This window comes from Pantoea sp. Cy-639 (assembly GCF_011752525.1).
Taxonomy (GTDB): domain Bacteria; phylum Pseudomonadota; class Gammaproteobacteria; order Pseudomonadales; family Pseudomonadaceae; genus Aquipseudomonas.
Genome location: NZ_VWXI01000025.1, coordinates 1 through 41,114, shown reverse-complemented (window position 1 = coordinate 41,114; position 41,114 = coordinate 1). Strand labels below are relative to the sequence as shown.

The window sequence follows — 41,114 nt, the reverse complement described above, 5'->3', positions numbered from 1 at the left end:
CGATTACATCGAGATGTTCTATAACCCCAAACGCCGACACAGCAGTGCTATGCAGCTGTCGCCAGTAGAGTATGAGAAACGCTATTTTCTTAGCTTGGAGAGTGTCTAGGAAACCAGGGGCGATTCAGTCACCTCATCGTCCGTTCTCCAATCCTCGCCCCACGTCATCCCGCCAAGAATGCTGAGTGTTATCAGGGATCAAGGCCCCTGCGACCTGTGGGGAATGTCCTCTTCGCGGGACTGGCGGCTCCTTACGTCCGGGAGCAAGGGCATCTCATGATCTGGCCTCCTGTACACCGTTGCCGGTAGGCGGGTGGAGGCAGCACTGGCTGACGAGATCAGCGCCTGAAGATCCTGAGCCATGTGCCAGCAGCAATGCGATGACCGGGGCATACCTGACTGTCAGTCAGGTGCAGTCCATTCCTTGGTCTGCGGCACCATCATCTACAGCGCTGTTGCTGGTGACATCGGCGTTTGTCACGCCGATTGTCACGAGGGGGAATGCCGCAAAGCCATGTGCGATCAGGGCTGCAGCAGTGGTAGAAGTGCCCGTCTCTTTCCAGAAGAAAGAGACGGGCACAGGTTGGCGCAGTAGTCGGCCAAGCGGATAGGTTGCTGCAGGGCAGCGAGTTACGGTGTGTCTGGCGCACGAGCGCTATATGTGTAAGAGCATCCATCACATGGGTAGTGACCGTACGAGCTGCCGGATGCGAATCGTACTTGGGCTGAACCACCGCGGGAGCGGCGTGACCTTTAAGGCTCGGGTCACCTGGGGTGCTGTCATCGACAGCCTTTGCACGACCAGTTCTACGCCTGTGGATAAACCCGGTCAAGGGCCGAAATTAAGCGCCCTTGAGGACGTGAAAAGCGGTTATCCATCGGTGGAATTACTTGGTAAATCCCGGACAACGTCGTAGCTTTTAGCTCTTCAGAGTGAGGTCCATCCAAACAGGGCGGCTTTGCAGCCCTGTTTGGATGGACCCGCGCTGAGAAGCGGATAAGCGAGGCTGCTTGCCCCGAGTCTTGATCGTTCAGTTGTTACCGCAATTCTTGCGCCTGCACAGTGCTAACGAATCGGCACCACATTCTTGTCTCTGACTTGGCCGTAGGCTGAGGCAAGCAGACTGCCGGTGGCGGCCTTCTGGATGTATTCACTCCACCAAGCCATCATCGGACGCCGGCGCTCGATGTAGTCGGCCCGGTTGTAAGCGCTGCGTACCTCATCCTTGTCGACATGCGCCAGTGCGACCTCAATGAGCTCCGGGTCCCACCCATGTTCATTCAAGATGGTGCTGGCCATCGAGCGCATGCCGTGGCTCACCAGTCGATCTTGGAACCCCATGCGTTTTAACGCCATGTTGGCGGTCTGGCTATTGGCGTGGGTGCGCGGATTTCTGTCTGCCGGGAAGACGTATTCTCGATGGCCGCTGTGAGTCTTCAGTGACTCCAACAGTGCGACCGCGTGATCACTCAAGGGAATACTGTGTGGGCGGCGCTTCTTCATCCGCTCTGCTGGGATGGTCCAGACACGCCTTTCAAAGTCGATGTCTGCCCAGCGAGTGGTCGCCGCCTCAGCGGGGCGAGTCATCGTGTGCAACTGCCATTCGATCAGGCAGCGAGTGGTGCGTTTGATGCTGGCGTTCGCGATCTCCAGCATGAGCTCGGGGAGTTCTTCGGGCGGAAGCGCAGCCATGTTCTCTTTTTTGGGCTTCTTGAATACTGCCCTGATGCCGGTGAGCGGATTGGCAAATATCAGCCCGGAGTTTACGCCGTAGGTCATGATCTCGTTTAGCCGCTGGCTTAGACGCTTGACCGTCTCCAAGCTGCCCTTCGCTTCAATTGGACGAAGCAATCCGATCACCATCGGCGCGGTGATTTTGGTGAGTGGTGTCGTCTTCAAGTCGGGGAACACATGCAGCGTGAGCGACCGCCAAATATCCTCGGCGTAGGCCGGGGTGACTGAGTCTTTCTTGAGCTCGAACCAGGCGGTGGCCACGTTCTCGAAGGTGTGTTCCGTTTCTGCGCGTTTGGCTTCATTCAACGTATTGCGCTGCACCTTCGGATCGATGCCTTGGGCGAGCAACTCGCGTGCATCGACTGCCATCTTTCGTGCGTTGGCCAGTGACAGTTCGGGGTAGGTCCCGAAGCCGATGTTGATGCGCTTCTTGGTAACCGGTTCGCGGTAGTTGAAATTCCACAGCAACGAGCCATTGCTGCGTACTCGGAGCTGCAAACCGTCACCATCCGTGAGGACATAATCCTTGGACGCGGGTTTGACTCCCTTGAGCTGTCGATCGGAGAGACGGAGGTTCTGAGCAGGCATGAGATTCTCCTCAGGCACTGATTCGGTATTCCAAAGATTAGCACCGGGTGAGGTGGAATACCGCCTGGAATACCCGAACGGTTGGAACTCAAAAACTCTCAAAAGACCGCAAAAGCGCTGGAGGCCGCGTATTTACTGGGTTTCAGGCACAAAAAAAGACGTCCGTGGACGTCTTTGATTGATCATTTGGTGGAGCCGGGGGGATTTGAACCCCCGTCCGCCAGTACTCCGCTGTCGGTACTACATGCTTAGCCGTGTCTACTGATTTAATCCGCAGCCGCCCGACGGGCAGGGTGCTTTGGATGAGTTGGGTAAGTTTTAGTCGCTTCGCCCCCAACGTGCTGCACGACGATCCTGTTCTGTATGACAATCATTTCGGGTTTACAGGCATCCCCTGATGATTGCTGGAGCCGAAGCTACCAGGAGAGCGGGCTCAGCTGCTTACGCAGCGAGAGCGTAGCCCTCGTAGTTTTCGTCATTGGCAACTATAGAAAGTTGCAACAGTGGATTTACGAGTTCTGTTACCAACTCGGCATGCACCTAGAGTTTCGCTACCGGCGTCGAATCCTAATCGGCCCCACACTCAGCTCTAGCTGGCATCCCTGTTACGGGATGCGAGGGGGAGTATACGCCTTTGCGCGGGCGGCGTCGACAGGCGCCGCCGCTGCGTGGGCTCAACGACCGGAGCCGCTGCCTTTCTCGGTCTTCTCCATGCGCTCGAGCACCTTGCTGGTGATGGCGATGCACTCCTTGGTGTCGCCGGCGGCCTGGGCGGCCTTGGCCTTGTCGACATGCTCGGTGATGGCCTTGTCCAGGCCCTCCGAGGTGGCGCCGATGGTGGCCATGTTGTCGTCGATCTTCTGCAGGTTGATGTCGCACAGGTCTTCGGCGGCAAACACCGGCGAGGCCAGCAGGGTCGCGGTTGCGAACAGGGCGGATAGCACAGTGCCTTTCATGGGAGTCTCCTTGTGCAGGCCTCTGAGTGGTGGGCCTGATTGGTGGACTGCGTTGAGCTGCCGTGGGTTCCATTGGGCTATTTGGGCGTGGGTATCGCGATCGCTGGGCAAGCCCGCTCCCACGATGCCGGTAGGCGCAGAGCGCGTCCGCGCCCGTAGCGCTTGCGGGCTTGCGTTCACAGGCTGCGTGGCCGGGTCACGCGGTCGACCAGGTAGACCAGGCCGTGGTAGTCGATGCCGCTATGGCTCGACAGGCCGATCTCGCAAGTGCGGCTGGTGGAGATCCCTTCGCTGCACTGCTGCACCGCTTCCTTGAGGGTGCGCAGCGAGTGGGCGTTGAGCTCGGGGGTGGTGAAGCCTTTGTCGCCGGCGAAGCCGCAGCAATGGATGCCTTCGGGGATCACCACCTGTTTGCTGCAGCGCCGTGCCAGGTCGATCAGCGCCTGGCTTTCGCCCAAGTGCTGGGTGCTGCAGGTCACGTGCACGGCGACCGGTTCGTCCTGGGGCGTGAACTCCAGTCGGTCGAGCAGGTGGGTGCGGATGAAGCGTACCGGGTCGTACAGGTCCAGGCGGGTTTCGCCCAGGTCCTGGACCAGGCGCAGGGTGCATGGGCTGGTGTCGCAGTAGATCGGGTCGAGGCCGCCGCGGCTGGCGTGCAGCAGTGCGGTGATCAGTTCCTGGCGCTTGTGCTCGGCTTGCTCGGGGTAGCCCTTGGAGGCGAACGGCTGGCCGCAGCAGAGGCTGTCGGCGTTGTCCGGGAACACTACCTGGTAGCCGGCCTTCTCCAGCAGGGCGCGGGTCTTGTCGAGCAGCGAGCTTTGCTCGCGGTCGCTGTAGGCCGGGCCCATCACCCGCGATACGCAGGCGGCCAGGTAGACCACGCGGGGGCGGGCGTCGCGGCTTGTCGGGGTGAGCCCGACGGCGCGCAGCGGTTGTGGCATGGCCGGGGTCCATTGTGGCAGGCGGCCCTGCGTGGCCTTGTTCAGGCGCGCGCTGAGGCGCGACAGGCGCGGGGCGCCGAGCAGCTTGCGTGCGCCGTTGGCGACGGCGAGGGTCAGGCGGGCGCCGCGCAGGGTGGCCTGGAAGTGCTCGGCCAGCCAGTCGGCGGCCTTGGTGTGGTCTGCGGCCTGGGCGCGCAGTTTCTTCACCAGCTCGCCGGTGTTGATGCCCACCGGGCAGCGCTGGGCGCACAGGCCGGTGGCGGCGCAGGTGTCGATGCCCTGGTACTGGTAGGTCTGCAGCAGGTCGCGGGTGTCGATCCCGGCGCGTTGCCTGGCCTGGATGTCGCGCCACATGACGATGCGCTGGCGTGGGCTCAGGGTCAGGCCCCTGGACGGGCACACCGGTTCGCAGAAACCGCACTCGATGCACTTGTCGACGATCTCGTCAGCGGCCGGCAGTGGCTTGAGGTTCTTCAGGTGGATATCGGGATCCTCGCTCAGCACCACGTCGGGGTTGAGGATGCCGTTGGGATCGAGCAGGCGCTTGAGCTTCCACATCAGTTGATAGGCATCGTTGCCCCATTCCAGCTCGACGAACGGCGCCATGTTGCGCCCGGTGCCGTGCTCGGCCTTGAGCGAGCCGCCGAACTCCACGGCCACCAGTTGCGCCACGTCGTCCATGAACGCCTGGTAACGCGCCACTTCGGCGGCGCTGTTGAAGCCCTGGGTGAAGACGAAGTGCAGGTTGCCTTCCAGCGCGTGGCCGAAAATGATCGCCTCGTCATAGTGGTGCTTGTCGAACAGCTGGATCAGGCGGTTGACGCCTTCGGCCAGTTGTTCGATGGGGAAGGTGACGTCCTCGATGATCACTGTGGTGCCGGTCTGGCGCACGGCGCCGACGGCAGGGAAGGTGTCCTTGCGGATCTTCCACAGCTGGTTGTAGACGGCCGGATCTTCGCTGAAGTCGACCTTCTGCTCCAGCGGGTAGTCGTCGATCGATGCCATCACCTGTGCCAGTTGCTCGTGCAGCAGGCCCTGGCTGGCGGCGCGGCACTCGATCAGCAGGGCGCAGGCGTTGGCCGACAGGTCCTTGACCCAGCCCGGCATGCCGGGCATGGCCTGCACCGAGCGCAGGCTGCGGCGGTCGAGCAGTTCCACCGCCGACACTGGCTGGCGCTTGAGCACGGTCACGGCGCGGCAGCAGCTCTCCACGCTGGGGAACACCAGCAGCGCGCTGGCCTTGTGCGGGTGGTCGGGGACGGTGTCGTAGGTGACCGCGCTGATGAAGCCCAGGGTGCCTTCGGAACCGACCAGCAGGTGCTGGAGGATATCGAGCGGCTGGTCGTAGTCCACCAGGGCATTGAGCGACAGGCCGGTGGTGTTCTTCAGCCGGTACTTGTGCCGGATGCGTTCTGCCAGCGCGGTGTTGGCGCGGGTTTCGCGCCCCAGCCGGGCCAACTCGTCCAGCAGGCCGGCGTGGCTGTGCTCGAAGGCGGCGACGCTGGCCGGGTCCTCGCTGTCCAGGCGGGTGCCGTCGGCCAGCACCAGGCGCAGGCCGGCCAGGGTGTGATAGCTGTTCTGCGCGGTGCCGCAGCACATGCCGCTGGCGTTGTTGGCGACGATGCCGCCGATCTTGCAGGCGTTGATCGACGCCGGGTCCGGGCCGATCTTGCGGCCGTAGGGTGCCAGCCAGGCGTTGGCCTGGGCGCCGATCACCCCGGGCTGCAGGCGGATCTGCTCGCCCTGGCGGCGAATCTCCCGGGCGTTCCAGTTGTCGCCGAGCACGATCAGCACCGAGTCGCTGATGGCCTGGCCGGACAGGCTGGTGCCGGCGGCGCGGAAGGTCACCGGCACGCGGTGGCGCTGGGCCAGCTGGATCAGCCCGACCACTTCGTCCTCGGACTCGACGCGCACCACCAGCTTGGGAATCAGTCGGTAGAAGCTGGCGTCGGTGCCGAAGGCCAGGGTCGAGGTCGGGTCGTCGAAGCGGCGTTCGGCGGGGATCAGGCGCTCGGCATCACGCAGGAACGCGGCGGGCAGGATCATGCAGTCTCCTCGCGGGGCCGCCGCGTCTGGCGCGCGGCGTGCCCCGGGCAATCAGGCGGAATCGTGGGAGGGCTCAGGCGCCCAGTTCGCGGACCAGCGAGTCGCGGCTGATCTCGCTGATGGACTTGGCGCCGGTCAGCACCATGGCCACGCGCATTTCCTTCTCGAACAGCTCCAGCAGGTTCTTCACCCCGGCCTGGCCATGGGTGGCCAGGGCATAGAGGAAGGCGCGGCCGATCAGCACGCTGTCGGCGCCCAGGGCGATCATGCGCACCACGTCGAGGCCGTTGCGGATGCCGGAGTCGGCGAGGATCTTGATCTCGCCCTTGACTGCGTCGGCGATGGCCGGCAGGGCGCGGGCGCTGGACAGCACGCCGTCGAGCTGGCGGCCGCCGTGGTTGGAGACGACGATGCCGTCGGCACCGAACTTGACGGCGTCAAGGGCGTCTTCCGGGTCGAGGATGCCCTTGATGATCATCGGGCCGTCCCAGAACTCGCGGATCCACTCCAGGTCCTTCCACGAGATCGACGGGTCGAAGTTGTTGCCCAGCCAGCCGATGTAGTCGGCCAGGCCGGTGGGGTTGCCGCGGTACTTGGAGATGTTGCCCAGGTCGTGGGGGCGGCCGAGCAGGCCGACGTCCAGCGCCCACTGCGGGTGGGTCATGGCTTGCCATACACGACGCAGTGGTGCGTTCGGGCCGCTCATGCCGGAGTGGGCGTCGCGGTAGCGGGCACCGGGCACCGGCATGTCGACGGTGAACACCAGGGTCTTGACCCCGGCGGCCTTGGCGCGCTCCAGGGCGTTGCGCATGAAGCCGCGGTCCTTGAGCACATACAGCTGGAACCACATTGGCCGGTCGATGGCCGGGGCCACTTCCTCGATCGGGCACACCGAAACGGTGGACATCGTGAAGGGAATGCCGTGGGCCGCCGCCGCACGCGCCGCCTGCACTTCGCCGCGGCGGGCGTACATGCCGGTGAGGCCGACCGGGGCCAGGGCCACGGGCATGCTCAGGGTCTCGTCGAACAGGCGGGTCTCGAGGCTCAGCTCGGACATGTTCTTCAGCACGCGCTGGCGCAGGGCGATGCTGGCCAGGTCTTCGACGTTGTGGCGTAGGGTGTGCTCGGCGTAGGCGCCGCCGTCGGCGTAGTGGAACAGGAACGGGGGCAACTTGCGTTGGGCCGCGGCGCGATAGTCGGTGGAGGCGGAAATGATCATGGATTCTCGCAGCGTGGGTTGACGGTGGTGCCGGGCCCCGCAGGTGCCCGGCTCCTTTCACTTTAGTGGTGAACCAGCATGCCGGTGAGCCAGTAGGCCTGGACCAGGGTGATCAGGCCGACGATGGTGGCGAAGAACAGGCTGTGCTTGACGGTGAAGCGGAACAGGTCGGATTCCTTGCCGACCAGGCCGGTGGCGGCGCAGGCCACGGCGATCGACTGCGGCGAGATCATCTTGCCGGTCACGCCGCCACTGGTGTTGGCGGCCACCAGCAGGGTGTCGTTGACCCCGATCTGGTGCGCGGTGGTGGCTTGCAGCGAGCTGAACAGGGCGTTGGACGAGGTGTCGGAGCCGGTCAGGAACACGCCCAGCCAGCCGAGGAACGGCGAGAAGAACGGGAACGCCGCGCCCGTGCCGGCCAGCACCAGGGCCATGGTCGAAGACATGCCCGAGTAGTTGGTGACGAAGGCGAAGGCCAGCACCATGCCGATCGACAGGATCGGCCAGCGCAGTTCCCAGAAGGTCTCCTTCAAAGTGGTCAGACCAGTCTTGAAGTTGATCTTCAGGACCAGCATCGACACCAGCGCCGAGAGGAAGATCGCGGTGCCGGTGGCGGAGATCGGATCGAGCTTGAACACTGCCGGCATGGCGGTCGGCGCGGTGACGATCGGCGCGGTCTTGATCACCAGTTGATCGAGGTGCGGGATGGCGAAGTTGAACACCAGGCCGTACATCGCGCCGCCCGGGGCGAAGGCTGCCTTGAACGGTTTCAGGGTCCAGATAGTGACCAGTACGGTGAGGATCAGGAACGGTGACCAGGCCTTGAAGATCTCGCCGAAACTGTACGGGGTCGGCTGGCTGCCGCTCGGTTGCACAACGGCGGCGCCCACGCTGCCTTTGGCTTCGCTGAACGAGCGCTTGGGCTGCCAGACTTTCAGGAACAGCGTCAGGCAGATCAGGCTGGCCAGGGCCGAGGTGATGTCCGGCAGCTCAGGGCCGATGAAGTTCGAGGTGAAGTACTGGGTCACGGCGAAGCTCAGGCCGGCGACCAGGGCGGCGGGCCAGGTCTCCTTGACGCCACGCAGGCCGTCCATCATGAACACCAGCCAGAACGGCACGAACAGTGACAGCAGCGGCAGCTGGCGGCCGGTCATGGCGCCGATGTGGAAGGCGTCGATGCCGGTCACCTGGCCGGCGACGATGATCGGGATGCCCAGGGCGCCGAAGGCCACTGGCGCGGTGTTGGCGATCAGGCACAGGCCGGCGGCGTACAGCGGGTTGAAGCCCAGGCCCACCAGCAGCGCGGCGGTGATGGCCACCGGGGCGCCGAAGCCGGCGGCGCCCTCGAGGAAGGCGCCGAAGCAGAAGCCGATCAGCAGCACTTGCAGGCGCTGGTCGTCGGTGATGGACAACACCGAGCTGCGGATCACTTCGAACTGGCCGCTCTTGACCGTGAGTTTGTAGAGGAACACCGCGGCGACGATGATCCAGGCAATCGGCCACAAGCCGTAGAGGAAACCATAACCGGCGGCGGCCAGGGCCATGTCGACAGGCATCTGGAAGGCGAAGATCGCCACCAGGATCGACAGGGCGAGGGTGATGCTGCCGGCGACGTGGCCCTTGAGGCGGAACACGGCGAGGGCGAGGAAGAAGAACACGATGGGAATGACCGCCGCCAGTGCGGACAGGCCAAGGCTGCCAAGCGGGGTATAGAGTTGTTGCCAGGTTTGCATATGGGGTGGCCCCTAATTGTTGTTGGTCAGGCACTGGCATTGGTTAATTGGTAAGACCAATTTACAATGACTCGTCGCTAGGTTAAGAGCGCCGCCGCGGGTGTGTCAATTTGTCCTGTGGAAAACTTTGTTTCGGCGCCGATGAGCGGGCACCTGGGATGCGACGAAAATCGCCAGCTGATGGGTGTCGGCGCAGGTCCGATAGGCGCAGAATAGGCGCCCCCGGGATCAGCTACCCGGGGTTCGTGGAGAGCATGTGATGGTTTTTGATCAGGTCCGCCAACGGCGCCTGTCCGACGACATCGTCGATCGGTTGGAAGGGATGATTCTTGAGGGGACGCTCACCTCGGGCCAGCGACTGCCGGCCGAGCGTGCCCTGGCCGAGCAGTTCGGGGTGTCCCGTCCGTCGTTGCGCGAGGCAATCCAGAAGCTGGTGGCCAAGGGGTTGTTGATCAGTCGCCAGGGCGGCGGCAACTATGTGGCCGAGTCGCTGGGCTCGACCTTCAGCGACCCGCTGTTGCTGCTGCTCGAGCGCAGTCCGGAGGCGCAACGCGACTTGCTGGAGTTCCGCCATACGCTGGAGGCGTCATGCGCCTACTACGCGGCCCAGCGAGCCACCGAGCCCGATCGCGAGCGGCTCAAGGCGGCGTTCGACACCTTGCAGGATTGCTACAACCGGGTCGATGAGGTCAGTCGGGCGGAAGAGGGGGCCGCGGATGCACGCTTCCACTTGGCCATCGCCGAGGCCAGTCACAACGCGGTGTTGCTGCATACCATCCGGGGCTTGTTCGACCTGCTCAAGCGCAACGTGGTGACCAACATCGGTGGCATGTACCAGCAGCGCAGCGAGACGCGCGACATGCTGATCGGCCAGCATCGCGAGTTGTACGAGGCGATTGTCGAAGGGCGGGCGGAAGCGGCGCGGGAGATTTCCAGTCGACACATCCTGTATGTGCAGGAGGTGCTGGAAGAGGCTCAGCAAGAGGCCCAGCGCGTGGCGCGGGCGGAGCGGCGCAGCAGGCGTTGACGCTGGTTTTCAGCGGCGTGCGCTGTTGTGAGAGCGGCCTTGTGTTGCGAAAAGGGTGCGCAGCGCCTTCAGGATCTTTGCATCATGCAAGATCGTCGGGGCTGCTGCGCAGTCCTTTCGCGACACAAGGCCGCTCCTACAAGCGACCGGGCAGGCTGGGAATTACTCGTCCTTGCCCTTGTTGCGCATGGTGCGCTGCAACTCGCGGTTGGAGTCGCGCTCGCGCACGGTATCGCGCTTGTCGAATTCCTTCTTGCCCTTGCCGAGAGCGATTTCACACTTGATCAGGTGCTTGCTCCAGTACAGCGACATCGCCACGCAGGTGTAGCCCTTCTGCGCCACGGCCGCTTCCAGGCGCTCGAGCTCGCGCTTGTTCAGCAGCAGCTTGCGGGTGCGGATAGGGTCGGCGATGACGTGGGTGCTGGCGGTGGTCAGCGGCGTGATGTGGCTGCCGAACAGCCAGGCTTCGCCATCCTTGAGCAGCACGTAGCTGTCGGTCAGGTGCGCCTTGCCGGCCCGCAGGCTCTTTACTTCCCAACCGGACAGGACCAGTCCGGCCTCGAATTTGTGTTCGATGAAGTAATCGTGTCGCGCTTTCTTGTTCTGCGCGATGGTCCCGGTCGGATGTTTCTTTTGCTTAGCCATAGGGGCGGCATTATAGGCAGTCGACGCGTCCTCGGCTATGGGGTTTAGGTGCGCTTGAGCCTGTAGGGTGAATCCCGGACAATACAGGCCTGTTTCTGCTGTGCAGAACCGTTTTCAAGGCGCTGAAAAGCGCTGCCGCCCCGTTTGGAAGTGACGCCCGGATGACTACCCATATTCAACGCTCGGCCCTGCTGCCATACCCTGCCCAGGCGCTCTACGACCTGGTCAACGATGTGGCCAGCTACCCGCAGTTCCTGCCCTGGTGCTCGGCTTCGACGGTGCTCGAAGCCAGTGACACGCACATGCGTGCCAGGCTGGAGGTGGCCAAGGGGGGCATGAGCCAGCAGTTCGTCACGCGCAACGTGCTGGTGCCGGGCCAGTCGATCGAGATGAACCTGGAAGAAGGGCCGTTCACCCAGCTGCATGGCCTGTGGGTATTCAAGCCGTTGGGCGAGAAGGCCTGCAAGATCAGTCTCGACCTGTCGTTCGACTACGCGGGCTCCCTGGTGCGCGCGACCCTGGGGCCGCTGTTCAACCAGGCCGCCAATACCTTGGTGGATGCCTTCTGCCAGCGTGCCAAGCAGCTCAATGGCTGAGCACCTGCTCCACATCGAGGTCGCCTATGCCACGGCGCAGCGCCAGTGGTTGCTGGCCTGTGTCGTGCCCGAGGGGGCTTCGGTGAGCGATGCGTTGCGCCTGTCGGGGCTGGCCGAGCAGGTGCCCGGGCTCGACCTGGACTCAAGCCCTGTCGGCATCTTCGGCAAGCGCGTCAGTGATCCGCAGAGCCGCAAGGTAGAAGAGGGTGACCGCCTGGAAGTCTATCGTCCCTTGCTGGCGGACCCGAAGGAGGTACGCAGGCAGCGCGCCGCCAAGGCCAAGGCCCTGCGCGGCGCCTGACAGGCGCGCAATAAAAAGCCCGGACATGTCCGGGCTTTTTCGTTGTCGTGCAGCTATTACGGCGAGATTTCCAGCGGCGCCGGTGTCGGCACGGGCGTGGTCTCGATGGTGTCGATCTCTTTCTGGATCGAGTCTTCCAGCGAACCTGGCTTGGCCGGTTTTTCCTGCGGCTGGCTCGGCTGGGTGGTCGGGCTGACAGTAGTGTCGCTGCTGCCACCGAGGATTTCCTGGTCGCGGCTCACGCCCGGCATGAAGTCGCCGGACAGGCTGACCAGTTGGTCGCTTTCGTTGAAGAAGATGCTCATGCGCTCTTGCTGGCGCTGACCACCACCGGGCTGCAGGCTGTACAGATAGTCCCAGCGGTTGGTGTGGAAGGTGTCCTGGATCAGGGGGTTGCCCATGATAAACCTTACTTGCCGGCGGGTCATTCCCGGGCGCAATTGGTCTATCATGTCCTGCGTGACGACATTGCCCTGCTGGATGTCGATTTTGTAAACCCCGGGAAACGAGCAACCGGCGAGTGCGAGCAGTCCCACTAGGGTGAGGCTGGTTAGCAAGAGCTTGGTGTTTTGCATCGGTGGGCGACTTCCACTATCTTGGCTGGACAACGTAAACCCCGATCATACCCGTATTAAGAGAAGCTGCGAAGCAGCATCGGCGAGAAAGCTGACCATGGTTGAAAATAGCGAATTGCGCAAAGCCGGTCTCAAGGTAACCCTGCCTCGAGTCAAGATTCTTCAGATGCTCGACTCCACCGAGCAGCGTCACATGAGTGCCGAGGATGTCTACAAGGCGCTGATGGAGGCTGGCGAGGATGTCGGCCTGGCGACCGTGTATCGCGTACTGACCCAGTTCGAAGCGGCGGGTCTGGTGGTTCGCCACAACTTCGACGGCGGTCACGCGGTCTTCGAGCTGGCTGACGGCGGCCACCACGACCATATGGTCAACGTGGACAGCGGTGAGGTCATCGAATTCATGGATGCCGAGATCGAGCGCCGCCAGAAAGAGATCGTGGCCGAACATGGCTACGAGCTGGTGGACCACAATCTGGTGCTCTATGTGCGTAAAAAGAAGTAACGATTTCGCTCGTTACTAATGACAAAGGCGACCCTCGGGTCGCCTTTGTGCTTTCCAGGTGTCACGCGAAAGCTCCTGCGGGCTGCGCGTAGGCTCAGGCCTTGCCGCTTACCACCATCTTGCGTGCATGGGCCAGGGATTCCTTGGTCAGGTCGATGCCGCCGAGCATCCGTGCCACTTCCTCGACCCGCTCGCGCTTGCCCAGGCTGGCCACCGCGGTGTGGGTGGTGTCGCTGTTGCGCACCTTGTGCACGAACAGGTGGTGATGCCCTTGGGCGGCCACCTGCGGCAGGTGGGTGACGGTCAGTACCTGGCCGCGCTCGCCCAGGCGACGCAGCAGTTGGCCGACGATTTCCGCTGTCGGGCCGCCGATACCTACGTCCACTTCGTCGAATACCAGGGTCGGGATGCGCGAGGTCTGCGCGGTGATCACCTGGATCGCCAGGCTGATGCGTGACAGCTCGCCGCCGGAGGCGACCTTGGCCAGCCCCTTGAGTGGTTGCCCAGGGTTGGCGCTGACCAGCAGCTCGATCTGCTCGAGGCCGTGGGGGGACAGGTCGCCGTGCTCGAGTGGGGTGAGTTCGATGCGAAAGCGTCCGCCCGGCATGCCCAGGCGCTGGATTTCCTGTTCCACCGCGGTGGCCAGCTGTTGCGCCGCCTGTTGGCGCAGCGCGCTCAGTTCGCCGGCCTTCTCTTTATAGTGCTGGGCATAGGCGGTGAGTTCCTCTCCCAATCGGTCGATCGACTCGTCGCTGGCGTTCAGGCTCTCGAGCTCTTCCATGAGACGTTGCTGCAAGTGCGGCAGCTCAGTGGGGTGTACGCGGTGCTTGCGGGCCAGGGTATATATAGTGTCGAGGCGTTCCTCGAGCGCTTGCAGGCGCATGGGGTCGGCGTCGAAATGATCGAGGAAGCGGTTGAGCTCACCCATGGCCTCCTCGACCTGGATCTGTGCGCTGGCGATGAGGTTGGCGGCCTCGCCCAGGGCCTTGGGTGCATTGGCGGCGGCGCCCAGGCGGTTGAGGCTCATGGTCAGGGCGCTCAATACGTTGCCCGAGTCGCTTTCGCTGCACTGGTCGATGACCTGGCGACAGATCCCGAACAGCGCCTCGGCGTTGGTCAGGTTCTTGTGCTCCTGCTCCAGCTGTTCCAGCTCGTGCTCGCCCAGCCCGAGGTTGTCCAGCTCTTCCAGCTGGTAGCTGAGCAACTGGTGGCGCGCACGCTGTTCGTCGCCGGAGTTGCTCAGCCGTTCGAGCTCCTGACGCGTCTGGTTCCAGCGCCTGGCGGCCAGTTGCACCTGGCGGGCAAGGTCAGTGGCGCCGGCGTACTCGTCCACCAGGCGACGGTGGGTGTCGGTCTTGAGCAGTGACTGGTGTTCATGCTGGCTGTGGATATCGATCAGCAGTTCGCCCAGTGCCTTGAGGTCGCCGAGCGGGCAGGGCGTGCCGTTGATATAGCCACGGCTGCGGCCCTCGGCGGTGATCACCCGGCGCAGGATGCACGGGCCATCGCTGTCAAGGTCGCGCTCGGCGAGCCAGCTGTGGGCTTCGGGGATGTCGGCCAGGTCGAAGGTGGCGAGGATATCGGCCTTGTCGGTGCCGGGGCGCACCACGCCGCTGTCGGCGCGGTCACCCAGGGCCAGGCCCAGGGCGTCGAGCATGATCGACTTGCCGGCGCCGGTCTCGCCAGTGATGACGGACATGCCGCGGGCGATCTCGAGGTCGAGGTGTTCGACGATGGCGTAGTTATGGATGGACAGGTGCACCAGCATGGGGCGGCTCCCGAAGGGTCGTGTCTGGATATTTATACAGTGCTTTTTGCTCGTCTGACAATCCCGTCCGATGAATGTGGAAAACCACCTTGCCCCTTGAACCCGTCTTTTCTGTCCCCATATAGCTGGCAAGACATGGCGAGCCTGGCTCGCACCACAGAAATTGCGCAGGAGAGACCTAATGGCTGACGAACAGCTGAACGAGAACAACCTGAATTCCGAAGAAGCCGTTGCTGCAACTGCCGACGCCCGTGTTCTGGAGCTCGAGGAGCAGCTGGCCGCCGCCAAGGACCAATCCCTGCGCGCCGCCGCCGAGCTGCAGAACATCCGTCGCCGTGCCGAACAGGACGTCGAGAAGGCTCACAAGTTCGCTCTGGAAAAATTCGCCGGCGACCTGCTGCCGGTGATCGACAGTCTGGAGCGTGGCCTGGAACTGTCCAGTGCCGATGACGAGACCATCAAGCCGATGCGCGAAGGCATCGAGCTGACCCTGAAGATGTTCCACGACACCCTCAAGCGCTACAACCTCGAGGCCCTGGAGCCCCACGGCGAGCCGTTCAACGCCGAGCACCACCAGGCCATGGCCATGCAGGAAAGCGCCGAGGTCGAGCCGAACAGCGTGCTCAAGGTGTTCCAGAAAGGCTATCTGCTCAACGGCCGTCTGCTGCGCCCCGCCATGGTGGTGGTCAGCAAGGCGCCGTCGGCACCTCAGCCGTCCATCGATGAAAAGGCTTGAAATCCTCCGGGGCGCCCCCATCTAGGTGTCAAGCATTCAAGTATTACCGCAGTCGTCCAATGTAGTCGCTGCGAACCAAATCCAGTTTCGGGAGAGTTAACATGGGCAAAATCATCGGTATCGACCTGGGGACCACCAACTCCTGCGTCTCCATCCTCGAAAACGGTAACGTCAAGGTTATCGAGAACGCCGAAGGCGCGCGTACCACCCCTTCGATCATCGCCTACGCCAACGACGGCGAGATCCTGGTCGGCCAGTCGGCCAAGCGCCAGGCGGTCACCAACCCGCACAACACCCTGTTCGCGGTCAAGCGCCTGATCGGCCGCCGCTTCGACGAAGAAGTCGTACAGAAAGACATCAAGCTGGTGCCTTACAAGATCGTCAAGGCCAGCAACGGTGACGCCTGGGTAGAGGCTGCCGACAAGCAGATGGCCCCGCCGCAGATCAGCGCCGAAGTCCTGAAGAAAATGAAGAAGACTGCCGAAGACTACCTCGGCGAGCCTGTCACCGAGGCGGTCATCACCGTTCCGGCCTACTTCAACGACAGCCAGCGCCAAGCCACCAAAGATGCTGGCAAGATCGCCGGCCTGGACGTCAAGCGCATCATCAACGAGCCAACCGCCGCTGCGCTGGCCTACGGCATGGACAAGGCCAAGGGCGACCACACTGTCATCGTCTATGACCTGGGTGGTGGTACCTTCGACGTGTCGGTCATCGAAATCGCCGAAGTCGACGGTGAGCACCAGTTCGAAGTACTGGCCACCAACGGCGACACCTTCCTGGGTGGCGAAGACTTCGACATGCGCCTGATCGACTACCTCGTCGACGAGTTCAAGAAAGAGTCCGGCATGGACCTGAAGAACGATCCACTGGCCCTGCAGCGCCTGAAAGAAGCCGCTGAAAAAGCCAAGATCGAGCTGTCCTCGGCCCAGTCGACCGACGTCAACCTGCCGTACATCACTGCAGACGCGACCGGTCCGAAGCACCTGAACGTGAAGATCTCCCGCGCCAAGCTGGAGTCGCTGGTCGAAGACCTGGTTGCCCGTACCATCGAGCCTTGCCGCATCGCGCTGAAAGACGCCGGCATCGACGCCAGCAAGATCGACGACGTGATCCTGGTCGGCGGTCAGACCCGTATGCCGCTGGTGCAGAAGACCGTTGCCGATTTCTTCGGTAAAGAAGCGCGCAAGGACGTCAACCCGGACGAAGCCGTCGCCATGGGTGCTGCGATCCAGGGCGCCGTTCTGGCCGGTGACGTCAAGGACGTGCTGCTGCTGGACGTCAGCCCGCTGACCCTGGGTATCGAAACCATGGGTGGCGTGATGACTCCGCTGATCGAGAAGAACACCACCATCCCGACCAAGAAGTCGCAGGTGTTCTCGACTGCCGACGACAACCAGGGCGCTGTGACCATTCACGTGCTGCAGGGCGAGCGCAAGCAAGCCGCGCAGAACAAGTCGCTGGGCAAGTTCGACCTGGCCGATATTCCGCCAGCACCACGCGGCGTGCCGCAGATCGAAGTGACCTTCGACATCGACGCCAACGGCATCCTGAACGTCAGCGCGAAGGACAAGGCCACCGGCAAGCAGCAGTCGATCGTGATCAAGGCCAACTCCGGCCTGTCGGACGAAGAAATCGAGCGCATGGTGCGTGACGCCGAGGCCAACGCCGAGGAAGACCGCAAGTTCGAAGAACTGGCCGCTGCCCGCAACCAGGGTGACGCGCTGGTCCACTCGACCCGCAAGATGGTCACCGACGCTGGCGACAAGGCCACTGCCGAAGAGAAGGCTGCGATCGAAGCTGCCGTGGTTGCCCTGGAAGCTGCCCTGAAAGGCGACGACAAGGCTGCCATCGACGCCAAGGTCGAAGAGCTGTCGAAAGTGTCGGCACCTGTCGCTCAGAAGATGTACGCCGAGCAGCAGGCCGAGCAGCCGCAGGGCGGTGCCCAGCAGGCTGAGCCGGAAGCCAAGCACGATGACGTGGTTGACGCTGAGTTCGAAGAAGTAAAAGACAACAACAAGCACTGATCCTGCCTGTTGTCGCCCAGTTCACCGCCGATCGGCGGTGAACTGTTAGGATGTCGCCGCGCGGGAGCTTGCTCCCGCGTTGGCGTGTCTGGAACACGAGAATTATTTACAGCATCTGTCTGGGCGCATTCGCGTATGGCGGCAGGTGCTGACGGCATGGCGCACTGATGCGCAGAGGTATGCCGAACGCCCCCAAAGAGTGCAAATGACCTATGGCAAAGCGTGATTTTTATGAGGTCCTGGGTGTCGAGCGTGGCGCCAGCGAAGGTGATCTCAAGAAGGCCTACCGCCGTCTGGCGATGAAGTACCACCCCGACCGCAACCCGGGCGACAAGGAGTCGGAAGACCTGTTCAAGGAGGCCAACGAGGCCTATGAGGTCCTGTCCGACGCCAGCAAGCGCGCGGCTTACGACCAGTACGGCCATGCCGGCGTCGACCCAAGCATGGGTGGCGGTGGTGCTGGCTTCGGCGGTGCCAACTTCTCCGACATCTTCGGTGATGTCTTCAGTGATTTCTTCGGTGGCGGCCGTGGTGGCTCGCGCGGTGGCGCCCAGCGTGGCAGCGACCTGCGCTACACCCTCGAACTCAATCTCGAAGAGGCCGTGCGCGGCACCACGGTCAGCATTCGCGTGCCGACCCTGGTCAACTGCAAGCCGTGCGACGGTTCCGGCGCGAAGAAGGGCTCGACCCCGTCGACCTGTCCGACTTGTGGCGGTATCGGCCAGGTGCGCATGCAGCAGGGCTTCTTCTCGGTGCAGCAGACCTGCCCGCGTTGCCATGGTCAGGGCAAGATCATCACCGACCCTTGCAATGCCTGTCATGGCGAGGGCCGTGTCGAGGAATACAAGACCCTGTCGGTCAAGGTGCCGGCTGGCGTCGACACCGGCGATCGCATCCGCCTGTCCGGCGAGGGCGAGGCCGGTACCCATGGTGGTCCGACCGGCGACTTGTACGTGGTCATCAATGTGCGCGAGCACGACATCTTCCAGCGTGATGGCAAGCACCTGTACTGCGAAGTACCGATCAGCTACACCGACGCGGCCCTCGGTGGCGAGCTGGAAGTGCCGACCCTCGACGGCCGGGTGAAGCTGAAGATCCCCGAAGGTACCCAGACCGGCAAACAGTTCCGCCTGCGCGGCAAGGGCGTGGCGCCGGTGCGTGGTGGTGCGGCTGGCGACCTGCTGTGTCGGGTGGCGGTGGAGACACCGGTCAACCTCAGCCGTCGCCAGCGTGAGCTGCTCGAAGAGCTGCGTGATTCGCTCGAGGGTGACAGCTCCCACTCGCCCAAGGCCAGTGGCTGGTTCGAAGGCGTCAAGCGCTTCTTCGGCGACCTCTGAGGGACATAGGCTATGCGACGTATTGCAGTGATGGGCGCCGCCGGGCGCATGGGCAAGGTGCTGATCGAGGCGGTGCAGCAGCAGGCGCCAAAAGCTGGCCTGACTGCCGCCATCCATCGTCCGGACAGCACCCTGGTGGGCGCGGATGCTGGTGAGCTGGCCGGCCTGGGGCGCATTGGCGTGACGATCTGCGATGACCTGGCGAAGGTCGTCGACGAGTTCGATGTGCTGATCGACTTCACTCATCCGTCGGTGACCCTGAAGAACCTGGCCTTCTGCCGCAAGATGGGCAAGGCCATGGTCATCGGCACCACGGGCTTCACCCCGGAAGAGAAAGAGCAGTTGGCCGAGGCGGGTAAAGAGATCCCGATCGTGTTCGCCGCGAACTTCAGCGTGGGCGTGAACCTCAGCCTCAAGCTGCTGGACATGGCGGCCCGGGTGCTGGGCGATGATGTGGATATCGAGATCATCGAGGCCCATCACCGGCACAAGGTCGATGCGCCGTCGGGAACCGCGCTGCGCATGGGTGAGGTGATCGCCAGTGCGCTGGGGCGCGACCTGCAGGAGGTGGCGGTCTATGGTCGCGAGGGCCAGACTGGCGCCCGTGATCGCCAGACCATCGGTTTTGCCACCGTGCGTGCGGGCGATGTGGTCGGTGATCACACCGTGTTGTTCGCGGCTGAAGGCGAGCGTCTGGAAATCACCCACAAGGCCTCGAGCCGCATGACCTTCGCCAAGGGCGCGGTGCGTGCGGCGCTGTGGCTGGAAGGGCGTGAGCCTGCGCTGTACGACATGCAGGATGTGCTCGAGCTGCGTTGAGTCGCCGGTGCTTGCCGGCAAGGCTGGCTCCTGCCGTGAGGGGTCAGCGTTGCTGGCTGTCGCAATCCTATGATTTAGAGGCACATTCCAGGTAGACCGAAAACGCATTTTTCTGTAAGCTACAGCTTTAGTGTGTCCACTAAAAGCGCGCAGACTAATTCAGCATAAAAGCGGGGTGACGTGTCCATACGTCATTCCGCTTTTTTGCAACCTGCGATCGCCCTTTCAGGCTTGATTTACGGGAGGTCTTCTTGACTAAGCCAGCCATACTCGCCCTTGCCGATGGCAGCATTTTTCGCGGTGAAGCCATCGGAGCCGACGGTCAGACCGTTGGTGAGGTGGTGTTCAACACTGCTATGACCGGCTATCAGGAAATCCTTACAGACCCTTCCTACGCCCAGCAAATCGTCACCCTGACTTACCCGCACATCGGCAACACCGGCACCACGCCAGAAGACGCCGAGTCCAATCGCGTCTGGTCCGCCGGCCTGGTCATCCGTGATCTCCCGTTGCTGGCCAGCAACTGGCGCAACACCCAGTCGCTGCCTGAATACCTGAAAGCCAACAATGTCGTTGCCATCGCCGGTATCGACACCCGTCGCCTGACCCGCATCCTGCGCGAAAAAGGCGCCCAGAACGGCTGCATCCTGGCGGGCGACAACATCAGCGAAGAGGCCGCCATCGCCGCCGCTCGCGCCTTCCCGGGCCTGAAGGGCATGGACCTGGCCAAGGTCGTCTCCACCAAGGAACGCTACGAGTGGCGCTCCAGCGTGTGGGAACTGAAGACTGACAGCCACCCGACCCTCGAAGCCGCCGAGCTGCCGTATCACGTGGTTGCCTTCGACTACGGCGTCAAGCTGAACATCCTGCGCATGCTGGTCGCCCGTGGCTGCCGCGTGACCGTGGTGCCGGCGCAAACCCCGGCCAGCGAAGTGCTCGCGCTCAATCCTGACGGTGTGTTCCTGTCCAACGGCCCTGGCGACCCCGAGCCGTGCGACTACGCGATCCAGGCGATCAAGGAAATCCTCGAGACCGAGATCCCGGTCTTTGGCATCTGCCTCGGCCACCAGCTGCTGGCCCTGGCCTCCGGCGCCAAGACCGTGAAGATGGGCCACGGTCACCATGGTGCCAACCACCCGGTCCAGGACCTGGACACCGGCGTGGTCATGATCACCAGCCAGAACCACGGTTTCGCCGTCGACGAAGCCACCCTGCCGGGCAACGTCCGCGCCATCCACAAGTCGCTGTTCGACGGTACCCTGCAGGGCATCGAGCGTACCGACAAGTGCGCGTTCAGCTTCCAGGGCCACCCTGAAGCGAGCCCAGGCCCGACCGATGTCGCGCCACTGTTCGATCGTTTCACCGATGCCATGGCCAAGCGCCGCTGAGCATCCTGCATCAAGGCCCCGGGGCGGCCTGTGCCGCACCCGGAAGCGCCTGACCCAGATTGTTCAAGACGGCTTGCCGACTGACCCGCGGATTTGAGTGACAACCATGCCAAAACGTACAGACATCAAAAGCATCCTGATTCTCGGCGCTGGCCCGATCGTGATCGGCCAGGCCTGCGAGTTCGACTATTCCGGCGCCCAGGCCTGCAAGGCCCTGCGCGAGGAAGGTTTCCGCGTCATCCTGGTGAACTCCAACCCGGCCACCATCATGACCGACCCGGCCATGGCCGACGCCACCTACATCGAGCCGATCAAGTGGCAGTCGGTGGCCAAGATCATCGAGAAGGAGCGCCCGGACGCGGTGCTGCCGACCATGGGTGGCCAGACTGCACTGAACTGCGCCCTGGACCTGGAGCGCCACGGCGTTCTGGAAAAGTTCGGCGTGGAGATGATCGGTGCCAACGCCGACACCATCGACAAGGCCGAAGACCGTTCGCGCTTCGACAAGGCCATGAAGGCCATCGGCCTGGAGTGCCCGCGCTCCGGTATCGCCCACAGCATGGAAGAGGCCAATGCGGTCCTCGAGAAGCTCGGTTTCCCGTGCATCATCCGTCCTTCGTTCACCATGGGCGGCACCGGCGGCGGTATCGCCTACAACCGTGAAGAGTTCGAGGAAATCTGCACCCGTGGTCTGGACCTGTCGCCGACCAAGGAACTGCTGATCGACGAATCGCTGATCGGCTGGAAGGAATACGAGATGGAGGTGGTCCGCGACAAGAAGGACAACTGCATCATCGTCTGCTCGATCGAGAACTTCGACCCGATGGGCGTGCATACCGGCGACTCGATCACCGTTGCCCCGGCGCAGACCCTGACCGACAAGGAATACCAGATCATGCGCAACGCCTCGCTGGCGGTGCTGCGTGAAATCGGTGTCGAGACCGGCGGTTCCAACGTGCAGTTCGGCATTTGCCCGAACACTGGCCGCATGGTCGTGATCGAGATGAACCCGCGCGTTTCGCGCTCCTCGGCCCTGGCGTCCAAGGCTACCGGCTTCCCGATCGCCAAGATCGCCGCCAAGCTGGCCATCGGCTACACCCTCGACGAACTGCAGAACGACATCACTGGCGGCCGCACCCCGGCGTCCTTCGAGCCGTCGATCGACTACGTCGTCACCAAGCTGCCACGCTTCGCCTTCGAAAAATTCCCGAAAGCCGACGCTCGCCTGACCACCCAGATGAAATCCGTGGGTGAGGTCATGGCCATCGGTCGCACCTTCCAGGAGTCCCTGCAGAAAGCCCTGCGCGGCCTGGAAGTCGGCGCCTGCGGCCTGGACCCGAAAGTCGACCTGGCCAACCCGGAAGCAGCCGGCATCCTCAAGCGCGAGCTGACCGTGCCAGGCGCCGAGCGCATCTGGTACGTGGCCGATGCAATGCGTTCGGGCATGACCTGCGAGCAGATCTTCGACCTGACCGGCATCGACATGTGGTTCCTGGTGCAGATGGAAGACCTGATCAAGGAAGAAGAGAAGGTCAAGACCCTGGCCCTGTCGTCGATCGACAAGGACTACATGCTGCGCCTCAAGCGCAAGGGCTTCTCGGACCAGCGCCTGGCCAAGCTGCTTGGCATCACCGACAAGAACCTGCGCCGTCACCGCCACAAGCTGGAAGTGTTCCCGGTGTACAAGCGCGTCGACACCTGCGCCGCCGAGTTCGCCACCGACACCGCCTACCTGTACTCGACCTACGAGGAAGAGTGCGAGGCCAACCCGTCGACTCGCGACAAGATCATGATCCTGGGTGGCGGTCCTAACCGTATCGGCCAGGGCATCGAGTTCGACTATTGCTGCGTGCACGCCGCGCTGGCGCTGCGTGAAGACGGTTACGAGACCATCATGGTCAACTGCAACCCGGAAACCGTCTCCACCGACTACGACACCTCCGATCGTCTGTACTTCGAGCCGTTGACCCTGGAAGACGTGCTGGAAGTCTGCCGCGTCGAGAAGCCGAAGGGTGTGATCGTCCACTACGGTGGCCAGACGCCGCTGAAGCTGGCCCGTGCCCTGGAAGAAGCCGGCGTGCCGATCATCGGTACCAGCCCGGACGCCATCGACCGTGCCGAAGACCGTGAGCGCTTCCAGCAGATGGTTCAGCGCCTGAACCTGCTGCAGCCGCCAAACGCTACCGTGCGCAGCGAAGAAGAAGCCATCAGCGCCGCTGGCGGTATCGGCTACCCGCTGGTCGTGCGCCCGTCGTACGTACTGGGTGGCCGTGCCATGGAGATCGTCTACGAGCTGGACGAGCTCAAGCGCTACCTGCGTGAAGCGGTGCAGGTGTCCAATGACAGCCCGGTACTGCTCGACCACTTCCTCAACTGCGCCATCGAGATGGACGTGGATGCGGTCTGCGACGGCACCGACGTGGTGATCGGCGCGATCATGCAGCACATCGAGCAGGCCGGTGTTCACTCCGGTGACTCGGCGTGCTCGCTGCCGCCTTACTCGCTGAGCAAGGAAGTGCAGGACGAAGTCCGCGTCCAGGTCAAGAAAATGGCCCTGGAGCTGGGTGTGGTCGGTCTGATGAACGTGCAGCTGGCCCTGCAGGGCGACAAGATCTACGTGATCGAAGTCAACCCGCGCGCCTCGCGTACCGTGCCGTTCGTCTCCAAGTGCATCGGCACCTCGCTGGCGATGATCGCGGCCCGTGTCATGGCCGGCAAGACCTTGAAGGAGCTGGGCTTCACCGAGGAAATCATCCCGAACTTCTACAGCGTCAAGGAAGCCGTCTTCCCGTTCGCCAAGTTCCCAGGGGTTGACCCGATCCTCGGCCCTGAGATGAAATCGACCGGTGAAGTCATGGGTGTCGGCGACAGCTTCGGTGAAGCCTTCGCCAAGGCCCAGATGGGTGCCAGCGAAGTGCTGCCGACCGGCGGCGTCGCCTTCATCAGTGTGCGTGACGACGACAAGCCGCAAGTGGCTGGCGTTGCCCGCGACCTGATTGCCCTGGGCTTCGAAGTGGTCGCTACCGTAGGCACCGCCAAGGTCATCGAGGCGGCAGGCCTGAAGGTGCGTCGCGTGAACAAGGTGACCGAAGGTCGTCCGCACGTGGTCGACATGATCAAGAACGACGAAGTGTCGCTGATCATCAACACCACCGAAGGCCGCCAGTCGATCGCCGACTCCTACTCGATTCGTCGTAATGCGCTGCAGCACAAGATCTACTGCACGACTACCATTGCGGCGGGTGAAGCCATCTGTGAGGCGCTGAAATTCGGTCCCGAGAAGACCGTTCGTCGTCTGCAGGATCTGCATGCAGGACTCAAAGCATGAGCATTACCAAGTACCCGATGACCGTCCAGGGCGCTCGCGCCCTGGAGGAAGAGCATCTGTTCCTCAGCAAGACCGAGCGCCCGCGCCTGAGCCAGGCCATCGGTGAGGCCCGTGAGCTGGGCGACCTGAAGGAAAACGCCGAATACCATGCCGCCCGCGAAGAGCAGGGCATGGTCGAGGCGCGTATCCGTGATATCGAAGGTCGCCTGCAGAACTCGGTGGTGATCGATGTCACCACCATCGCCCACACCGGCAAGGTGATCTTCGGTACCACCGTGGACCTGGAGAACACCGAGACTGGCGATCAGGTGACCTACCAGATCGTTGGCGAGGACGAGGCCGACATCAAGAAGGGCAAGCTCTCGGCGAGCGCGCCCATCGCCCGCGCCATCATCGGCAAGGAAGAGGGCGACACCGTCGTCGTCAAGACGCCAAGCGGCACGGTCGAGTACGAGATTGTCGAAGTCAAGCACATCTGACCGGCGCCTGCGGGCGCCATCGCTCGAGGGTATCCTCTGGCAGCTGGCCCAGGTCTTCTGGGTCGGCGGCCTCTGGGTATTCCACGTCGGGCTGGTGCCGGCGCTCAAGGTCAGTGGCCTGGCGCCGTTGCTGGTGCATGATGTGGCCGGGCAGATCGACCGCTGGTTGATCGGCGTGGCGTTGCTCGGGCTGTTGACCCAGCTGGCGGTATTGGCGAGGGTGGATGGCCTGGCGGCCTGGTGGCGGCAGTTCCGCGGGCAGATGCTGTTGCTCGGCTTCGCGGCCTGTATCGGCTACTACACGCTGCGCTACGGGATCTCCGTGGGCGAGCGCTGGCAGATGTTCTGTTTCCTGGTGCTGGGCTTCTCTGGCATCGTGCTGGTGGCCCAGCCAGTTCCGGTCAGGGCGCGTCAACCGCGCCACTGAGCGGAGTCACCGTCACTTGTAGCGGTGGATGTTGGACAGCTGTTTGTTCGGCTGTGGGTTCTTGCGATAGATCAGCGCCTTCTTGCCGATGGTCTGCACCAGCTCGGCGCGACCGACCTTGCACAGTTCGGCGATGGCGGCGGCTCGCTCTTCGCGGTCCTCCGAGCGGATCTCGACCTTGATCAGCTCATGGTCGGCCAGGGCACGTTCCAGCTCGGCGATCACGCCTTCGTTCAAACCATTGCCCGCGACGATCAGGACCGGCTTGAGGTCGTGACCAATCGATTTGTATTGCTTCTTCTGCTCGTTATTGAGCGGCATAATCTGACCCTTTTCGTCTGATTCTGTAAAATTGGTGGCCATTTTACCCGAGGGCCCGTGGCTCCGCCCAGTCAATCACGACGCATATCATCGAGGTGCCCCGTGGCGCAACGTTCCAAGAGCAGCCATAACTGGCTGAGAGAGCATTTCAACGATCCTTTCGTCAAGCAGGCACAGAAGGATGGCTACCGCTCGCGCGCGAGCTACAAACTGCTGGAAATCCAGGAGAAGGACAAGCTGATCCGTCCCGGCATGAGCGTGATCGACCTCGGTGCCGCGCCCGGTGGCTGGTCGCAGGTGACCAGTCGTCTGATTGGCGGGCAGGGGCGTCTGATCGCTTCGGACATCCTGGAAATGGACACGATCCCCGACGTTACCTTCATCCAGGGTGACTTTACCCAGGACGAAGTGCTGGCGAACATTCTCCAGGCGGTCGGTGACTCGCACGTGGACCTTGTGATTTCCGACATGGCCCCCAATATGAGTGGTACGCCCGCGGTGGACATGCCGCGCGCCATGTTCCTCTGCGAACTGGCACTGGACTTGGCGACCCGCGTGCTGCGCCCCGGTGGCGACTTCCTGATCAAGATCTTCCAGGGTGAAGGTTTCGACGTGTACCTCAAGGAGGTGCGTGGCAAGTTCGACAAGGTGCAGATGCGCAAGCCGTCGTCGTCGCGGGATCGCTCTCGCGAGCAGTACCTGTTGGCCAGGGGTTTCAAGGGGGCGTAAGCGGCATTTTGCGGGGCCGCCGATAGTTAATTCCAATCGGCGGCAACGTCTGGATCGTCCGAACTTCGTGTAGTCTAGCTTTCACAAAGGGTTACAGACGGTGCCTGCGGATGCGTAGGTAATGTAGTAAGTTAGGGCGATGAATATCATGCGAGGCACGGTTGCGTCGTGCGCCGGCCTCAGAGGGTAGCGAATTGAACGACATGGCAAAGAATCTGATCCTCTGGTTGATCATCGCCGCCGTCCTGGTGACGGTGATGAACAACTTCTCGAGCCCTAACGAGCCGCAGACCCTCAACTATTCCGACTTCATCCAGCAGGTCAAGGATGGCAAGGTCGAGCGTGTGACCGTCGATGGCTACATCATCACCGGCAAGCGCACCGACGGCGACAACTTCAAGACCGTCCGCCCGGCCATCACCGACAATGGCCTGATCGGCGACCTGGTCGACAATCACGTCACCGTCGAAGGCAAGCAACCCGAGCAGCAGAGCATCTGGACCCAGTTGCTGGTCGCCAGCTTCCCGATCCTGGTGATCATCGCCGTGTTCATGTTCTTCATGCGCCAGATGCAGGGCGGTGCAGGGGGCAAGGGCGGGCCGATGAGCTTCGGCAAGAGCAAGGCGCGCCTGCTCTCCGAAGACCAGGTCAAGACCACGCTGGCTGACGTCGCCGGCTGCGACGAGGCCAAGGAAGAAGTTGGCGAACTGGTCGAGTTCCTCCGTGATCCGGGCAAGTTCCAGCGCCTGGGCGGTCGTATTCCCCGTGGCGTGCTGATGGTCGGCCCGCCCGGTACCGGTAAGACCCTGCTGGCCAAGGCCATTGCAGGTGAGGCCAAGGTGCCGTTCTTCACCATTTCCGGTTCCGACTTCGTCGAAATGTTCGTCGGCGTCGGCGCCAGCCGTGTTCGCGACATGTTCGAACAGGCCAAGAAGCACGCGCCGTGCATCATCTTCATCGACGAAATCGACGCCGTGGGTCGCCACCGTGGTGCCGGCATGGGCGGCGGTCATGATGAGCGCGAGCAGACTCTGAACCAGTTGCTGGTCGAGATGGATGGCTTCGAGATGAACGATGGCATCATCGTCATCGCTGCGACCAACCGTCCCGACGTACTCGACCCGGCGCTGCTGCGTCCTGGTCGCTTCGACCGCCAGGTGGTGGTCGGCCTGCCGGATATCCGCGGCCGTGAGCAGATTCTCAAGGTGCACATGCGCAAGGTGCCGGTTGGCGAGAACGTCAATGCCGCCGTCATTGCCCGTGGTACTCCAGGCTTCTCCGGTGCCGACCTGGCCAACCTGGTCAACGAGGCCTCGCTGTTCGCCGCCCGTTCCAGCAAGCGCCTGGTAGAGATGAAAGAGTTCGAGCTGGCCAAGGACAAGATCATGATGGGCGCCGAGCGCAAGACCATGGTCATGTCGGAAAAGGAAAAGCAGAACACCGCTTATCACGAAGCCGGTCATGCCATTGTCGGTCGCGTCGTTCCCGAGCACGACCCGGTGTACAAGGTGTCGATCATTCCGCGTGGTCGCGCCCTGGGCGTGACCATGTTCCTGCCGGAAGAGGACCGCTACAGCCTGTCCAAGCGTGCGCTGATCAGCCAGATCTGCTCGTTGTATGGCGGGCGTATCGCCGAAGAGATGACCCTGGGCTTCGATGGCGTCACCACCGGTGCGTCCAACGACATCATGCGTGCCAGCCAGATTGCTCGGAACATGGTCACCAAGTGGGGCTTGTCCGAGAAGCTCGGCCCGCTGATGTATGCCGAGGAGGAGGGCGAGGTGTTCCTCGGCCGTAGTGCGGCTAGCCAGCACGCCAGTGTCTCGGGTGAAACCGCCAAGATGATCGACTCCGAAGTGCGCAGCATCATCGATCACTGCTACGCGACGGCCAAGCAGATCCTCACCGATAACCGCGACAAGCTCGACGCGATGGCCGAGGCGCTGATGAAGTACGAAACCATCGATGCCGACCAGATCGACGACATCATGGCAGGTCGCACGCCACGCGAGCCTCGTGACTGGGACAATGACGCCGGTACTTCCGGTAACCAAGCCTCCCAGGATGACCGTCCGGAGTCGCCGATCGGCGGTCCAGCGGCTCAACACTAAGGGTTTCTATGACCTCACAGCAGTACCCGACCCGGTTGCCTTGCGGCAGCCGGGTTCTTGATTTGTCCCGTACCCATGTCATGGGTATTCTCAATATCACCCCCGACTCCTTCTCCGATGGTGGGCGCTTCAGTCAGCGTGACGAGGCCCTGCGCCATGCCGAAGCCATGGTGGCTGCAGGCGCGACCCTGATCGACGTCGGCGGGGAATCGACCCGCCCTGGCGCTCGGGCGGTTTCGCCGACCGAAGAGCTCGAGCGCGTGGCGCCGATCGTCGAGGCCATCAACAGTCGCCTCGACGTTGTCATCTCTGTCGATACCTCGACGCCTGCGGTCATGCGCGAGTCCGCTCGCCTGGGGGCCGGCCTGATCAATGACGTGCGCGCGCTGGAGCGTGATGGCGCGCTTGATGCCGCAGCCGATACAGGGCTGCCAGTGTGCCTGATGCACATGCGTGGTGAGCCGGGTAACATGCAGGACAATCCGCACTACGATGACGTGACCGCTGACGTGACGCGCTACCTCGAGCAGCGCATGGCTGCGTGCGCATCGGTAGGAATCGGAGCTGAGCGTATCATCCTGGATCCAGGCTTCGGCTTTGCCAAGACGGTCGAGCACAACCTGAGTCTGTTCAAGCACATGGAGGCGCTCTATCGCCTTGGGTGTCCGCTGCTGGTAGGGGTTTCGCGCAAGAGCATGATCGGCCTCACGCTAGGCCGGCCGGTCGGCGAGCGACTCTACGGCAGCCTGGCCCTGGCCGCTCTGGCCATGACCAAGGGGGCGAGCATCCTGCGTGTCCACGATGTGGCGGAGACCGTCGATGTCGTGCGCATGATCGCCGCAGTGCAGAACGCCGAATAAGAACATTGGAGTCACTCATGAGCAGAAAATATTTTGGTACCGACGGTATCCGTGGCCGCGTCGGTCAATATCCCATCACCCCCGACTTCATGCTGAAGCTGGGCTGGGCCGCCGGCATGGCGTTCCGCAAGCAGGGCCACTGCCGTGTGCTGGTCGGCAAGGACACGCGCATCTCCGGTTACATGTTCGAATCCGCGCTGGAGGCTGGTCTTTCTGCCGCAGGTGCTGACGTGATGTTGCTCGGCCCGATGCCGACGCCAGCCATCGCCTACCTGACCCGTACGTTCCACGCCGAGGCGGGGATCGTCATCAGCGCTTCGCACAATCCGCACGACGATAACGGCATCAAGTTCTTCTCCGGTGCGGGTACCAAGCTGCCCGACGAAGTCGAGTTGATGATCGAAGAGCTGCTGGACCAGCCGATGAGCGTCGTCGAGTCCAGCAAGCTGGGCAAAGTGTCGCGCATCAACGATGCGGCCGGTCGCTACATCGAGTTCTGCAAGAGCAGCGTGCCGTCCAGCACCAGCTTCGACGGGCTGAAGATCGTCGTGGACTGCGCGCACGGCGCGACCTACAAGGTTGCGCCGAGCGTGTTCCGCGAGCTTGGCGCGGAGGTGACCGTGCTGCATGCTGCGCCGGATGGCCTGAACATCAACGAAGGCTGCGGCTCGACGCATATCGAATCGCTGCAGGCCGCGGTGCTGGTGGGACATGCCGACCTGGGCATCGCCTTCGATGGTGACGGTGACCGGGTGCTGATGGTCGACCACACCGGAGCCATCGTCGATGGTGACGAGTTGCTGTTCATCATCGGTCGGGACATGCAGGAACGTGGCAAGTTGCAAGGCGGCGTGGTCGGCACGCTGATGAGCAACCTGGGCCTGGAGCTGGCTTTCAAGGAGCTGGATATCCCGTTCGTGCGGGCCAAGGTCGGGGACCGCTATGTCATGGCCGAGCTGCTCGAGCGTGACTGGCTGCTGGGTGGCGAGAACTCCGGGCATGTCGTGTGCGGTAGCCACACCACCACCGGTGACGCGATCATTGCCGCGTTGCAAGTGCTGATGGCCCTCAAGCGCCGTGGCGAGAATCTCGCCCAGGCTCGTCAGGCCGTGCGTAAATGCCCGCAGGTGCTGATCAATGTGCGCTTCCAGGCCGGCAAGAGCGACCCGCTGGAGAACCCGTCGGTCAAGGAGGCCTGTGCCAAGGCTACCGAGGCCATGGCCGGGCGCGGTCGTGTGCTGCTGCGCAAGTCCGGGACCGAGCCGCTGGTGCGGGTGATGGTCGAAGGGGATGACGAAAGCCAGGTACGCGGCCATGCCGAGGCCCTTGCCAAGCTCGTTGCCGAAGTTTGTGCCTGAAAGAGGCTTGCCAGCGCAGATCGGGTTGGGTAAGATCTGCGCCCACTTTGACCGACGAGGTAAAGCATGCGTCGCCCCATGGTAGCTGGTAACTGGAAGATGCACGGTACCCGCGCCAGCGTCGCTGAGCTGACTCAGGGCTTGGGCGAAATGCCCATTCCCAGCGGTATCGAAGTCGCGGTGTTTCCGCCGGCCTTGTTCATCAGTCAAGTGATTGATGGTCTGGAAGGCAAAGGAATCATCGTTGGAGCACAGAATTCTGCGGTACAGCCCGAACAGGGCGCCTTGACCGGTGAAGTTGCGCCGAGTCAGTTGGCCGAAGTGGGCTGCAAGTTAGTGTTGGTTGGCCATTCCGAACGTCGCCAGATTATCGGCGAAAGTGACGAAGTGCTGAATCGCAAGTTTGCAGCCGCACAAAAAAGTGGTTTGACGCCAGTGCTCTGCGTAGGGGAAACTCTCGAAGAGCGTGAGGCAGGCAAGACGCTAGAAGTTGTAGGGCGTCAACTAAGCAGTGTTATCGACGCGTTCGGTATTGCCGCTTTTGCCAATGCAGTAATTGCCTATGAGCCTGTCTGGGCCATCGGTACTGGTTTGACGGCCTCGCCCCAGCAAGCCCAGGATGTGCATGCCGCCATCCGCAAGCAGCTGGCAGTGAAGGACGCCGAAGTTGCCAATAAGGTGCAGCTTCTCTACGGCGGCAGCGTGAAGGCGGCCAATGCGGCCGAACTGTTCGGCATGCCGGATATCGATGGGGGGCTCATTGGTGGAGCGTCCCTGAACGCAGACGAATTCGGTGCAATTTGTCGCGCCGCAGGAAACTGAACAAATGCTGGAAACAGTCGTAGTTGTTTTTCATCTGTTGGCGGCACTGGCACTGGTTGTAATGGTGCTGCTGCAACAGGGTAAGGGTGCGGAAGCAGGTGCATCTTTCGGCGCAGGTGCTTCAAATACTGTGTTCGGAAGCCAAGGTTCCGCTACCTTTTTGAGTAAAGTTACTGCTATACTTGCTGCCACTTTCTTTTTGACTGCACTTGGGTTAGGATACTTCGCCAAGCAGCAGGCTCACCAGCTGACTCAAGCTGGTCTGCCAGATCCAGCAGTGCTGGAAGTCAAAGAGCCAAAGCCGGCAGTCAATGATGATGTACCGGTGCTCCAGCAGCAGAAGAGTGAAACCACCAACTCTGGTGATGTACCTCCTCCAGCCAAAGAGCAGCAGTAACGGGTTTCAAGAAGTAGTATTGCCGAGGTGGTGGAATTGGTAGACACGCAACCTTGAGGTGGTTGTGCCCATAGGGTGTAGGGGTTCGAGTCCCCTTCTCGGTACCAATTGAAGCATGAGAGCCCGCTTTAGCGGGCTTTCTTGCAGGTGGAAGTTGGATTGACCCTGCACAGGGTTCGGTCTTATACTTTTGCCCCAGCTTTGTCGCGGGGTGGAGCAGCTTGGTAGCTCGTCGGGCTCATAACCCGAAGGTCGTTGGTTCAAATCCAGCCCCCGCAACCAGCTTCAGCAGAGCCCCTTTTCAGGGGCTTTTTGCTAGCCGAACAGTTATCGGCGTCGTTGTCCAACGACGCTTTCAGGGATGGGCGCTTCGCCCATTTTTTATTTGCACAGCATGCACGAGGGGGTTCAGGTGTCGAGCAAGCTAGAACAGTTGCAGGCCTTGTTGGCCCCGGTGGTCGAGGGTCTGGGCTATCAGTGCTGGGGGATCGAATACGTCTCTCAGGGCAAGCATTCAGTACTGCGTATCTATATCGACAAGGAAGGCGGCATCCTGGTGGACGACTGCGAAGCGGTCAGCCGTCAGGCCAGTGCCATCCTCGATGTCGAGGATCCGATCAGCAGTGAATACACCCTCGAGGTTTCTTCTCCAGGCATGGATCGCCCGCTGTTCACACTGGAACAGTTTGCCTCGCATGCCGGCGAACAAGTGAAGATCAAGCTGCGCACGCCCTTCGAGGGTCGTCGTAACTTCCAGGGCCTTCTCCGCGGTGTGGAGGATCAGGATGTGGTGGTCCAGGTGGACCAGCATGAGTTCCTGTTGCCGATCGACTCGATCGACAAGGCCAATATTATTCCCAGTTTTGACTGAGACGTGCCGGACCCGGCGGACTGTCCGGGCCCAATGGCTTGCGCAAGGCGAGGCGTACGATGAGCAAAGAAGTACTGCTGGTTGTTGAATCGGTATCCAACGAGAAAGGTGTACCGCCCGGCGTCATTTTCGAAGCGCTGGAAGTGGCCCTGGCCACTGCAACCAAAAAACGTTTTGAGGACGAAGTCGACCTGCGTGTGGAAATCAACCGCCACACCGGTAGCTACGAGACCTTCCGCCGCTGGACCGTGGTCGACGAAAACGACCTGGACGATCCGGCGATCGAGACCTGGCTGGAAAAGATCCAGGACACGCACCCGGACGCCAAGATCGGTGACGTGATCGAAGAGAAGATCGAGTCGATCGAATTCGGCCGCATCGCCGCCCAGACCGCCAAGCAGGTCATCGTGCAGAAGGTCCGCGAGGCCGAGCGTGCCCAGGTGGTCGACGCTTATCGTGAACGCGTGGGCGAGATCATCTCCGGTACCGTGAAGAAGGTCACCCGCGACAACGTCATCGTCGACCTGGGCAACAACGCCGAAGCGCTGCTGGCCCGTGAAGACATCATTCCACGTGAGACCTTCCGTGTCGGTGTGCGCCTGCGTGCACTGCTCAAGGAAATCCGCACCGAGAACCGCGGTCCGCAACTGATCCTGTCGCGTACCGCGCCGCAGATGCTGATCGAGCTGTTCCGCATCGAAGTGCCGGAAATCGCTGAAGGCCTCATCGAAGTCATGGCCGCTTCCCGTGATCCGGGATCGCGCGCCAAGATCGCCGTCCGCTCCAAGGACAAGCGCATCGACCCGCAAGGTGCCTGCATCGGCATGCGTGGTTCGCGCGTCCAGGCCGTATCCGGCGAGCTGGGCGGTGAGCGTGTGGATATCGTCCTGTGGGACGAGAACCCGGCGCAGTTCGTCATCAACGCCATGTCGCCGGCTGAAGTCGCGGCGATCATCGTTGACGAGGACGCCCATGCGATGGATATCGCCGTCGCCGAGGACAACCTGGCACAGGCTATCGGCCGTGGTGGCCAGAACGTCCGTCTGGCCAGCCAGCTGACCGCCTGGACCCTGAACGTGATGACCGAGAAGGACATCCAGGCCAAGCAGCAGGCCGAGACCGGCGACATCCTGCGCAATTTCATCGAGGAACTGGAAGTCGACGAGGAGCTGGCACAAGTGCTGGTCGACGAAGGCTTCACCAGCCTCGAAGAGATTGCCTACGTACCGTTGGAAGAAATGCTCAACATCGATGGCTTTGACGAAGATATCGTCAACGAGCTTCGCGCTCGGGCCAAGGACCGTTTGTTGACCAAGGCCATCGCTACCGAAGAAAAACTGGCAGACGCCCATCCGTCCGACGACTTGCTCTCCCTCGAGGGCATGGACAAGGACCTGGCAGCGGAACTGGCGGTGCGCGGCGTGGTTAACCGCGAAGACCTGGCCGAGCAGTCGATCGACGACCTGCTCGACATCGACGGCATCGACGAAGAGCGTGCCGGCAAGTTGATCATGGCCGCCCGAGCCCACTGGTTCGAGTAATTAGGCGCGGCCTGAGGAGAGAAGTGCATGACGCAAGTCACGGTGAAAGAACTGGCCCAAGAGGTCGAGGCACCGGTAGAGCGCCTGCTGCAGCAGATGCGTGAGGCAGGTCTGCCGCACACCGACGCCGGTCAGGTAGTGACCGATAACGAAAAGCAGACGCTGCTGGCCCACCTGAAGAGCAGCCACAAGAGCAAGGCGGAAGAGCCGCGCAAGATCACCTTGCAGCGCAAGACCACCAGCACTCTGCGTGTCGCCGGTAGCAAGAGCATCAGCGTAGAAGTACGCAAGAAGAAAGTATTCGTGCAGCGCAGCCCGGAAGAAATCCAGGCTGAGCAGAAGCGCGAGCAGGAAGAGCGCCGTGCGGCCGAGAACGCCGCGCGTGACAAAGCCGACGCCGAAGCGCGCCAGCGTGCCGAGGAGCAGGCCCGTCGTCAGGCGGCCGAAGCCCCGGCTGCCGCGCCTGCGGCCAAGGCCGAGCCAGCCCCTGCGGTAGTGGCCGACGCGCCGGTGTCCGAAGACGCCGCCGCCCGTGCTGCCGAGCGCAAGAAGGACGAGACCCGTCGCAACGAAAGCCGCAGCCGTGACGACGACCGTCGTGGTGGTGGCGTCGCCGGCGAGCGTCGCGGCGAAGCCCCGCGCGTGTCGATCAAGGTCAAGGTCAAGGAGAAGGAAAAGGCTCCGACGCCTCGTGCCGCGCCACGTACCACCGATGAAGAAAGCGATGGTTTCCGTCGCGGTCGCGGTGGCAAGGGCAAGCCGAAGAAGCGCAACCAGCATGGCTTCCAGAACCCGACAGGTCCGGTCATCCGTGACGTGACCATCGGCGAGACCATCACCGTCTCCGAGCTGGCGCAGCAGATGTCGGTCAAGGGCGCTGAAGTCGTCAAGTTCATGTTCAAGCTGGGTACCCCGGTCACCATCAACCAGGTGCTCGACCAGGAAACCGCTCAGCTGGTTGCCGAAGAACTGGGCCACAAGGTCACCCTGATCAGCGACACCGCCCTGGAAGACTCCCTGGCCGAATCGCTGAAGTTCGAAGGCGAGACCGAGTCGCGTGCTCCGGTCGTGACCGTCATGGGTCACGTCGACCACGGCAAGACCTCGCTGCTCGACTACATCCGTCGTGCCAAGGTAGCCGCAGGCGAAGCCGGTGGTATCACCCAGCACATCGGTGCCTACCACGTGGAAACCGACCGCGGCATGGTCACCTTCCTCGACACCCCTGGTCACGCTGCGTTCACCCAGATGCGTGCCCGTGGTGCCAAGGCCACCGACATTGTCATCCTGGTGGTGGCAGCGGACGACGGCGTGATGCCGCAGACTCGCGAAGCCGTGCAGCATGCCAAGGCAGCTGGCGTTCCGCTGGTGGTCGCGGTGAACAAGATCGACAAGCCGGGTGCCGACATCGATCGCATCCGCAACGAGCTGGCCGTCGAAGGCGTGACCTCCGAGGACTGGGGTGGCGACACTCCGTTCGTCAAGGTTTCGGCGAAGATGGGTACCGGTGTCGACGAACTGCTCGAAGCCGTCCTGCTGCAGGCCGAGATCCTCGAGCTGACCGCCACCCCGACCGCTCCAGGCCGTGGTGTCGTCGTCGAATCGCGCCTGGACAAGGGCCGTGGCCCGGTGGCGACCATCCTGGTTCAGGACGGTACCCTGCGTCAGGGCGACATGGTCCTGGTCGGTTCCAACTATGGCCGCGTGCGTGCCATGCTCGACGAGAACGGCAAGCCTGTGAAGGAAGCTGGTCCGTCGATCCCGGTCGAGATCCTCGGCCTGGACGGCACCCCGGACGCCGGTGACGAGATGTCCGTGGTTGCCGACGAGAAGAAGGCGCGCGAAGTCGCCCTGTTCCGTCAAGGCAAGTACCGCGAGGTCAAGCTGGCCCGCGCCCACGCCGGCAAGCTGGAAAACATCTTCGAGACCATGGGTCAGGAAGAGAAGAAGACCCTCAACATCGTCCTCAAGACCGACGTGCGCGGTTCTCTCGAGGCGCTGCAGGGCTCGCTCTCCAGCCTGGGCAACGACGAAGTGCAGGTCCGCGTGATCGGTGGCGGCGTCGGTGGTATCACCGAGAGCGACGCCAACCTGGCGCTGGCTTCGAATGCAGTACTGTTCGGCTTCAACGTGCGTGCCGATGCCGGCGCGCGCAAGATCGTCGAGCAGGAAGGTCTGGATATGCGTTACTACAACGTGATCTACGACATCATCGAAGACGTCAAGAAGGCCCTGACCGGCATGCTCGGCAGCGATGTTCGCGAGAACATCCTGGGTGTCGCCGAAGTCCGTGACGTGTTCCGTTCGCCGAAGTTCGGTGCCATCGCTGGCTGTATGGTCATCGAGGGTACCGTGTACCGCAACCGTCCGATCCGCGTACTGCGCGAGGACGTGGTGATCTTCGAAGGCGAGCTGGAATCGCTGCGTCGCTTCAAGGACGACGCCGCCGAAGTGCGTAACGGCATGGAGTGCGGTATCGGCGTCAAGAGCTACAACGACGTCAAGGTCGGCGACAAGATCGAAGTCTTCGAGAAAGTCCAGGTGGCACGTACTCTGTAAAGAGCGTGCCTGGCGCAAACCCCGCCCCAGGGCGGTCGGTGACGCCTCTGAAGGTAGCGCCCGGTCAGGCTTGAGCCTGTCCGGGCGTTTGCCGCTTTAGCTACAGGTAGCAAGAATGGCCAAAGAATATAGCCGTACCCAACGCATCGGTGATCAGATGCAGCGTGAGCTGTCGGAGCTGATCCGCCGTGAAGTCAAAGACCCGCGCGTCGGCCTGGTGACCATCACCGCCGTCGACGTCAGCCGCGACCTCGGTCATGCCAAGGTGTTCATCACCGTGATGGGCCAGGACGACGCGGACGCCGTGCCGCAGACCCTCAAGGCCCTGAGCAGTGCCGCCAGTTTCCTGCGCCTGCACCTGGGCCGGGTGATGCAGCTGCGCAGCGTGCCGCAACTGCACTTCCACTTCGACGAGAGCGTCAGCCGCGGTGCCCATCTGTCGGCGCTGATCGAGCGGGCGGTCGCCGAAGACCGTCAGCACAAGGATGCCGACAAGCCGGACACCGAGGAGTAAGCGGTGGCCCAGGTCAAACGTATCCGCCGCAACGTCAGCGGCATCATCCTGCTCGACAAGCCGCTGGGGTTCACCTCCAACGCCGCGCTGCAGAAAGTCCGCTGGTTGCTCAATGCAGAGAAGGCTGGCCATACCGGCAGTCTCGACCCCCTGGCCACCGGCGTGCTGCCGCTGTGCTTCGGTGAGGCGACCAAGTTCTCGCAGTACCTGCTCGATTCTGACAAGGGTTACGAAACGGTCATGCAGCTGGGGCAGACTACCAGCACCGCCGACGCCGAAGGCGAAGTCCTGCAGACCCGTGAGGTAACCGTTGGTCGCGCCGATATCGAGGCGGTGATCCCGCGTTTTCGTGGCGACATCCTGCAAATACCGCCGATGTACTCGGCGCTCAAGCGTGACGGCCAGCCGTTGTACAAGCTTGCACGTGCAGGAGAGGTAGTGGAGCGCGAGGCGCGTTCTGTTACTATTGGCCGCTTGGAGTTGCTCGAGTGCGAAGGCACCCGCGCGCGCCTGTCGGTTGGCTGCAGCAAAGGCACCTATATCCGCACGCTGGTCGAGGATATGGGGGAGGCGCTGGGCTGTGGTGCCTACGTCGCCGAACTGCGCCGTACCCAGGCAGGTCCTTTCGAGCTGGCACAGACCGTGACGCTCGAGGAACTCGAACAGGCCCACGCCGAAGGTGGCAACGAAGCGCTCGATCGCTTCCTGATGCCATCGGACAGCGGGTTGCAGGACTGGCCGCTGGTCGTGCTGTCCGAGCACAGCGCGTTCTACTGGCTGCATGGGCAGGCAGTGCGCGCGCCGGATGCACCGCAGTTCGGCATGGTCCGGGTACAGGATCACAATGGTCGCTTCATCGGTATCGGTGAAGTGAGCGAAGACGGGCGCATTGCGCCGCGTCGACTGATTCGGTCGGAATGACCGGAACCGTGGGTCAGGCTTCGGCTGAAACCTGCGGAATCAAGGGTGGCTGTCAGTAGGCACGGTCACACCTTCTTTATTAATACAGGGATTTGTCCCTGGCCTATTGGAGCCCGTTCGCGGGATCCGTTTATCAGGAGAAGCCAAATGGCCCTCAGCGTCGAAGAAAAAGCTCAGATCGTTGCCGAATACCAGCAAGCCGCCGGCGATACCGGTAGCCCGGAAGTGCAGGTTGCTCTGCTGACCGCCAACATCAACAAGCTGCAAGGCCACTTCAAGGCCAACGAGAAAGACCACCACTCCCGTCGTGGTCTGATCCGTATGGTCAACCAGCGTCGTAAGCTGCTGGACTACCTGAAGGGCAAGGACACCACTCGTTACAGCGCCCTGATCGGTCGCCTGGGCCTGCGTCGCTAATAGCGGCCTGGCCAGTGGTGTGCATGGCGCGTTGCATGTCCGGTGTGGCCTGGCTCTGCCAGACCGCGCCGGCGTTCAACGCGCCACGCGTATCTTCGAGGCTGGCAGCCTGGTGCTGCTGAGCGGTTCATCCGCTTGGCGACCAGGCTCCGGCCTCGTGTTGTATCTGGACGGTCGATGGAGCCGATTCTCTTTCCCGCCCAAGAATTCGCAAGAGCAAGTTCCCCCAAGAGCCACTGAAAAAGGTAGGAAACCGTGAACCCGGTAATCAAGAAATTCCAGTTCGGTCAATCGACCGTTACTCTCGAAACGGGCCGTATCGCCCGTCAGGCGACCGGCGCCGTGCTGGTTACCGTCGATAACGACGTCACCGTGCTGGTGACCGTGGTCGGCGCCAAGCAGGCCGATCCGGGCAAGGGCTTCTTCCCGCTGTCCGTGCACTACCAGGAAAAGACCTACGCCGCCGGCAAGATCCCGGGTGGCTTCTTCAAGCGTGAAGGCCGTCCTTCCGAGAAAGAGACCCTGACCTCGCGCCTGATCGACCGTCCGATTCGCCCGCTGTTCCCTGAAGGCTTCATGAACGAAGTCCAGGTCGTCTGCACCGTGGTTTCCACCAGCAAGAAGACCGATCCGGACATCGCTGCGATGATCGGTACCTCGGCCGCTCTGGCCATCTCCGGCATTCCGTTCGAAGGCCCGATCGGCGCCGCCCGCGTCGCCTTCCACGAAAGCACCGGCTACCTGCTGAACCCGACCTACGAGCAACTGGCTGCCTCCAGCCTGGACATGGTCGTCGCCGGTACCGAGTCCGCCGTACTGATGGTCGAGTCGGAAGCGCAAGAGCTGACCGAAGACCAGATGCTGGGCGCCGTACTGTTCGCCCACGACGAATTCCAGGCCGTCATCAAGGCGGTCAAGGAGCTGGCTGCCGAAGCTGCCAAGCCGACCTGGGACTGGAAACCTGCCGTCGCCAACACCGAACTGTTCAACGCCATCCGCGCCGAATTCGGCGAAGCGGTGTCGCAGGGCTACACCATCACCGTCAAGGCTGACCGCTACGCGCGCCTGGGTGAACTGCGTGACCAGGCTGTCGCCAAGTTCTCCGGCGAAGAAGGCCAACCGTCGGCTGGCGAAGTCAAAGACATCTTCGGCGAGATCGAGTACCGCACCGTTCGCGAAAACATCGTCAACGGCAAGCCGCGTATCGACGGCCGTGACACCAAGACCGTGCGTCCGCTGAACATCGAAGTCGGCGTTCTGCCGAAGACCCACGGTTCGGCCCTGTTCACCCGTGGCGAAACCCAGGCCCTGGTCGTCGCGACCCTGGGTACTGCCCGTGACGCCCAGTTGCTGGACACCCTCGAAGGCGAGAAGAAAGACCCCTTCATGCTGCACTACAACTTCCCGCCGTTCTCGGTGGGCGAGTGCGGCCGCATGGGCGGTGCCGGTCGTCGTGAAATCGGCCACGGCCGTCTGGCCCGCCGTTCGGTTCAGGCCATGCTGCCTGCCGCCGACGTGTTCCCGTACACCATCCGCGTGGTCTCGGAAATCACCGAATCCAACGGTTCCAGCTCCATGGCCTCGGTCTGCGGCGCTTCGCTGGCCCTGATGGATGCCGGTGTACCGATGAAAGCCCCGGTTGCCGGTATCGCCATGGGCCTGGTCAAGGAAGGCGAGAAGTTCGCCGTTCTGACCGACATCCTCGGTGACGAAGACCACCTGGGCGACATGGACTTCAAGGTAGCCGGTACCGCCAAGGGCGTCACCGCGCTGCAGATGGACATCAAGATCAACGGCATCACCGAAGAGATCATGGAGATCGCCCTGGGCCAGGCGCTGGAAGCGCGCCTGAACATCCTCGGCCAGATGAACCAGATCATCGGTGAATCGCGTACCGAGCTGTCGGCCAACGCCCCGACCATGATCGCGATGAAGATCGACACCGACAAGATCCGTGACGTCATCGGTAAAGGCGGCGCCACCATTCGCGCGATCTGCGAAGAGACCAAGGCTTCGATCGACATCGAAGACGATGGCTCGATCAAGATCTTCGGCGAGACCAAGGAAGCGGCAGATGCTGCCAAGCAGCGCATCCTGGGCATCACCGCCGAGGCCGAGATCGGCAAGATCTACGTCGGCAAGGTCGAGCGCATCGTCGACTTCGGCGCCTTCGTCAACATCCTGCCGGGCAAGGACGGCCTGGTGCACATCTCCATGCTGAGCGATGCTCGCGTCGAGAAAGTCACCGACGTGCTGAAGGAAGGCCAGGAAGTCGAAGTACTGGTGCTGGACGTGGACAACCGCGGTCGCATCAAGCTGTCGATCAAGGACGTCGCCGCTGCCAAGGCATCGGGCGTCTAAGCATCACGGCTGAAGAGAAGGACCCTTCGGGGTAATGCCAGTCAGTTAAGACTGACGCTTTGAGCTTTAGCCCGTAGGCCGCAAAATCCGATGCTTGGAAACGAGCATCGGATTTTTTATGCGCCTAGCAAAAGCACTGTCCCTCACTCACGAAATGGC

General features: G+C 62.5%; 35 protein-coding genes, 2 tRNA genes and 1 other RNA gene. 28 read left to right on the top strand and 10 right to left on the bottom strand.

The genetic code is table 11. The features are described 5' to 3' along the window. Positions 1 to 109: IS3 family transposase (locus tag F3J43_RS22535; RefSeq protein ID WP_135192744.1), on the top strand; the 109-nt coding region annotated here is incomplete at its 5' end. A 957-nt stretch (positions 110 to 1,066) separates the two neighbouring features. Here F3J43_RS22535 and F3J43_RS22525 read toward each other — a convergent pair. From F3J43_RS22525 to F3J43_RS22500, 6 genes are all read right to left on the bottom strand, one after another. Further along, entirely contained in the window at positions 1,067 to 2,323 is a 1,257-nt protein-coding gene (locus F3J43_RS22525; RefSeq protein WP_166892364.1) for an integrase domain-containing protein, read from the bottom strand. A 187-nt stretch (positions 2,324 to 2,510) separates the two neighbouring features. Next, positions 2,511 to 2,902: a transfer-messenger RNA gene (gene ssrA, locus F3J43_RS22520) on the bottom strand. Between the two features lie 95 nt (positions 2,903 to 2,997). Further along, positions 2,998 to 3,279 (bottom strand): PA2433 domain-containing protein, encoded by a 282-nt coding sequence (locus tag F3J43_RS22515; protein ID WP_166892360.1) that lies wholly within the window; start codon positions 3,277 to 3,279, stop codon positions 2,998 to 3,000. Positions 3,280 to 3,455: 176 nt separating this feature from the next. Continuing rightward, on the bottom strand, positions 3,456 to 6,266 hold the full coding sequence (locus F3J43_RS22510) for an FAD-binding and (Fe-S)-binding domain-containing protein (RefSeq protein WP_166892357.1): 2,811 nt from the start codon (positions 6,264 to 6,266) through the stop codon (positions 3,456 to 3,458). A gap of 73 nt (positions 6,267 to 6,339) precedes the next feature. After that, positions 6,340 to 7,485 (bottom strand): FMN-dependent L-lactate dehydrogenase LldD, encoded by a 1,146-nt coding sequence (gene lldD / locus F3J43_RS22505; protein ID WP_166892355.1) that lies wholly within the window; start codon positions 7,483 to 7,485, stop codon positions 6,340 to 6,342. 62 nt (positions 7,486 to 7,547) lie between these two features. Continuing rightward, complete coding sequence (locus F3J43_RS22500; RefSeq protein ID WP_166892351.1) at positions 7,548 to 9,218, bottom strand: lactate permease LctP family transporter; 1,671 nt, start codon at positions 9,216 to 9,218, stop codon at positions 7,548 to 7,550. A 259-nt stretch (positions 9,219 to 9,477) separates the two neighbouring features. Here F3J43_RS22500 and F3J43_RS22495 point away from each other — a divergent pair, with 259 nt between their 5' ends. After that, entirely contained in the window at positions 9,478 to 10,245 is a 768-nt protein-coding gene (locus F3J43_RS22495) for an FCD domain-containing protein (protein ID WP_166892348.1), read from the top strand. Between the two features lie 162 nt (positions 10,246 to 10,407). Here F3J43_RS22495 and smpB read toward each other — a convergent pair whose 3' ends face one another. After that, on the bottom strand, positions 10,408 to 10,890 hold the full coding sequence (smpB, locus tag F3J43_RS22490; protein WP_166892345.1) for an SsrA-binding protein SmpB: 483 nt from the start codon (positions 10,888 to 10,890) through the stop codon (positions 10,408 to 10,410). A 161-nt stretch (positions 10,891 to 11,051) separates the two neighbouring features. Between smpB and F3J43_RS22485 the strand changes: the two genes are divergently transcribed. After that, a complete protein-coding gene (locus F3J43_RS22485; RefSeq protein WP_166892341.1) occupies positions 11,052 to 11,486 on the top strand; it encodes a type II toxin-antitoxin system RatA family toxin in 435 nt (144 codons plus the stop codon). Next, positions 11,479 to 11,787 (top strand): RnfH family protein, encoded by a 309-nt coding sequence (locus F3J43_RS22480; protein ID WP_166892338.1) that lies wholly within the window; start codon positions 11,479 to 11,481, stop codon positions 11,785 to 11,787. The genes F3J43_RS22485 and F3J43_RS22480 overlap by 8 nt, the downstream gene beginning before the upstream one ends. A 56-nt stretch (positions 11,788 to 11,843) precedes the next feature. On the opposite strand, the gene F3J43_RS22475 is transcribed toward F3J43_RS22480, so the two are convergent. Further along, positions 11,844 to 12,362 (bottom strand): outer membrane protein assembly factor BamE, encoded by a 519-nt coding sequence (locus tag F3J43_RS22475; protein WP_166892335.1) that lies wholly within the window; start codon positions 12,360 to 12,362, stop codon positions 11,844 to 11,846. Positions 12,363 to 12,459: 97 nt separating this feature from the next. Here F3J43_RS22475 and fur point away from each other — a divergent pair, with 97 nt between their 5' ends. Next, positions 12,460 to 12,864 (top strand): ferric iron uptake transcriptional regulator, encoded by a 405-nt coding sequence (gene fur, locus F3J43_RS22470; RefSeq protein ID WP_166892332.1) that lies wholly within the window; start codon positions 12,460 to 12,462, stop codon positions 12,862 to 12,864. Between the two features lie 94 nt (positions 12,865 to 12,958). On the opposite strand, the gene recN is transcribed toward fur, so the two are convergent. Next, the gene (gene recN, locus F3J43_RS22465) at positions 12,959 to 14,632 is read right to left on the bottom strand and encodes a DNA repair protein RecN (protein WP_166892329.1); all 1,674 of its coding nucleotides are present in this window, start codon (positions 14,630 to 14,632) and stop codon (positions 12,959 to 12,961) included. 181 nt (positions 14,633 to 14,813) lie between these two features. Between recN and grpE the strand changes: the two genes are divergently transcribed. The 8 genes from grpE to F3J43_RS22425 all read left to right on the top strand — a co-directional run bounded on the left by grpE (position 14,814) and on the right by F3J43_RS22425 (position 25,173). Next, the gene (grpE, locus tag F3J43_RS22460) at positions 14,814 to 15,368 is read left to right on the top strand and encodes a nucleotide exchange factor GrpE (protein ID WP_166892326.1); all 555 of its coding nucleotides are present in this window, start codon (positions 14,814 to 14,816) and stop codon (positions 15,366 to 15,368) included. Positions 15,369 to 15,469: 101 nt separating this feature from the next. Beyond that, positions 15,470 to 17,395 carry a molecular chaperone DnaK gene (gene dnaK, locus F3J43_RS22455; protein WP_166892323.1) on the top strand — a complete coding sequence of 642 codons (1,926 nt, stop codon included), beginning with the start codon at positions 15,470 to 15,472 and terminating at the stop codon, positions 17,393 to 17,395. 212 nt (positions 17,396 to 17,607) lie between these two features. After that, positions 17,608 to 18,732, top strand: coding sequence for a molecular chaperone DnaJ (gene dnaJ, locus F3J43_RS22450; RefSeq protein ID WP_166892321.1), 1,125 nt, complete (start codon positions 17,608 to 17,610; stop codon positions 18,730 to 18,732). 12 nt (positions 18,733 to 18,744) lie between these two features. Continuing rightward, on the top strand, positions 18,745 to 19,551 hold the full coding sequence (dapB, locus tag F3J43_RS22445) for a 4-hydroxy-tetrahydrodipicolinate reductase (protein WP_166892317.1): 807 nt from the start codon (positions 18,745 to 18,747) through the stop codon (positions 19,549 to 19,551). Between the two features lie 251 nt (positions 19,552 to 19,802). Then, entirely contained in the window at positions 19,803 to 20,939 is a 1,137-nt protein-coding gene (gene carA / locus F3J43_RS22440; protein WP_166892314.1) for a glutamine-hydrolyzing carbamoyl-phosphate synthase small subunit, read from the top strand. Positions 20,940 to 21,045: 106 nt separating this feature from the next. Continuing rightward, positions 21,046 to 24,267, top strand: coding sequence for a carbamoyl-phosphate synthase large subunit (carB, locus tag F3J43_RS22435; RefSeq protein ID WP_166892311.1), 3,222 nt, complete (start codon positions 21,046 to 21,048; stop codon positions 24,265 to 24,267). 2 nt (positions 24,268 to 24,269) lie between these two features. Continuing rightward, positions 24,270 to 24,746 carry a transcription elongation factor GreA gene (greA, locus tag F3J43_RS22430; protein ID WP_054892675.1) on the top strand — a complete coding sequence of 159 codons (477 nt, stop codon included), beginning with the start codon at positions 24,270 to 24,272 and terminating at the stop codon, positions 24,744 to 24,746. Further along, on the top strand, positions 24,724 to 25,173 hold the full coding sequence (locus tag F3J43_RS22425; RefSeq protein WP_166892308.1) for an MFS transporter: 450 nt from the start codon (positions 24,724 to 24,726) through the stop codon (positions 25,171 to 25,173). Before greA ends, F3J43_RS22425 begins: the two co-directional genes overlap by 23 nt. Before the next feature lie 12 nt (positions 25,174 to 25,185). Here F3J43_RS22425 and F3J43_RS22420 read toward each other — a convergent pair whose 3' ends face one another. Continuing rightward, the gene (locus F3J43_RS22420) at positions 25,186 to 25,494 is read right to left on the bottom strand and encodes a YhbY family RNA-binding protein (RefSeq protein ID WP_085677204.1); all 309 of its coding nucleotides are present in this window, start codon (positions 25,492 to 25,494) and stop codon (positions 25,186 to 25,188) included. 102 nt (positions 25,495 to 25,596) lie between these two features. On the opposite strand from F3J43_RS22420, the gene rlmE reads away from it, so the two are divergent. The 15 genes from rlmE (at position 25,597) to pnp (ending at position 40,955) form a co-directional block, all read left to right on the top strand. Then, complete coding sequence (gene rlmE / locus F3J43_RS22415; protein ID WP_166892305.1) at positions 25,597 to 26,223, top strand: 23S rRNA (uridine(2552)-2'-O)-methyltransferase RlmE; 627 nt, start codon at positions 25,597 to 25,599, stop codon at positions 26,221 to 26,223. Positions 26,224 to 26,417: 194 nt separating this feature from the next. Further along, positions 26,418 to 28,334: an ATP-dependent zinc metalloprotease FtsH gene (gene ftsH, locus F3J43_RS22410; RefSeq protein ID WP_353618281.1), complete on the top strand. Its 1,917-nt coding sequence runs from the start codon at positions 26,418 to 26,420 to the stop codon at positions 28,332 to 28,334. A gap of 80 nt (positions 28,335 to 28,414) precedes the next feature. Beyond that, complete coding sequence (folP, locus tag F3J43_RS22405; RefSeq protein ID WP_286184950.1) at positions 28,415 to 29,194, top strand: dihydropteroate synthase; 780 nt, start codon at positions 28,415 to 28,417, stop codon at positions 29,192 to 29,194. A gap of 17 nt (positions 29,195 to 29,211) precedes the next feature. Continuing rightward, entirely contained in the window at positions 29,212 to 30,552 is a 1,341-nt protein-coding gene (gene glmM / locus F3J43_RS22400; protein ID WP_166892295.1) for a phosphoglucosamine mutase, read from the top strand. Positions 30,553 to 30,618: 66 nt separating this feature from the next. Next, the gene (tpiA, locus tag F3J43_RS22395; RefSeq protein WP_166892292.1) at positions 30,619 to 31,374 is read left to right on the top strand and encodes a triose-phosphate isomerase; all 756 of its coding nucleotides are present in this window, start codon (positions 30,619 to 30,621) and stop codon (positions 31,372 to 31,374) included. 4 nt (positions 31,375 to 31,378) lie between these two features. Next, positions 31,379 to 31,771 (top strand): preprotein translocase subunit SecG, encoded by a 393-nt coding sequence (gene secG, locus F3J43_RS22390; RefSeq protein WP_028691255.1) that lies wholly within the window; start codon positions 31,379 to 31,381, stop codon positions 31,769 to 31,771. 21 nt (positions 31,772 to 31,792) lie between these two features. Beyond that, positions 31,793 to 31,878, top strand: a tRNA-Leu gene (locus tag F3J43_RS22385). Between the two features lie 98 nt (positions 31,879 to 31,976). After that, a tRNA-Met gene (locus tag F3J43_RS22380) sits at positions 31,977 to 32,053 on the top strand. A gap of 79 nt (positions 32,054 to 32,132) precedes the next feature. After that, a complete protein-coding gene (rimP, locus tag F3J43_RS22375; protein WP_353618280.1) occupies positions 32,133 to 32,642 on the top strand; it encodes a ribosome maturation factor RimP in 510 nt (169 codons plus the stop codon). Between the two features lie 59 nt (positions 32,643 to 32,701). Beyond that, on the top strand, positions 32,702 to 34,183 hold the full coding sequence (nusA, locus tag F3J43_RS22370; protein WP_166892289.1) for a transcription termination factor NusA: 1,482 nt from the start codon (positions 32,702 to 32,704) through the stop codon (positions 34,181 to 34,183). Positions 34,184 to 34,210: 27 nt separating this feature from the next. Next, on the top strand, positions 34,211 to 36,742 hold the full coding sequence (infB, locus tag F3J43_RS22365) for a translation initiation factor IF-2 (protein ID WP_166892286.1): 2,532 nt from the start codon (positions 34,211 to 34,213) through the stop codon (positions 36,740 to 36,742). Positions 36,743 to 36,857: 115 nt separating this feature from the next. Beyond that, positions 36,858 to 37,256 carry a 30S ribosome-binding factor RbfA gene (gene rbfA / locus F3J43_RS22360; protein WP_166892283.1) on the top strand — a complete coding sequence of 133 codons (399 nt, stop codon included), beginning with the start codon at positions 36,858 to 36,860 and terminating at the stop codon, positions 37,254 to 37,256. Between the two features lie 3 nt (positions 37,257 to 37,259). Further along, positions 37,260 to 38,177: a tRNA pseudouridine(55) synthase TruB gene (gene truB / locus F3J43_RS22355; protein ID WP_166892280.1), complete on the top strand. Its 918-nt coding sequence runs from the start codon at positions 37,260 to 37,262 to the stop codon at positions 38,175 to 38,177. 147 nt (positions 38,178 to 38,324) lie between these two features. Continuing rightward, positions 38,325 to 38,594: a 30S ribosomal protein S15 gene (gene rpsO / locus F3J43_RS22350; protein WP_011532144.1), complete on the top strand. Its 270-nt coding sequence runs from the start codon at positions 38,325 to 38,327 to the stop codon at positions 38,592 to 38,594. Between the two features lie 255 nt (positions 38,595 to 38,849). Beyond that, positions 38,850 to 40,955, top strand: coding sequence for a polyribonucleotide nucleotidyltransferase (pnp, locus tag F3J43_RS22345; protein ID WP_166892277.1), 2,106 nt, complete (start codon positions 38,850 to 38,852; stop codon positions 40,953 to 40,955). The last annotated feature ends 159 nt before the right edge of the window (positions 40,956 to 41,114 follow it).

What these genes read in the sequence shown, in the direction of transcription:
- F3J43_RS22525 (WP_166892364.1), bottom strand. Translation starts at nt 2,323, where the DNA reads ATGCCTGCTCAGAACCTCCGTCTCTCCGATCGACAGCTCAAGGGAGTC.
- F3J43_RS22515 (WP_166892360.1), bottom strand. Translation starts at nt 3,279, where the DNA reads ATGAAAGGCACTGTGCTATCCGCCCTGTTCGCAACCGCGACCCTGCTG.
- F3J43_RS22510 (WP_166892357.1), bottom strand. Translation starts at nt 6,266, where the DNA reads ATGATCCTGCCCGCCGCGTTCCTGCGTGATGCCGAGCGCCTGATCCCC.
- lldD (WP_166892355.1), bottom strand. Translation starts at nt 7,485, where the DNA reads ATGATCATTTCCGCCTCCACCGACTATCGCGCCGCGGCCCAACGCAAG.
- F3J43_RS22500 (WP_166892351.1), bottom strand. Translation starts at nt 9,218, where the DNA reads ATGCAAACCTGGCAACAACTCTATACCCCGCTTGGCAGCCTTGGCCTG.
- F3J43_RS22495 (WP_166892348.1), top strand. Translation starts at nt 9,478, where the DNA reads ATGGTTTTTGATCAGGTCCGCCAACGGCGCCTGTCCGACGACATCGTC.
- smpB (WP_166892345.1), bottom strand. Translation starts at nt 10,890, where the DNA reads ATGGCTAAGCAAAAGAAACATCCGACCGGGACCATCGCGCAGAACAAG.
- F3J43_RS22485 (WP_166892341.1), top strand. Translation starts at nt 11,052, where the DNA reads ATGACTACCCATATTCAACGCTCGGCCCTGCTGCCATACCCTGCCCAG.
- F3J43_RS22480 (WP_166892338.1), top strand. Translation starts at nt 11,479, where the DNA reads ATGGCTGAGCACCTGCTCCACATCGAGGTCGCCTATGCCACGGCGCAG.
- F3J43_RS22475 (WP_166892335.1), bottom strand. Translation starts at nt 12,362, where the DNA reads ATGCAAAACACCAAGCTCTTGCTAACCAGCCTCACCCTAGTGGGACTG.
- fur (WP_166892332.1), top strand. Translation starts at nt 12,460, where the DNA reads ATGGTTGAAAATAGCGAATTGCGCAAAGCCGGTCTCAAGGTAACCCTG.
- recN (WP_166892329.1), bottom strand. Translation starts at nt 14,632, where the DNA reads ATGCTGGTGCACCTGTCCATCCATAACTACGCCATCGTCGAACACCTC.
- grpE (WP_166892326.1), top strand. Translation starts at nt 14,814, where the DNA reads ATGGCTGACGAACAGCTGAACGAGAACAACCTGAATTCCGAAGAAGCC.
- dnaK (WP_166892323.1), top strand. Translation starts at nt 15,470, where the DNA reads ATGGGCAAAATCATCGGTATCGACCTGGGGACCACCAACTCCTGCGTC.
- dnaJ (WP_166892321.1), top strand. Translation starts at nt 17,608, where the DNA reads ATGGCAAAGCGTGATTTTTATGAGGTCCTGGGTGTCGAGCGTGGCGCC.
- dapB (WP_166892317.1), top strand. Translation starts at nt 18,745, where the DNA reads ATGCGACGTATTGCAGTGATGGGCGCCGCCGGGCGCATGGGCAAGGTG.
- carB (WP_166892311.1), top strand. Translation starts at nt 21,046, where the DNA reads ATGCCAAAACGTACAGACATCAAAAGCATCCTGATTCTCGGCGCTGGC.
- F3J43_RS22420 (WP_085677204.1), bottom strand. Translation starts at nt 25,494, where the DNA reads ATGCCGCTCAATAACGAGCAGAAGAAGCAATACAAATCGATTGGTCAC.
- folP (WP_286184950.1), top strand. Translation starts at nt 28,415, where the DNA reads ATGGGTATTCTCAATATCACCCCCGACTCCTTCTCCGATGGTGGGCGC.
- glmM (WP_166892295.1), top strand. Translation starts at nt 29,212, where the DNA reads ATGAGCAGAAAATATTTTGGTACCGACGGTATCCGTGGCCGCGTCGGT.
- tpiA (WP_166892292.1), top strand. Translation starts at nt 30,619, where the DNA reads ATGCGTCGCCCCATGGTAGCTGGTAACTGGAAGATGCACGGTACCCGC.
- secG (WP_028691255.1), top strand. Translation starts at nt 31,379, where the DNA reads ATGCTGGAAACAGTCGTAGTTGTTTTTCATCTGTTGGCGGCACTGGCA.
- rimP (WP_353618280.1), top strand. Translation starts at nt 32,133, where the DNA reads ATGGGCGCTTCGCCCATTTTTTATTTGCACAGCATGCACGAGGGGGTT.
- nusA (WP_166892289.1), top strand. Translation starts at nt 32,702, where the DNA reads ATGAGCAAAGAAGTACTGCTGGTTGTTGAATCGGTATCCAACGAGAAA.
- infB (WP_166892286.1), top strand. Translation starts at nt 34,211, where the DNA reads ATGACGCAAGTCACGGTGAAAGAACTGGCCCAAGAGGTCGAGGCACCG.
- rbfA (WP_166892283.1), top strand. Translation starts at nt 36,858, where the DNA reads ATGGCCAAAGAATATAGCCGTACCCAACGCATCGGTGATCAGATGCAG.
- rpsO (WP_011532144.1), top strand. Translation starts at nt 38,325, where the DNA reads ATGGCCCTCAGCGTCGAAGAAAAAGCTCAGATCGTTGCCGAATACCAG.